This window comes from Salinicoccus halodurans, from assembly GCF_900114445.1.
Taxonomy (GTDB): Bacteria; Bacillota; Bacilli; order Staphylococcales; family Salinicoccaceae; genus Salinicoccus; species Salinicoccus halodurans.
In genome coordinates this window covers 346030-401895 of sequence record NZ_FOTB01000003.1, presented here as the reverse complement: position 1 = coordinate 401895, position 55866 = coordinate 346030, and the positions used below count along the sequence as shown (strand labels likewise).

General features: G+C 44.7%; 55 protein-coding genes and 1 rRNA gene (1 of these 56 only partly in view). 16 read left to right on the top strand and 40 right to left on the bottom strand.

Annotated features, from left to right (window positions below):
* The 4 genes from BM271_RS08610 to BM271_RS08595 all read right to left on the bottom strand — a co-directional run.
* Positions 1-179 (bottom strand): 16S ribosomal RNA (locus BM271_RS08610); the annotation flags it as partial.
* A gap of 390 nt (positions 180-569) precedes the next feature.
* Entirely contained in the window at positions 570-1352 is a 783-nt protein-coding gene (locus BM271_RS08605) for a KinB-signaling pathway activation protein (protein ID WP_046789271.1), read from the bottom strand.
* 17 nt (positions 1353-1369) lie between these two features.
* A complete protein-coding gene (locus BM271_RS08600; RefSeq protein WP_046789270.1) occupies positions 1370-2416 on the bottom strand; it encodes an Mrp/NBP35 family ATP-binding protein in 1047 nt (348 codons plus the stop codon).
* 125 nt (positions 2417-2541) lie between these two features.
* The gene (locus BM271_RS08595) at positions 2542-3495 is read right to left on the bottom strand and encodes a mechanosensitive ion channel (RefSeq protein WP_046789269.1); all 954 of its coding nucleotides are present in this window, start codon (positions 3493-3495) and stop codon (positions 2542-2544) included.
* A 169-nt stretch (positions 3496-3664) separates the two neighbouring features.
* Between BM271_RS08595 and BM271_RS08590 the strand changes: the two genes are divergently transcribed.
* Positions 3665-5119 (top strand): alpha-amylase, encoded by a 1455-nt coding sequence (locus tag BM271_RS08590; protein WP_046789268.1) that lies wholly within the window; start codon positions 3665-3667, stop codon positions 5117-5119.
* 156 nt (positions 5120-5275) lie between these two features.
* On the opposite strand, the gene BM271_RS08585 is transcribed toward BM271_RS08590, so the two are convergent.
* The 15 genes from BM271_RS08585 to kynU form a co-directional block, all read right to left on the bottom strand.
* A complete protein-coding gene (locus BM271_RS08585) occupies positions 5276-6370 on the bottom strand; it encodes an NAD/NADP octopine/nopaline dehydrogenase family protein (protein WP_046789267.1) in 1095 nt (364 codons plus the stop codon).
* 1 nt (position 6371) lies between these two features.
* Positions 6372-7937, bottom strand: coding sequence for an amidohydrolase (locus tag BM271_RS08580; protein ID WP_046789266.1), 1566 nt, complete (start codon positions 7935-7937; stop codon positions 6372-6374).
* 69 nt (positions 7938-8006) lie between these two features.
* The gene (gene proC / locus BM271_RS08575) at positions 8007-8822 is read right to left on the bottom strand and encodes a pyrroline-5-carboxylate reductase (protein ID WP_046789265.1); all 816 of its coding nucleotides are present in this window, start codon (positions 8820-8822) and stop codon (positions 8007-8009) included.
* Positions 8823-8902: 80 nt separating this feature from the next.
* Entirely contained in the window at positions 8903-9625 is a 723-nt protein-coding gene (gene trhA / locus BM271_RS08570) for a PAQR family membrane homeostasis protein TrhA (RefSeq protein WP_420806930.1), read from the bottom strand.
* Positions 9622-10767: a UTP--glucose-1-phosphate uridylyltransferase gene (locus BM271_RS08565; RefSeq protein WP_046789264.1), complete on the bottom strand. Its 1146-nt coding sequence runs from the start codon at positions 10765-10767 to the stop codon at positions 9622-9624. Before BM271_RS08565 ends, trhA begins: the two co-directional genes overlap by 4 nt.
* 109 nt (positions 10768-10876) lie before the next feature.
* Positions 10877-12178, bottom strand: coding sequence for a pyrimidine-nucleoside phosphorylase (locus BM271_RS08560; RefSeq protein ID WP_046789263.1), 1302 nt, complete (start codon positions 12176-12178; stop codon positions 10877-10879).
* Between the two features lie 17 nt (positions 12179-12195).
* Positions 12196-13332: a glycosyltransferase family 4 protein gene (locus BM271_RS08555; protein WP_046789262.1), complete on the bottom strand. Its 1137-nt coding sequence runs from the start codon at positions 13330-13332 to the stop codon at positions 12196-12198.
* A gap of 16 nt (positions 13333-13348) precedes the next feature.
* Positions 13349-14497 (bottom strand): NAD-dependent epimerase/dehydratase family protein, encoded by a 1149-nt coding sequence (locus BM271_RS08550; protein WP_046789261.1) that lies wholly within the window; start codon positions 14495-14497, stop codon positions 13349-13351.
* 190 nt (positions 14498-14687) lie between these two features.
* Positions 14688-16925 carry a TRAP transporter permease gene (locus tag BM271_RS08545; protein ID WP_234960504.1) on the bottom strand — a complete coding sequence of 746 codons (2238 nt, stop codon included), beginning with the start codon at positions 16923-16925 and terminating at the stop codon, positions 14688-14690.
* Complete coding sequence (locus BM271_RS08540) at positions 16925-17455, bottom strand: DUF1850 domain-containing protein (RefSeq protein WP_046789260.1); 531 nt, start codon at positions 17453-17455, stop codon at positions 16925-16927. Before BM271_RS08540 ends, BM271_RS08545 begins: the two co-directional genes overlap by 1 nt.
* Positions 17442-18470, bottom strand: coding sequence for a TAXI family TRAP transporter solute-binding subunit (locus tag BM271_RS08535; RefSeq protein ID WP_046789259.1), 1029 nt, complete (start codon positions 18468-18470; stop codon positions 17442-17444). Before BM271_RS08535 ends, BM271_RS08540 begins: the two co-directional genes overlap by 14 nt.
* Positions 18471-18612: 142 nt before the next feature.
* On the bottom strand, positions 18613-18933 hold the full coding sequence (locus BM271_RS08530; RefSeq protein ID WP_046789258.1) for a hypothetical protein: 321 nt from the start codon (positions 18931-18933) through the stop codon (positions 18613-18615).
* 22 nt (positions 18934-18955) lie between these two features.
* Positions 18956-19798 (bottom strand): tryptophan 2,3-dioxygenase, encoded by an 843-nt coding sequence (gene kynA, locus BM271_RS08525; protein WP_046789257.1) that lies wholly within the window; start codon positions 19796-19798, stop codon positions 18956-18958.
* Complete coding sequence (gene kynB, locus BM271_RS08520) at positions 19791-20423, bottom strand: arylformamidase (protein WP_143544920.1); 633 nt, start codon at positions 20421-20423, stop codon at positions 19791-19793. Before kynB ends, kynA begins: the two co-directional genes overlap by 8 nt.
* The gene (gene kynU / locus BM271_RS08515) at positions 20423-21688 is read right to left on the bottom strand and encodes a kynureninase (protein WP_046789255.1); all 1266 of its coding nucleotides are present in this window, start codon (positions 21686-21688) and stop codon (positions 20423-20425) included. Before kynU ends, kynB begins: the two co-directional genes overlap by 1 nt.
* A 146-nt stretch (positions 21689-21834) precedes the next feature.
* Here kynU and BM271_RS08510 point away from each other — a divergent pair, with 146 nt between their 5' ends.
* Both BM271_RS08510 and BM271_RS08505 read left to right on the top strand, forming a co-directional pair.
* Positions 21835-22557 (top strand): 3-ketoacyl-ACP reductase, encoded by a 723-nt coding sequence (locus tag BM271_RS08510; RefSeq protein ID WP_046789254.1) that lies wholly within the window; start codon positions 21835-21837, stop codon positions 22555-22557.
* 35 nt (positions 22558-22592) lie between these two features.
* A complete protein-coding gene (locus BM271_RS08505; protein WP_046789253.1) occupies positions 22593-23024 on the top strand; it encodes a hypothetical protein in 432 nt (143 codons plus the stop codon).
* 97 nt (positions 23025-23121) lie between these two features.
* Here BM271_RS08505 and BM271_RS08500 read toward each other — a convergent pair whose 3' ends face one another.
* Complete coding sequence (locus tag BM271_RS08500) at positions 23122-25473, bottom strand: glycogen/starch/alpha-glucan phosphorylase (protein WP_046789252.1); 2352 nt, start codon at positions 25471-25473, stop codon at positions 23122-23124.
* Positions 25470-26999, bottom strand: a complete 1530-nt coding sequence (gene malQ / locus BM271_RS08495) for a 4-alpha-glucanotransferase (protein ID WP_074924556.1) — start codon at positions 26997-26999, stop codon at positions 25470-25472. The genes BM271_RS08500 and malQ overlap by 4 nt, the downstream gene beginning before the upstream one ends.
* Positions 27000-27077: 78 nt before the next feature.
* Here malQ and BM271_RS08490 point away from each other — a divergent pair, with 78 nt between their 5' ends.
* The 6 genes from BM271_RS08490 (at position 27078) to BM271_RS08465 (ending at position 32203) form a co-directional block, all read left to right on the top strand.
* Entirely contained in the window at positions 27078-27770 is a 693-nt protein-coding gene (locus BM271_RS08490) for a YjjG family noncanonical pyrimidine nucleotidase (RefSeq protein ID WP_074924555.1), read from the top strand.
* A gap of 97 nt (positions 27771-27867) precedes the next feature.
* Complete coding sequence (locus BM271_RS08485; RefSeq protein WP_046789250.1) at positions 27868-28794, top strand: metal ABC transporter solute-binding protein, Zn/Mn family; 927 nt, start codon at positions 27868-27870, stop codon at positions 28792-28794.
* A gap of 14 nt (positions 28795-28808) precedes the next feature.
* The gene (locus tag BM271_RS08480) at positions 28809-29534 is read left to right on the top strand and encodes a metal ABC transporter ATP-binding protein (protein ID WP_046789249.1); all 726 of its coding nucleotides are present in this window, start codon (positions 28809-28811) and stop codon (positions 29532-29534) included.
* Positions 29531-30412 (top strand): metal ABC transporter permease, encoded by an 882-nt coding sequence (locus BM271_RS08475; RefSeq protein WP_200795332.1) that lies wholly within the window; start codon positions 29531-29533, stop codon positions 30410-30412. The genes BM271_RS08480 and BM271_RS08475 overlap by 4 nt, the downstream gene beginning before the upstream one ends.
* Positions 30409-31500 carry a metal ABC transporter permease gene (locus BM271_RS08470; protein WP_046789248.1) on the top strand — a complete coding sequence of 364 codons (1092 nt, stop codon included), beginning with the start codon at positions 30409-30411 and terminating at the stop codon, positions 31498-31500. Before BM271_RS08475 ends, BM271_RS08470 begins: the two co-directional genes overlap by 4 nt.
* 49 nt (positions 31501-31549) lie before the next feature.
* Positions 31550-32203 (top strand): metal-dependent transcriptional regulator, encoded by a 654-nt coding sequence (locus BM271_RS08465; RefSeq protein WP_046789247.1) that lies wholly within the window; start codon positions 31550-31552, stop codon positions 32201-32203.
* A gap of 91 nt (positions 32204-32294) precedes the next feature.
* Here BM271_RS08465 and wrbA read toward each other — a convergent pair whose 3' ends face one another.
* Together wrbA and BM271_RS08455 are read right to left on the bottom strand one after the other, a co-directional pair.
* Positions 32295-32909 carry an NAD(P)H:quinone oxidoreductase gene (wrbA, locus tag BM271_RS08460; RefSeq protein WP_046789246.1) on the bottom strand — a complete coding sequence of 205 codons (615 nt, stop codon included), beginning with the start codon at positions 32907-32909 and terminating at the stop codon, positions 32295-32297.
* Positions 32910-33008: 99 nt separating this feature from the next.
* Entirely contained in the window at positions 33009-33449 is a 441-nt protein-coding gene (locus tag BM271_RS08455; protein ID WP_046789245.1) for a MarR family winged helix-turn-helix transcriptional regulator, read from the bottom strand.
* A gap of 173 nt (positions 33450-33622) precedes the next feature.
* On the opposite strand from BM271_RS08455, the gene BM271_RS08450 reads away from it, so the two are divergent.
* The gene (locus BM271_RS08450) at positions 33623-35188 is read left to right on the top strand and encodes a BCCT family transporter (RefSeq protein ID WP_046789244.1); all 1566 of its coding nucleotides are present in this window, start codon (positions 33623-33625) and stop codon (positions 35186-35188) included.
* Between the two features lie 58 nt (positions 35189-35246).
* On the opposite strand, the gene BM271_RS08445 is transcribed toward BM271_RS08450, so the two are convergent.
* The 10 genes from BM271_RS08445 to BM271_RS08400 form a co-directional block, all read right to left on the bottom strand.
* Positions 35247-35726 (bottom strand): Dps family protein, encoded by a 480-nt coding sequence (locus BM271_RS08445; protein WP_046789243.1) that lies wholly within the window; start codon positions 35724-35726, stop codon positions 35247-35249.
* Positions 35727-35817: 91 nt separating this feature from the next.
* Positions 35818-36480 carry a Crp/Fnr family transcriptional regulator gene (locus BM271_RS08440; RefSeq protein WP_046789242.1) on the bottom strand — a complete coding sequence of 221 codons (663 nt, stop codon included), beginning with the start codon at positions 36478-36480 and terminating at the stop codon, positions 35818-35820.
* 24 nt (positions 36481-36504) lie between these two features.
* The gene (locus tag BM271_RS08435) at positions 36505-38400 is read right to left on the bottom strand and encodes a heavy metal translocating P-type ATPase (protein ID WP_046789241.1); all 1896 of its coding nucleotides are present in this window, start codon (positions 38398-38400) and stop codon (positions 36505-36507) included.
* A gap of 29 nt (positions 38401-38429) precedes the next feature.
* The gene (locus BM271_RS08430) at positions 38430-38648 is read right to left on the bottom strand and encodes a heavy-metal-associated domain-containing protein (protein WP_046789240.1); all 219 of its coding nucleotides are present in this window, start codon (positions 38646-38648) and stop codon (positions 38430-38432) included.
* 155 nt (positions 38649-38803) lie between these two features.
* Entirely contained in the window at positions 38804-39583 is a 780-nt protein-coding gene (locus BM271_RS08425; protein WP_046789239.1) for a Cof-type HAD-IIB family hydrolase, read from the bottom strand.
* 80 nt (positions 39584-39663) lie between these two features.
* Positions 39664-40386 carry a hypothetical protein gene (locus tag BM271_RS08420; protein ID WP_046789238.1) on the bottom strand — a complete coding sequence of 241 codons (723 nt, stop codon included), beginning with the start codon at positions 40384-40386 and terminating at the stop codon, positions 39664-39666.
* A gap of 99 nt (positions 40387-40485) precedes the next feature.
* A complete protein-coding gene (locus BM271_RS08415; protein WP_046789237.1) occupies positions 40486-41202 on the bottom strand; it encodes a YwaF family protein in 717 nt (238 codons plus the stop codon).
* Positions 41203-41334: 132 nt separating this feature from the next.
* A complete protein-coding gene (locus tag BM271_RS08410; protein ID WP_046789236.1) occupies positions 41335-41652 on the bottom strand; it encodes a YrhK family protein in 318 nt (105 codons plus the stop codon).
* Between the two features lie 94 nt (positions 41653-41746).
* The gene (locus BM271_RS08405) at positions 41747-42739 is read right to left on the bottom strand and encodes a zinc-binding dehydrogenase (RefSeq protein ID WP_046789235.1); all 993 of its coding nucleotides are present in this window, start codon (positions 42737-42739) and stop codon (positions 41747-41749) included.
* A gap of 97 nt (positions 42740-42836) precedes the next feature.
* The gene (locus BM271_RS08400; RefSeq protein ID WP_046789234.1) at positions 42837-43244 is read right to left on the bottom strand and encodes a hypothetical protein; all 408 of its coding nucleotides are present in this window, start codon (positions 43242-43244) and stop codon (positions 42837-42839) included.
* A 102-nt stretch (positions 43245-43346) separates the two neighbouring features.
* On the opposite strand from BM271_RS08400, the gene BM271_RS08395 reads away from it, so the two are divergent.
* Both BM271_RS08395 and BM271_RS08390 read left to right on the top strand, forming a co-directional pair.
* Positions 43347-43877: a nitroreductase family protein gene (locus BM271_RS08395; protein ID WP_046789233.1), complete on the top strand. Its 531-nt coding sequence runs from the start codon at positions 43347-43349 to the stop codon at positions 43875-43877.
* 193 nt (positions 43878-44070) lie between these two features.
* Positions 44071-45030, top strand: a complete 960-nt coding sequence (locus BM271_RS08390; RefSeq protein ID WP_046789232.1) for a threonine ammonia-lyase — start codon at positions 44071-44073, stop codon at positions 45028-45030.
* A gap of 47 nt (positions 45031-45077) precedes the next feature.
* Here BM271_RS08390 and BM271_RS08385 read toward each other — a convergent pair whose 3' ends face one another.
* The 4 genes from BM271_RS08385 to BM271_RS08370 form a co-directional block, all read right to left on the bottom strand.
* The gene (locus BM271_RS08385; RefSeq protein WP_046789231.1) at positions 45078-45653 is read right to left on the bottom strand and encodes a TetR/AcrR family transcriptional regulator; all 576 of its coding nucleotides are present in this window, start codon (positions 45651-45653) and stop codon (positions 45078-45080) included.
* Between the two features lie 36 nt (positions 45654-45689).
* Positions 45690-46898 carry an MFS transporter gene (locus BM271_RS08380; protein WP_046791395.1) on the bottom strand — a complete coding sequence of 403 codons (1209 nt, stop codon included), beginning with the start codon at positions 46896-46898 and terminating at the stop codon, positions 45690-45692.
* Between the two features lie 261 nt (positions 46899-47159).
* The gene (locus BM271_RS08375) at positions 47160-48149 is read right to left on the bottom strand and encodes an LLM class flavin-dependent oxidoreductase (RefSeq protein ID WP_046789230.1); all 990 of its coding nucleotides are present in this window, start codon (positions 48147-48149) and stop codon (positions 47160-47162) included.
* A gap of 14 nt (positions 48150-48163) precedes the next feature.
* Positions 48164-48445 (bottom strand): DUF3219 family protein, encoded by a 282-nt coding sequence (locus tag BM271_RS08370; RefSeq protein ID WP_046789229.1) that lies wholly within the window; start codon positions 48443-48445, stop codon positions 48164-48166.
* A gap of 157 nt (positions 48446-48602) precedes the next feature.
* Here BM271_RS08370 and BM271_RS08365 point away from each other — a divergent pair, with 157 nt between their 5' ends.
* Positions 48603-49070: a DUF2243 domain-containing protein gene (locus BM271_RS08365; RefSeq protein ID WP_046789228.1), complete on the top strand. Its 468-nt coding sequence runs from the start codon at positions 48603-48605 to the stop codon at positions 49068-49070.
* A gap of 7 nt (positions 49071-49077) precedes the next feature.
* Positions 49078-49878 carry a cytochrome c oxidase assembly protein gene (locus BM271_RS08360; RefSeq protein ID WP_046789227.1) on the top strand — a complete coding sequence of 267 codons (801 nt, stop codon included), beginning with the start codon at positions 49078-49080 and terminating at the stop codon, positions 49876-49878.
* Positions 49879-49997: 119 nt separating this feature from the next.
* Here BM271_RS08360 and BM271_RS08355 read toward each other — a convergent pair whose 3' ends face one another.
* The gene (locus BM271_RS08355) at positions 49998-51236 is read right to left on the bottom strand and encodes an MFS transporter (RefSeq protein ID WP_046789226.1); all 1239 of its coding nucleotides are present in this window, start codon (positions 51234-51236) and stop codon (positions 49998-50000) included.
* Between the two features lie 241 nt (positions 51237-51477).
* Here BM271_RS08355 and BM271_RS08350 point away from each other — a divergent pair, with 241 nt between their 5' ends.
* Positions 51478-52653, top strand: a complete 1176-nt coding sequence (locus tag BM271_RS08350; protein WP_046789225.1) for an MFS transporter — start codon at positions 51478-51480, stop codon at positions 52651-52653.
* Between the two features lie 58 nt (positions 52654-52711).
* On the opposite strand, the gene BM271_RS08345 is transcribed toward BM271_RS08350, so the two are convergent.
* Both BM271_RS08345 and BM271_RS08340 read right to left on the bottom strand, forming a co-directional pair.
* A complete protein-coding gene (locus BM271_RS08345; RefSeq protein ID WP_046789224.1) occupies positions 52712-53149 on the bottom strand; it encodes a VOC family protein in 438 nt (145 codons plus the stop codon).
* A gap of 125 nt (positions 53150-53274) precedes the next feature.
* On the bottom strand, positions 53275-55146 hold the full coding sequence (locus BM271_RS08340) for a purple acid phosphatase family protein (protein ID WP_046789223.1): 1872 nt from the start codon (positions 55144-55146) through the stop codon (positions 53275-53277).
* A 411-nt stretch (positions 55147-55557) separates the two neighbouring features.
* Here BM271_RS08340 and BM271_RS08335 point away from each other — a divergent pair, with 411 nt between their 5' ends.
* Positions 55558-55866 carry the 5' end (the start) of a peptide ABC transporter substrate-binding protein gene (locus BM271_RS08335; protein WP_046791394.1) on the top strand. 1332 nt of this gene lie beyond the right edge of the window, so 309 of the gene's 1641 nt are visible here — the first part of the coding sequence; the start codon lies at positions 55558-55560; its stop codon lies off the right edge, out of view.

Genomic DNA, 55866 nt, shown 5'->3' with positions numbered 1-55866 from the left:
ATCCGGTATTAGCCACGGTTTCCCGCAGTTATCCCCGGCTGATGGGCAGGTTGCCTACGTGTTACTCACCCGTCCGCCACTCGATCCGGAGGAGCAAGCTCCTCCTTCTCGCGTTCGACTTGCATGTATTAGGCACGCCGCCAGCGTTCATCCTGAGCCAGGATCAAACTCTCCATAATTGGAAAGCTCCTCTCGAGCTCATGTGATACTGCTGACAGTATCTGTTTGCGTTTTTGATTGGTCGCCTCAATGTGGGAAGTTCAACTTAATGTGAACCTCATTATCTCGGAATTAACGTTGACATATTGTCATTCAGTTTTCAATGTTCTCGTTTTTGTGTTGCCTTATTATCTTACCATTTCAGCAACCTGATTGCAAGCACTTTTTTTATTTTTTGTTTTTCGTGTTGTTTGCTGTGCTTTTCGTTTTTGCCTGCCGCGTTTCAGCGACAAGATATATCTTACCAAGCCAGTGCTTTTGTGTCAACGATTTGATTAATAAATAAGTTGTAGTTTTATACCATCGAGGTAAAAAGCAGCGCGAATGCGCTGCCTGTAAGGGTTTAAGTTCTATTTATTTTTTCTTTTTTTATCTTTTTCCGCCATTCGAGTCTCATTTTTATATTTCATACTTTTTCTTTTTTTATTTTGGGACTCTTCTTTTTTCTTCTGTGCTGCTTCCTGTTTCCTCAATTCTTCTCTCTTTTTTTCATTGATATCACTCTTTGTCACTCTGCCGCGCTCTTCCTTCTCTTTCTCAGATGCTTCTATATAACCCGGAAGTGCCAGAAGTTGGACGGCGTTACATATGATTAGTGTGAATACCGATCTGTATATCCAGGATGTATCTTCCACACTCAGGAATGGAATAAGAGTTATTGATGTCATGAATATCATATAGAAGAGAGCCGGTATAAAAATATTGGTATCCCGGGCGGATCTATTCTTCATTCCCGCTACAATGAAGCCTGCTGCAATGACAAGGATGGGAATCCAGATGAAGCTCCAGACCTGTCCGGACTCTATCCCGAATCTGTAGAATCTCAGATAGAAGAGATCGAAGACGGCATACATTACAAGCAGGAGCTGAACGTATGGCCATACTTTGCCGAATATCCCCATGCCGAGTGGATGAAGGAACAGATATATGAAGAAAGCCACCTGGCTGACTGTCGCTATAAGCAGTCCGTATCCTAAAAACCATACGAGTCCGGCGAGAAACTCACCAACCTGTCCCTGGAAGAGATATCGGGTAACATTCTCGTATTCAGTGATCAGACTGACCACCGCAGTAATGATCATCCCAAGCAGGAGTGTTCTAAAATAAAACTTAACTAAGTATTTTGATGTCATGCCTTTCTTTCCTCCGCCTATTCACTTTCCTGGATTACATTTTCTGCAATACGCTGATAAGCTTTTCCAATTTCATCATCTCTGTATACTGAAGGAGCGAAATCTGATTCATCCCAATCCGGCTGACCGAGCGGGAGCTGACCGAGCAACGGCACTTCCAGTTCCTCGGCCAGCTTGTCTCCGCCACCTTTACCAAAGATATATTCCTTCTCGCCAGTATTTTTACTTTCGAAGTAGCTCATATTTTCAATGACTCCGATAATTTCATGATCGGTATGCTGCGCCATCGCTCCTGCTCTTGCAGCAACAAATGCTGCAGTCGGATGCGGCGTAGTTACGATGATTTCTTTACTATGGGGCAGCAGCTGGTGAACATCCAATGCCACATCTCCTGTGCCCGGAGGCAAATCGAGGAGCAGATAATCCAATTCTCCCCATCTCACTTCGTCAAAGAAACTGTTGACCATCTTGCCAAGCATCGGTCCTCTCCATATAACCGGTGTGTTTTCTTCAACAAAGAATGCCATCGAAATAACTTTGACACCGAAGCGTTCTACCGGAATCAATGTTTTATCTTCTATTGCAGGCCTCTCAGTAATCCCCATCATGTCCGGCACACTGAAACCATATATATCCGCGTCAATCAGACCCACTTTCTTCCCTTTATTGGCAAGAGCAACGGCCAGGTTTACCGCTACAGTGGATTTCCCCACGCCACCTTTACCGGATGCGATGGAGATGAATTCCGTATCATTTTCTTTGAAACGGTTCTCTACTTCACTGCCTGCAGTACCGCGGTGGCGTTCAATCGTTTCTTCATCAAGCTCATCAAATCTGAGCCCGACCGAGTCAGCTCCCGCTTCTTTGACGGCATTTACAATCTTCATCTGTAAATCCAGCTGTTCCTGCCCGCCAAGACGTCCTATTGCCACCTTGACGCTGACATGATTCTTTTCTTCTTTCACACTGATTTCCCGTATACCCTCTGTTTCAGAAATAGGTACATTCAGTATTGGATCATTTATATTACCAACGATTTCTTCAACTTGACCTCTAGTGATCATTAAAAAATCTCCTTTACGCCTTATGCTTAATATATCCATGATAACATAACATCTTCTTTATATAATCAAAAAAATCCAAACACTTTTTTTATGAAGTGTTTGGATTGAATCTTCTCCATTATGCTTTAACGCATATCGTTACGGTCTTCTTTTTGTACTTTGTTTTCAAATTTATGCAGCTGCTTTTCAGCAAATGCTCTGCCGCCAATTCCGAAACTGATTGCGAATGCGATGGCCACGGCACCCAGAATGAAGAGGAATGCCAAATTAACGATACTTTGTGCAAAATTCAGCTGGTCGAGTGTCATGAACACTGCCACAATGATAATAAGATATTTGGCGATTTCCCCGATAAATGCATTACCTGTAGTTTTAGCAACAACCTTCGAAAGTAGATTGCCTCCGATAAAACCGAGCGCGAGAATTATCAGTGCGGAAATTACTAATGGAATGTAAGCTATGATTGCGGTCCCGATAGTATTGAACACTTCAAGATTCAGTACTGTCAATGCCTGTACCACAAAGAATAATCCGATGAGTACTGCGACTGTCCACCCAAGAGCATTCGGTATATCAATACCTTCTTTGGATTTATCACCAAAGTTTACATAGGAATTGAATTTGCTGACATTCAGACTTTTAAGCAGGTTCGTTATAAGTCTGCCGAGAATCTTTGCAAGATACAGTCCAAGCAGGATAAGTATCCCTGCAACAAACAACCTCGGAAGGAAATTGAGCACTGCAGTCATCATTTCCCTGATCGGATTTGAGACCGACTCCATATTCAATGCATCGAATACCGGCGGGAGGAACAGTATGAATACCAGGAAGTAGGCAAGCTTGCCCAATGTTGAAATCAACCCTTCTGATTCTCTTTTTGCTCCATCCTCACTGCTCAGTCCTTTCTTTTGCAGCCATCTGTCAAATCCTATCGCGTTTAATCCTTTAACAATAATATTTTTCACGATTACCGCAATGATCCATGCCAGAAGCAAAAACAGAATTGCGCTTATTAGATTAGGAATGAATGCAATAATACTGCTTAGCATGGAACTAAACTGATCTCCAATGTTACCCATATATAACTCCTCCTTAATTACGTGCTACTCTTTTATAACCTACATGTGATAATGATAAACGGAATATCATAATTTTATCTCAGAAAATGATACGTAAGTTTTCAAAATTCCGGTTAAATATTTTTATAATGGATATATGTAGAATATTAACTTTGGGAGGACTCGAAAAATGAATTTAACCCTTATGCAATATTTTGAATGGCATTCGCCGGATGATGGAGAACATTGGAAGCACTTATCAAAAGAGGCAGCGAAGATTAAAGAATTGGGATTTGATGCTGTCTGGCTGCCGCCGCCGACAAAAGCAGATCATCCTTCCAATCCCGGTTATGCTGTCTATGATGTCTATGATTTAGGTGAATTTGATCAAAAAGGCAGCGTCAGAACCAAATATGGAAGAAAAGAGCAGCTCCAGAATGCGATTAAAGCCTGCAGGGAGGTCGGACTTCTTGTCTATCTCGACCTTGTGATGAACCATAAGGCAGGCGGAGATGAGAAAGAGACATTCAAAGTCATTGAAGTAAAACAGGAAGATCGTGATGATGAAATTTTCGAGCCCTTCGATATAGAAGGATATACTTATTTCGAATTTCCGGGCCGCAATGGAAAATACAGTGAATTTAAATGGAACTTCGACCTATTCACCGGCGTCGATTATGATGCCAGGGAAGACCGGAATGGAATATTCAAGATTATCGGAGAAAATAAAGACTGGAGCGATAATGTAGATGGTGAACACGGAAATTACGATTACCTGATGTACGCGGACATCAACTATGCCCACCCCGAAGTTCAGGAAGAGATGATCAGGTGGGGAAAATGGCTGACTGATGAACTGGATGTGGATGGTTACCGTCTCGATGCTGTAAAACATATAGACAGCGGCTTTATCAAACGATTCATCGAGGAGGTGACTGAACATGCGTCACGGAATATATATTTCTTTGGCGAATATTGGAATCCTGTACTCGAAGCGAATGAAGATTTTCTTGAAGATGTAGCCTTTGATATCGACCTGTTTGACGTAAAACTTCATTATAACTTTTTCACGGCCGGCCAGGAGAAAGAGCAATATGACCTGACAAAGATTTTTGAAAAATCACTGATGAAAGAAAATCCGTGGAATGTCGTCACATTCGTGGACAATCATGACACACAGCCCGGAGAATCCCTGGAATCTTTTGTTGCAGACTGGTTCAAGCAATCCGCATATGCCCTGATTCTTTTAAGACAAGATGGATATCCGTGTGTGTTTTACGGAGACTACTACGGAATAAACGGTGAATATGATATGGACGGCAAGAAAGAAGCCATTGATGTTTTACTTGAATCACGGAAACACCTGGCATACGGAGAACAGAAAGATTATTTCGACCACCCCAATACAATCGGCTGGGTTCGCTACGGGAACGGGGAAATGCACAACTCCGGCTGTGCAGTCGTTATATCCAACGGACTCGAAGAAGGTTTTAAGAAAATGCATGTTGGCGACCACCGGGGCGGCGAAGTCTGGGTGGACTATACTGGTAACAGGGCCGATGAAATCACGATAGATGACTCTGGCAATGCTGAATTTCATGCGAACAGTCAGTCCGTCAGCGTCTATGGTAAAAAAGTAGAATAGTAACAACAGAGTCTTGGGGCATAATTTTATAAAAAGATATTATCCGGATACTGCACAATAAAATCCGTACGTCAGATCCTCCAAAGGGAATACCAGACGTACGGATTTTTAAATTCAGAGATACTTACGCCCCGCCTTCTCAGAGGACCCGTTGTTTCATCTTGTATGATCATACTCCATCAATGAATTCAATCGGCCGGCATCTGCATTTTCAATGCCGAGTTTGGAGAGTGTCACCCCTTCCCGGAAATAATCTTTTCTAAGCAATGCTCCGGTCAATGTAATGACAGCATCCATCACCGGTGTCTCCACACCAATTTCATCACCGATACTTGCCCAGAGGACGAGACCATTCGATACATCTTCTGTCACATACCTATTTTCCAGGTTCGCCGGTCCCGCTATATCTTTCAGTACCGGTGAGCGGTTATATTGTTCCTGAAGCGAATCCGCTTCTTCGAAATAACCGCTTCTCACACTCCGCTCTGATTTTGAGGCTGCTTCAAACTCGAGTGCTTCACACATCCGCTTCCGCTCTTCATCAATTTTGTGTATCACATTCACTGTATGCTCAGTGATACCTTCTTTATACAGATAAAAATCCTCTCCGGCATAGTCGATCCGGCCGGCGTTAAGTATCGACGGTCCCGGATGGCTCTCCGGATTCCCGTTATTCAATGTCGTTTCTATAATATTCTTTGCCGGTTTCAAATGATCGTACATGCGGCTCAGCACTTCCAGCATCTCTTCTGTGAACCTGGAGGGAAATGCTGAAAAAAGATTGTGCTCATTATATGAAATCAGCACAGCTTCATTCGTCGCCTGATGATACCTTGAAGCATATGTGAGCGACATCGTTTCCCCTATTTTAACATCGACATCCCTTTTCATATTATTCAATACACGTTTGAATCTCAGACTGCTCATCGCGCTTGCACTGTTAATCAATATGTACTGCCCGTCTTCCAGACAAGGGGCGAGCTTTTCGGCAATTGGCTCTACAGCTGTGGCCGGAATTGTCAGCATGATTACATCGTTACCCCGGACCGCGTCCCCAACATCTTTGGTGAACTTATGAATCCTGACAGGTTTCCCGTTAAAATTGATTATTCCTGTCTCTTCAATCCTGCTTAGATCATTACTGGAATTTGCAGATTGATGCAAAGTGACTTCATGCCCTTTTACAGTCAGATCCGCAGCTGCAGTAACACCGCCGTTCCCAGCTCCAATAACACTAATCTTAAGTACCATATTAATCCCCCTGTTCATTGATTTGATAGACTGTATCACCATCTATTATCGTTCTCGTCACCTTCGCCTCCAATAAATCATCGGGCGCCACCTGCATGACATCCATGTCAAAGACGGCAAAATCAGCATAATATCCGGTCTTTATACTGCCAGCCCTGTCCCCTTTATAAACAATCCCGGCAGCATTTGACGTATACATCCTGAAAGCTTCAAACCGGCTTACCCGTTCACTTTCATTATACACCCCCCTGTCACCTCTGCGGGTAACGAGTGTATGGATGCCCAGCAGAGGATTGACATCTTCGATCGGCGCATCTGAAGAACCGCCGAGAATGAGTCCACTATCCTGCAATGTTTTAAAAGCATATAAATATTTCGCACGGTCCTCACCGATATATTCTGTAATCCACGGCATATCAGACGTCAGAAAAGTCGGCTGGATGTCGCATATCACATCCAATGAAGACATACGCCGTATCAACGATTCATCGAGCAGACTGCAGTGGATCAGCCGGTCATGCTTCCCTTTTGGCACAGGATACTTTTCAATCGCATCCAGTACGATTTCACATGCCTTATCTCCTATCATATGGACTGCGATGGCATCATCATTTTCCCTTGCCCGCTTTACCATGTTTTCAAGGTCTTCGCGTGAATGAATCTGCAGTCCATAGTCATCAGTACCTTCATAGGGTTCTTTAAGGAGTGCAGTCTTACCACCGAATGCCCCGTCGATGAATATTTTCATGGCATCCTTTTCAATCCAGTCTTCCAAATAAACCGGATCGTCCTCGACCATCTGCAAATATACTTTCTCATTTCTCAACAGGTTGACTCTGAATTTTTTCTTATCCGGACCAATAGTGGCCAAATAGGCTTTGAAGGGCGTTTCATAAGGGCCGTAGTTTGACATGTCCTCAGTATGTGCACCCGCAATACCGTAACTGTACATATATTCTATTGCTGTATCCAGATCCGCGGAAAGTGATTCTACATTGTCATCGACCGTCTGATCCCTGATGAGATCGAATGCAGTATCATATACCCAGCCTGTCAGTTCTCCATTTTCATCCCTCTCAAAATAACCGCCTTCGGGATTTTCCACACCCTGATCGATTCCCAAAAGCTCAAGGGCTTTCGTATTCACAAAACCGGCATGATGGCATATCCGGGTCACGAGCGTCGGCTTATCCGTCAGAACATCGAGTTCAAAGCGGTCCATGCGATATTTATCTTCGAGGTTATTCTCATCATAGCCAAGTATCAGATTCCATTTATGATCCGTACTGAATTCCTTCATCAGATGTTTCATCTCGCCAATATCATCTATATGATGGAGCGAGAGAGATTTCAATTTCTTACCGAGCATGATCAGATGGATATGGGAATCCGTCAGAGCCGGGAGCATCGTCTGACCTTCCAGGTCGATTCTGATATCCGCTTCATTTTCGAGTTCATTCTGTGCGCCGGTTCTCACGATCCGCCCCTTATCCACCAGAACCGCATCCGCCGTCTCTCCTTCGCGGTCCATCGTATATATAATGCCGTTATAATACAGTGTTTTCACAAAACCCCTCCTCGGAAAAAAATACTTCATATATGTTTTATATGAAGTATCATCATTCCTGCACTATTTTTATTCGTCTTCGTCATCTTTGCTGAGTTCCTGACTCCGGGTTGCAGCTGCATTAAGTGTCTTGGACAGGATTTCCTTAATACCCTCGCCGTCCAGAGCATCCAGCCCCGCTTCAGTCGTGCCGCGTTTGGAGGTGATATTCTTTCTGAGCTGACTGAACGGCAGCTCTGAATCCTCCACCATTTTACCGGCACCGATCACAAGATTTGTCGTAAGGAACAACGCTTCATCCTCACTGAATCCGAGATCCATCAAGCTCTCCGCATATTTTTCATATATATAATAAAGGAAAGCGGAACCCGATCCCGTCGCAGCGGTGATGTTGTGCATCTCCTCTTCCTCTTCAACAACAACCGTTGTACCAAAACTCTTCATCAGTTCAACAAGTTCGTCTTTGTTCGGGAAGTTCTCTGAATATTTGATTCCGCTGACGGAATGCTGCACCATGGCATTCGTATTCGGCATTATCCGCGCAATCGGATTCTCAGACTTCAATTCACGTCTGATTGTTTTGATCTGAGTTCCGGCCATGACCGATACTATTTTTGTCTTTTCTTCCAGGTGCGGCCTGATTCTCTTGGCAACATCAGGGAAACTTTGCGGCTTGCTGGCAAGAATTACATAGTCCGCCCCGTCGAGCAGCTCCGTATCATCATATGAAACGTTCACACCAAGATTATCCCTGAAGAATAATATTTTTTCCTTCTGGCTTCTGCTCGTAAGATAAATCTGCTCCGGTTTTACGACGCGATTTTCAATCATGCCGATAAAGATGGCACTCGCCATATTTCCCGCACCATAAAAGACAATTTTCATCGAATCAACTCCATTTAAATTTTTTCGCAACAGTTCCTATCATAACAAACTGAATAAAAAAATCAAAAATCGATAAATATTCACGCATGGATAAAGAAAACAATGCCGATATAATGCAGTGTGCTTCCGACGATAATGAAGAAATGCCAGATCATATGGAAATATTTACGTGTTTTCTGGGCATAGAACCATGCACCGACAGTGTACGCGACACCGCCGAGAGCAAGCATGAGCAGAAACATCCAATGTGTATTGGCGATGATCACAGGGAAGAAAATCACTGCCATCCATCCCATAATCAGATAGAACGCCAAACTGATTTTTGAGTTCACGTTGGGACTCAGCACCTTATATAATATACCAAAAACCGCCGCCGCCCATTGGATGATCAATGTGATGATTCCCCATTTGCTGTCGATGACAGAAAGTGCCACCGGAGTATATGTGCCAGCAATGGCTATATAGATCAGACTGTGATCCAGGAGACGCATGATATATTTGTGCTGCGTGTTGTGTGCCATCGAATGATAGAGGGTGGATGTAAGGAACATCAGCAGAATACTGATGACAAATATTGAACCGCCCACCGCATGCAGGGTGCCCCCCTCTTCATACATGTAGACAGAAGTGAAGGGCAGCATGAATATAAACAGCAAGGCTGCAACACCATGACTCACACTGTTCCCGACTTCTTCACCAAAAGAAAGAGGCACGATGTTCCGCAGGGACCCTTCCAGTTTTTCAGTCATTTTTTCTTTTTTCAGATAGGATCCTCCTTCTATTCCATTCTTGTACGATGTCATATTATCCCTTCATCTTTAAGATCGTTATATGCCGTTTCAATGCTGTCTTTTCCTGTTTTATTTTTCAACGGGGAAAACTCGCCTTTGCGGTCCACCTGCAAAGTCATATGTTTGTCAGCATGGCGGAATGCATCAAAGTAGAACTTCTCAAATTTCAGCACTTCATCTTTGACAACCAGCAGATCCTCATTCATATGTTCCAGTTTTTTCAAAGCCAGATGATAAGGCATTTTCTCTTCCGCCACTTTTTGCAGATAGTCCATTCCAAATACATGGATGCCGATATTGCCGTTTTGGAACTGTTCACCCGCCCCCTCAGGCAGTTCAGTATATTCCACCACACTCTTCTGACCATTCACCATACTGAGGCGCCCGACACTTTCACCGGGTTTCGGGAGTATCGATTTTGAAGTCACATCATTGTTCTCACTGACGTGCAGACCCAGCAATACCGGATCAAGCACTTTGACCACCGCATTATCAACATTGTTCATGAATACATGTTCAATGCCGCGCTCTTTCATATCTTCAAGCATACCACTTGCTTTGAGTGCACTGAAGATACCGCCGTTACCATTTGGAGTCAGCATGATTTCCTTATCCTCCGTCAGCAGTAATTCACCGTCTTTTGACAGAGCGGGGAAATGTTCCTGGCGGAAGAAATGGACGTTTTTCTCTTCAAATCCGAAATGATTATGCTTTGAAAAGAACGAAAGTGTCTCGGTATGGTTGATATCGCTCGTCATGATGTACCAGTGAATCGGTTGACCCGTTTCCCGTTCAGCTGTTTTGATCTGTTTTGCCTGAAGTTCAAAAAGTGAGAGTCCGTCAAAGGAAAATGTTCCTTTAGGTCCGGGATGCTCAAGGCGTGTCCCCTGGCCGCCCGCCATCAGGAGCGCTGCCACTTCACCATTTTTAACCGCTTCTTTTGCGGCATTTGAAATTTTATCTATATCCAGTTCGTCCTTACCTGTGAAAGGCACTTCTTCAACCGTCGCCATATCAACTGTTCCGGGGTTCACATATACCTCTTCATATGTCTCTTTGATTTCATCCAGAGACAACGTCTTAAATTGCTCTTCCACTTTCTGCTGGTAATTTTCCGCCAGCTTTTCAAATTGAGGGATCCATTTTGTTATCATTACTTTGCCTCCATCGTCTGTTTACTTTATTATAATCCAATTACAGCTGATCTGTAAAAATAAACCGCACAAAAACAGGCTCCGGGTTACCGGAGCCTGTTATAGAAGCTTATTCTGTAATCACCTGTTTGATAAGCTCAATATTCACTTCACTGCCGCCGATTATGTAGTTGTCGAGTATTTTCTGTTTTACCTCTTCGACTTCTTCGCGGTTCGAATGGATGACTGCGAGTGTCTCTCCCGCATCCACCCGGTCTCCCACTTTCTTCTCGAGCATGAGCCCTACCGCAAGATCGATGACATCTTCTTTTGTCTGGCGGCCGGCACCGAGCATCGCGGAAGCGACACCGAGTTCTTCTGCCGCAATTTCTTCGATATAGCCTGAAGTCCCGGCTTTCACTTCAATCTGGTATTCCGCCTGCGGAAGTTTGGAAACATCGTCGACTACAGATGCGTCTCCCCCCTGATTGGACAGGAACACTTTGAACTTCTCAAGTGCTTTACCGTTATCGATGACTTCCTTGAGCTTGCCTTTTGCCTCTTCAAGTGTCTCCGCCTTACCACCGAGCACTGTCATCTGGGCACCGAGCTCCAGGCAGAGCGCCGTGAGATCTGACGGCCCCTCGCCCCGGAGTGTTTCAATCGCCTCTCTCACTTCCAGTGCATTCCCAATTGCACGGCCGAGCGGTTCCGCCATGCTTGAAATGATAGCCATGGTGTTTCTGCCGACATTATTACCGATGGACACCATTGCTTTGGCAAGGGCGACAGCATCCGCTTCACTCTTCATGAATGCGCCGTCTCCTGTTTTGACATCCAGGACAATCGCATCTGCACCAGCTGCGATCTTCTTGCTCATGATCGAGCTTGCGATCAGCGGAATGGAATTGACTGTAGCTGTCACGTCACGCAATGCATAGAGCTTCTTGTCAGCAGGCGTCAGATTCCCGGACTGCCCGATGACCGCCACTTTATCGCGGTTGACGATACCTGCAAATTCCTGTTCGGTGATTTCAACATGGAAGCCTTCCACTGCTTCCAGCTTATCGATCGTACCTCCCGTATGGCCGAGTCCGCGTCCGCTCATTTTTGCCACCGGTACATCGAGTGCTGCTACGAGCGGCGCCAGGACGAGTGTCGTTGTATCGCCTACACCGCCGGTGGAGTGCTTGTCGACTTTAATTCCTTCAATTGATGAAAGATCGATCTCATCACCGGACTTGACCATGGCCATTGTAAGGTCCGCTCTTTCATCGTCAGTCATGTCCTGGAAAAATATCGCCATCATCAGGCTTGAAACCTGGTAATCAGGGATATCCCCATTTGTATAAGCGTTGATGAAGAAATTAATCTCTTCTTTTGTCAACGCACCGCCGTCGCGTTTTTTTGCAATTAAATCTACCATTCTCATCACTTACACATCCTTTATCAAGCCTTTTTGTCACCTGTTGAATGCCTGTCTCTTGCATCCATGTAAAAATCGATCAGTCTTTGCGAGGTCTTGTCCCATGCATATCCCATCGCTTCTTCACGTGCATTACGCTTCATTTCATCGAGTTTCTCTTTATCTTCCAGAATCTCCACTGCACGGATCATACTGTCCAGATCTTCATTCTCGTAAAGCATGCCGTTCACCCCGTCTGTGACCTGTTCATTCGTCGGTCCGCTCTTTGCAGCGATCAACGGAAGTCCCGAAGCCATGGACTCAAGTATTACGAGCCCCAGTGTTTCCGATACGGATGGGAATATGAAAGCATCTCCCGAGGCAAATGCTTTGGACAGCTCTTCCCCATGCATGAATCCTGTGAATATAGTATTTGTCGCCTCAAATTTCTTCTCTATGCCTGAACGTGCCGGGCCGTCTCCAATGATTGCAAGACTGATATCATCACGTGCTTCAAGGAGAGGGATGATTTTATGGATTTCTTTCTCCACAGCCAGTCTGCCGATGAAAACCAGCAGCTTGTTTTCCGGTTTGCCGCCGGTCAGCCTGTAACGCATCGCGTCATCCCTGAAATCCGGATGTCGGTTGATTACATCCACGCCGCGCGGGATGATATCGAGCCTTTTTATCCCTTCGGCGTCCAGTTCATCCCTGATCGCTTTGGATGTGACAAGATTGACATCTGCATTTTTGTGATTGCGCCTGATATACCACCAGAGCAATGGTTTTGCAGGTTTATAGATTGTGTAGTAATCCAAATACTTCGGCAGATGTGTATGGTATGAAGAGACGAGCGGAATATTTAATTTCTGTGCTGCCTTTACAGCACTTGTCGCAAGGAGTACGGGGTTGACTGCATGTACGACATCCGGTTCAAAATCTTTTAATATATGATATACCCTGCGGGATGGAAATCCCCATTTGCGGTATCTGTAAAAAGGGAAAGTGACCGGTTTGATACCGACCACTTTGGCACCCTTATAATCATGTACTCCCAGGTCAGGCGCGATGACCAGGACTTCATGGCCTTCCCGCATAAAGTAATCAATGGCTTTTGTCAGTCTTGTAACAATACCATCCGTGGACGGTAAAAATGTTTCTGTGACAATCGCGATCTTCATACCATTACCTCTTTCTTTATTTCCATGTGACTTTCGGCAGTACATTATCTACAATGATGCGATCTTTATGCTCAAGGGCCTCCTGCAGGATTTCTTTAAGTACATCCTGTGTCAGAAGATGCGGCTCAAGCCCCAGGTCAATGAGGTTTGTATTTACTGCATTATAGTAATGGTCTTCATTTTCAACACGTGGATTCTCAATGTTTGAAAGTTTAGCTTCGATACCAAGATCTTTGGCAGCATCCCTTGTCTTTTCAGCCAGATCCTGTACAGAGAAGGATTCAGTGAACTGGTTGAATACCCGGAATTCACCCTGATCTGCAGGATTTTCAGCTGCGATCTCAATACAGCGGACCGTATCTTTAATGTGCAGGAACGCACGTGTCTGTCCGCCTGAACCATAAACTGTCATGTCGTGTCCGATTGCAGCCTGAACCAGGAAGCGGTTGAGTGCTGTCCCGAATACACCGTCATAATCAAGTCTGTTCGCAAGAACAGGATCTTTTTTCGTTTCTTCGGTATTGAGTCCGTAAACGATACCCTGATTCAGGTCAGTTGCGCGGATGCCCCAGATTTTACAGGCGAACATAATGTTATGTGTATCATGAACTTTTGTAAGGTGATAGAAAGAGCCTGGTTGTTTAGGGAATGGCAATGTATCTTTTCTTCCCTTATGTTCAATTTCAATGTATCCTTCTTCGATATCGATATTCGGCTGACCATATTCACCCATGGTACCAAGCTTGATCAGGTGGCAGTCAGGTTCGAATTCTTTGATTGCATATAGAACGTTGAGGTTGCCCAATACGTTGTTCTGCTGTGTATAGACTGCATGTTCGCGATCGATCATGGAATAAGGTGCTGAACGTTGCTCAGCAAAGTGAACAAATGCCTCCGGGCGTTCATTTTTGAATACGAGACTTAAGAAGTCATAGTGATTGAGATCACCTTCGTAAACTTTGATTTCTTTCCCTGTAAGTTCTTTCCATTTCGCCACGCGATCCTCGAGAGAGGCAATCGGCGTAACAGAATTAGAATGTAATTCATCATCTATTTTACGTCGGACCATATTATCCAGGATAGTTACCTCGTGACCTTTTTCAGAAAGATAAAGTGCAGTTGGCCACCCGCAGAAACCGTCTCCTCCAGCTACAATAATTCTCATTTGAACATCCTCCGATTCAAGTGTTATTTAGTTAAAACATAGTATACCGCAAGTATACATATATTATTATAAAGATGTTTGGTTAATGTCACAAACCATTTATGATTTTACATATCGGAATTGTGTCAGAAAGGTAAAGATGCAGATTGCATACAATAAAAGCACCTGAAATCACTTCAGGTACTTTCTATCAATTGCTCCGGGCTGTCTGCACTGGCTGCTTTCTTTTTTTATACAATTGGAAAGCAAACAGTAAAATGAACAGACTGAATGCGATTGCATCTGTAATTACATCACTCTGTATGAACAACAGTGCCGTAATAACTGCTGTAATCCTTTCAATAATATTGTATTTCGCAAGCATATAGTTCTGTATAAATGACGCAAATGTCGCCATACCTATCGCTGCCGTTATAATTGCCCAAGTCATCTCCATAGCAGATGCATCTGTAATCAGCAGAATTGTCGGATTTATCGCAAACATGAATGGCAGCAGCAGTGCCGCAGAATCATACTTGAAACCCTGCACTCCAGTCCGGATCGGACCGGCATTGGCGATACCTGCTGTGGCATAGGCGGGCAGGTTGATCGGCGGTGTATCGTCAGCCAGGACACCATAGTAGAGGACAAACAAATGTGCGACAATGACTGGCAGACCAAGATCGGTCAGTACAGGTGCAATAACCGCTGCCAATACTACGTATGTGGCTGTGGTCGGCAGACCCATCCCGAGAAGCAGACAGGCAAAGACTGTCAGAACCAGGGCAATATATATCTGGGTGTTATCTGTAACCATAAAATTCGGCAACCATGACTCAATCCTATCTGAAAAGTCGATGACGATTCTCGTAAACTTTGTGGACAGTCCGCTCGTAGTGATGACACCGATCAGTATGCCTGCAGTCGCACATGCAACGATGATGCTGAGAGCGTTCCGCGCAGCATTATCCAGGCCGGATATCAATTCTGTCATGCCGTATTTGGCCGGCACCGCATCTATTTTCGCCGTTCTCTGGAAAAGCACGAATAACAATGCCACAATGATTCCGCCCAGTATCATTGTAAATATCGGATCCCGCCAACGGATCATTTCAGGGCTGAAGAAGCTGATGCCGAACAATGTGTTCAGCCCAACAAGGCCCTGATTGACGAACCCGATCAGATACTGCATGGATAAAGTAACCGCCAGTACTATCGCAGCATATAATAATGTTCGTCCGAGGCCCTTCTTAAACTGGTACGCGAAAAATGCAATGGCGATCATGGCGATGATGGAATAGAACGCAGCGGCATTGACCGACGTCCGTTCAATCACCAGATAATACAGCAGTATGAAAATCGGGATGATCAGATATCCCTGACTGATCAGCAGCTTTTTCCCCGAAGCCATTTCCGATTTGTCCATTCCTGAAATATTTCTTTTACTTGCCTCAAAATGCACCATGAACAGAATTCCCACATAGGCCAGAAGGGCCGGGATGAATGCACTTTTAATGATTTCATAGTATGGTATTCCGGTGAATTCCACCATGATGAATGCAGCAGCACCCATGACTGGAGGCAGAAACTGTCCGCTCGATGACGATGCCACTTCTACTCCGCCGGCAACATGAGGGGGATACCCCACTTTTTTCATCAGCGGAATCGTAAACGTCCCTGTAGTCACAGCATTCGCTGTTGAACTGCCTGAAATACTGCCCATCATACCGCTGGAAACAACGCTTGCCTTGGCCGGTCCGCCCTTATATTTACCGACACTCCGTATCGCAAGGTCGATGAACATCTTTCCCGCACCGGTCGATTCCAATATTGCTCCAAAAAGTATGAATATGAATACGAATTGCGCGGAAGCATATATCGGAGTACCGAATATACCATTGCTCCGATAGACGATTTCATATATGAATCTGGAGAAATCACCACGGCTGTGGTAAAACTGACCCGGCATAAATTCTCCGAGAAAAAAATAGGTGATGAAAAGTACCGCAATGATTACTAAAGGAAGGCCTACTACCCTCCGGGTTGCTTCAATCACCAAAATGACAAAAAGTGTTCCAACGATGAGATCCATTTCCGTCGGCCGTGCAGAAATGATCGCCTCCGCTTCCTGACGCTGGATCAGATAGACCCCGATACTGAACGTTATCGCCGCAATTGACAGGTCATACCAGGGAATCGTTTTTTGGCCCAGTCCTTTCTTGAATGGAAAAATAAGAAAAACCAATACCATGCCAAGTACCAGATGTATGAGCAGGAATGTCCTTGATCCTATTCCCGGCAACCCGAAACCAGCCACATACAAATGGAACAGCGATAAGCCGACAGCAACAATACTTACCATCAGTCCAAGTTTTTTCCCCGGCTGTCTGTCACTGCCCTCCAGCTCCTGTATCATTCTTTGCTGTTCTTTCTCATCCACTTTGTTCATCACCCCTTAAAGTATGTTCTTACCACTTTGATTTCAAGATTCTTCCCGGAATACGGTGCCTCAGATATCGTTATGGTGCTCCCGCCGATTTCTATATGATGGGGAAATACCGATGACGGTCTCACCTTCAGACTGCCGCCATGTACTTTGCGGTCGATATTCCTGATGATGAATTTCCCATTCTTCATTTCCACATCTTCGCCATTATATGGCATCCCGGCTCCAAACGATTCAGTATGACTTTCCATCGTGTAGATTTCTTCGTTTCTGACTTCAAATACCTCTTTGACCGGAGACCTCTCCACTGAATGGATGTAAGTGATCGCAAAACGTTCACCCTGGTCTACTCTTGTTTCGTAAAGAGTCTCGCCGGTTTCGTATTCAGCAACAACCAGGTATGAAGGTCTGTATACATAGAGCAATATCACCAGACACGAAATCAAAACCACTCCGATAAGGGATAAAAAGACATTGCGGAAACACAATGTCTTTTTATTGCTGCTTTCATGCACTTTTTTACTGCTCGTCATAATATTTCTGCACACCCGGGTGAAGATCGATGGACATGCCATCCTGTGCAGTGTCCACTGACAATTCCTCTCCTCGGACATGGGCATTGGCAACGTCATCCAGATTGTCGAAAATCACACTCGTAATCTCGTACATCTGATCTTCCGGTATATCATTGGAAGCGATGAGCATGGCCTGTACCGCTACAGTCGTAGCCGTGCTGTCAAAATTGTCGTAAGCATCTGCCGGAATATCCTCCTGTACATAATACGTGTACTCCTCCATCAGGCTGTCGATAGCTTCCTGATCGAAACTGATGATCTTGACATCAGCACTTGCACTCAACTCCTGGATTGCTCCTGTCGGTGTACCCGCTGTAACGAATGCCGCATCCACATTACCATCCTGAAGATTTGTCGAAGCATCAGCAAAATCGAGTGCCTGGGCATTGACGTCATCCACACTCAGCCCGTGGGCTTCGAGAATCTGCGTCGCGTTCGCCTCTGTACCTGATCCTATATCACCGATTGCCACCCTTTTCCCTTCCAGATCTGCCACAGATTCAATGCCTGAATCTGCCAGGGTCACCAGTTGGATCGTTTCATTATAAATCGTGAACACCCCACTGTAATTATCCAAAGGCTCTTCAAACATATTAACCCCTTCGGCACCATAGTAGGCAATATCATTCTGAACAAGTGCAAGCTGGGCTTCCCCGTTATTCAACTGTTCCGCATTGGAAACCGACGCACCCGAAGATACGCCTGTCGCGGTAACACCATCCACATTGGAATCAATGATATCAGCCAATGCTACGCCAAGCGGGAAGTATACTCCTGCTTCTCCGCCGGTGAGCAGGGTGATGTTTTCCACCCATCCTTCTTTGGACGCCGTATCCTCAGAACCTTCTTCTGAAGTGCTGTCTGAATCTTCGCTTTCAGCTTCACCGCCATTTCCTCCTTCATTTCCACCGCATGCAGCTAAGAAAATAGACATCGCAAGCAAAAGTACTAAAAACCAAGAGAATTTCTTCATTTCCAGGTCCCCTTTTCAATTTTTTTCCTTACTTACTGTTTATTGTATCATAAAACCGCTTACAATAAATTAAATATTCAGTTTTTATGTCTCGTTTTCTGTAATGAAAAAGCACCTGGAAAAAATCCAGATGCCAATAGAATCATTTTGCGGTAGCAGTCCATTCTTTACTGTTTCTGTACCTTTTTACATGAGCGTATATATTTTCCCCCGCGTAATCTTCATTCGTATAAACTGTGAGATCGAAATAGGTTCCGCGATCGTGGAGTTCTTCTTCCAGATAAACATCCTTTAGATGTTCGAATAAGTTTTTCATCCCGTCCATCTTCAGGCTTGGATACTCCCGCAGGACTCTTTTTTGAAGCTGGCCGCCCTGCTCAGTCACTTCCTGGACAACGATGACGAATGATTCATCTTCCCTGATTACATCATCAAATATATTGGTCTGACCGTAATCCCTCATATACTGATCTCTCCTTATCCCATTATAATTCTGTACGCAGTTCCCATAATTCCTTGAAGAAATAATCATCAATCACCCGCTTCAGATAATTGACACCGGAACTGCCACCTGTCCCTTTCTTGAAACCGATGATGCGTTCGACCGTCTTCATGTGTCTGAAGCGCCACTGGCTGTACAGATCTTCGACATCCACGAGTTTCTCGAGCAGCTCATACAATTCGAAATATTCACCAGTATTGAGGTAGATCTTCTTGAATGCCTCTTTGACAGATGCGCTGGGTGTGTAATTTTCAGTAATGTCACGCTCGAGCACTTCTTTATCAATATGGAATCCCTGTCTTGCGACCGCACGGATGGCCTCATCATATATACTGGGTGTTTCCAGCTGCGTTTTGAGCCTGTTGTGGATTTCAGGATCTTTTTCGTAAATCTTCAAAGCATGGGTTGTCTTATACCCCAGACAATATTCAATAATGCGGTTTTGATAGGACTGGAAACCGGACGCGTTTCCAAGACTGTCCCTGAAATTGAGATAGTCACTCGGCGTCATCGTAGCCAGTACATTCCAGGATGTGATCAGCTGATTCTGGACATTTGTCACCCGTGCAAGTTTTTTGAACGCCAGTCTGAAATCGTCCTGCCGGATGTCCTCTATGGCGGAATTCAGTTCGTGGATGATCAGTTTCATCCACAGTTCCGACACCTGGTGGATGATGATGAACAATTTTTCATCATGCTGGTCCGTCAGAGGACTCTGGGCTGTGAGTATCTGATCAAGATTTAAATACTCACTGTATGTCATATCCTTTAAAAAGTCTGTTTTCACTTTCTCTCCATCAAGTGTATGGTCCTGATAATCACTCATTGGATATTCCTCCCTGTCGTCTCAGTGCAGCACGTACCGGTGACCCGTCTGCCCCTTTGATTTTCAGCGGCAGGGCAATAAAATCATAATAGCCGGCAGTCACGTCCCCGAGCACTGCATTCTCAATGATCATAATATCGTTGCGATGCAGCTTATGATGGATATCAAGCGTCTTCGAATCGACGGGGTCCACTGACGTCACATCAATGCCAAATAATTTGATTCCTATTTTCGCAATATGTTCGACCGCCTTTTCACTCAGAACAGGGACTGTTTCAGGAAAGATATCCTGATTCGCCTGTTCTTTTGTCTTTATGAGCAGTATGGTCCCTTTTATACTGAAGCTCTTCAGTGCTTCCTCGGTGATGAGCGCTTGATCCATCACCTCAATGACTGTTGCATCGCCGATATAACGGTTGATATCCAGTTCGTCGACCTTCAGTCCTTCGTCATTGAAGTGGAACGGTGCATCGATATGGGTACCGATATGGGTGCTGGTCTCAATCTTTCCGATATTCACAGAACCGCTCTGTGCTTTTGTCACGGGTATTTCGTAGCTGAATGGTGTGTCTTCAGGCCAGTGGGCAATAGAATGGTCCAGTGTCTGGGTAATATCCATCCACATCAGGCAACGACTCCCCGCTTGTTATTAAATGCATCATAGAGTCTGTCATCCATGACCTCTTTCAGGATCATCACTGCGCGATAGACATCTTCGAACGAATTATACAGCGCCACCGGTGCAATTCTGACATAGCCCGGCGCTCTGAAATCAGGGACCACACCTTTGGATTTCAGCGCAGCATTGATGCCCGCCGCCTTTTCATGGCCAATCAATATGTGCCCGCCGCGTGATGCATGTTCCTTTGGAGTGACGATATCGATATCATAACCGGCCAGTACGTCTTCAATCATTCCAATCATGAAATCAGTCAGTCCCAGTGATTTGCTGCGGATGTTTTCAATTCCCGCTTCCTCAAAAATGTCCAATACACCAAGCAGCGGTGCCATTGAGAAAATATGAGGGGTTCCGACCTGATACTGGCTGATATCCGGTGCCTGGTCAAAAATGTGTTCCATATCGAACTGTGTCTGTTTGTTGTTGCCGAACCAGCCTTTCAGGCTCACACCTTTATCGTGGTGCTTTTCATGAACATACAGGCCTGCAACCGATCCCGGTCCGCCGCTCAGATGTTTATATGTGCACCATATTGCGAAATCCACATTCCATTCCTTCAGCTGATGCGGCAGAGCACCGATGGAGTGGCACAGGTCAAAACCGACGATGATATCTTTTTCATGTGCCGCTTCCGTGATTTTCTCCATCTCGAGCACCTGGCCGCTCCGGTAGAGTACCGAAGGAAGCAGAATAAGGGCAACGCTCTCATCCATCATATCGATGATCGTATCAGTTTTCAGCAGATGCCCGTCTCCGGAGGGCACCTTGACCAATCCATCACTGTGTCCATAATCATCCAGGACCGACTGCAGCGCATAAATATCCGAAGGGAAATTCAGTTCATCCGCCAGGATTTTGTATCGTGTTTTTGTCGGCTCATATAACGTGCGCACAGTCTGGTGGATATTATTCGTAGTGGAATTTGTCGCCAGAACCTCGTGACTACCGGCTCCCACCAGGCCCGCCATCCTTTCTCCGATATTTTCACTCATATAGAACCACGGGCGTTCTCCTTTGACCCATCCGTCGATGCCGTGGTGCTTCCAGTCTTCCATCACATCAAAAAGGGACTGCTCTGCACGTTTTGACATGAGCCCCAGGGAATTGCCATCCATATAATAGACATTATCCCCGATATAAAATTCTTTCCTGAAGTGCTTAAGCGTATCCTTCTCATCTTTCTTCTTCGCTTCTTCCAACCATTTGTCCATCAAATGCCTCCTCTGTCATCCTGATCATTGTAAGCCTTTTCTATTTTATTATACAACGATTCCTGTAAATAAAAAGCATCATCAATGATTGTGCCTGTCTCTCTTGCTACAATGAATATAACATCATAAAAAGAGGAGTGCTAATTATGCAAGATATAAAAGGTAAAAATGCGGTCATCACAGGCGGAACACGGGGTATCGGCCTGGCAACAGCCCATGCGCTCGCAGCAGAAGGTGTGAATGTGGCAGTTATTGGACGAAACAGGGATACCCTGAGCGATGCGGTTGATGAACTGAACCGTCATGATGTCCAGGTCATCGGAGCAAACGGGGATGTATCCAGCCGTGAAGAGGTCGACAGTATGATCGCATCCATCAGTGAATCATTCAGCAGCTTTGATATTCTGATCAATAATGCAGGCATCATGGGGCATACACCATTCCTTGATTCCAGCGAGGAAGAGTTCAGAAAAATGATGGATGTAAACGTCTTTGGCCCCTACTATATGATGCAGGCAGTCCTTCCGCAGATGACTGCTCAGCAAAAAGGGGATGTCATCAACATTTCTTCCATGTCCGGTCTGAAAGGGACACCGGGCAGTTCACTCTATTCTGCGACAAAATTCGCGGTCATCGGGATGACAGAAGGAATTATGCAGGAGATGAGAAAACATAACATCAGAGTGTCCTACCTGACACCTTCGGCGGTGCTGACAGACCTGATCGGTGAAGCAAGACTTGAAGAAGACTCTATGACTCATGCAGAAGATATCGCCGACATCATTGTAAGTCAATTGAAGCTGAACCAAAGAACTTTCATCAAAACAAGCCAGATGTGGGCAACAAACCCGATTCCAAAAGAGAAATAACAGTTTTGAATGAGATGAGGGAGGAAAAGAATCAAATGAGTGGCTTGTCATTGAATGATTATCCGGCACATAAAGCGCTGCATGACGAAATATTGGGAGGTGCAGAGGAACAGCTCGACTCTATGAAAACCTTACTCAACAAACTCGAACACAAAGAACTCGCCGAAGAAATGGAATCCTTCATCGAATACGTCGAGACGCGAGTACTCGGTCATTTTGATGAAGAGGAATCCGGCACCGGTTTTTATGACAGGGCAGTCGGCCGGGAGCCCGCTCTCCACGATAAGGTGCAGGGGTTGAAGAGGGACCATGAACTCATCAGGATGATGACCGCCCGCATGAAGGAGGAACTGGCAAAAGAAGATGTCGACTTCCAGAAACTGATTGATCATTCGGTTTCCATTATTTTAGTGGATGAAATCCATTCGCGTGATGAAGAGGATATTCTGCTTGGGGGCAGGGAATGAACGAAACGATTGCGGCACACGGTGTCTGCGGGCAAAACCCACACACTGAAAAGCCTGCACCGGAATGAACAGATCACTCCGGTGCAGGCTTTTTATTCTACTGGAATTTACTTATATGCCAGATTTCCTCTGCGTACTCCGCCAGCGTCCTGTCTGAAGAGAATTTACCTGCATTCGCCATGTTTACATAGCCTTTTTTGTAAAAGGCCTTACTGTCTCTATAGTCATGTGATATCCGGTCCTGTGTTTCTCTGTAGTCCGCGAAGTCTTCCAGTACAAAGTACTCGTCTCCACCAGTGAGACTGTCGTATATATCCTGGAACATCCCTGTACCGTTGTCGTGGTAGGTGCCGTCGGTCAGCGATTCAACAACCGCTGCGAGCCCTTCTGTTTCCTGCAGCGGGATTTCCGGATCATAATTTCCCCGCTTCGCCTCGACTTCTTCAACTTCCATGCCGAAGATATAATTGTTTTCCCTTCCTGCTTCCTCGACGATCTCAACGTTCGCACCATCCATCGTTCCGACTGTCACCGCACCGTTCAACATGAATTTCATATTGCCGGTGCCGGAAGCTTCTTTGCCCGCTGTTGAAATCTGTTCTGACACGTCCGCTGCCGGGAAAAGCTTTTCGGCGTATGACACACCGTAGTTTTCTACAAAAACGACTTTGATGATGCCATTTACTTCAGGATCTGCATTTACGCGATCCGCCAATTCATTGATGAATTTGATGATTGCCTTCGCCATGTAGTATCCCGGCGCCGCTTTCGCACCAAATATGAATGTCCGTTTTGTCCATTGTCCATCCGGATCCGCTTTTATGCGGTTGTACAGATCGGCGATATAAAATGCCATCATCAGCTGCCTTTTATATTCATGCAGCCTTTTGATCTGAATATCGAATATCGATTCCGGATCGATATCTATTTCTTCATGGAATTGGATATAGTCTGCGAGCTCCTGCTTCTTCTCTTTCTTGATGTCTATAAACCGTCCGAGTACTGCATCGTCTGTATATTTTTCCTCAAGATCCTTCAACAGGCTCAAATCTGTTATCCATTCCCTGCTGCCGAGCAGATCGGTAATCATTGCACTGAGCTGAGGATTGGACTGGAGCAGCCATCTTCTTTGCGTGATCCCATTTGTTTTATTTACAATACGGTTCGGGAAGATCCCGTGCCACTCCCGGATCACATCGGTTTTCAGAAGATCGGTATGGATGGCCGCCACACCGTTTACAGCGCGTGATGCATAGATAGACATGAATGCCATATGAATCGAGTTGTTCTGGATGATAAGGAATTTATCCCATTTTGATTCATCCACTTTCCATTCTTTCAGCTCGCTGACGAGCCTTCCGTTGATCTCTTCGATATAAGGGTACAGGTTTGGCAGTACGGACAGGAAAAGGTCCTTATTCCATACTTCCAGTGCCTCTGCAAGCAATGTGTGGTTTGTAAATGCCATCGTCTTCTGCGTAATATCGAATGCCTTTTCGAATTCCACACCTTCCTGCTCCAGTAAACGGATGAGTTCCGGTATCGCAAGCGCCGGATGGGTATCATTCAACTGGATGGAATGGAGTTTTGAGAAGTCATCGAAACTCTTATGCCCTGCTTCTTTATACTTACGCATCAAATCCTGCAATGAAGCAGAAGTGAAGAAGTATTGCTGTTTAAGCCGGAGCTGTTTGCCCTCATCTGTAGAATCATTCGGATAAAGTATTCTCGAAATAGTTTCCGCTTCATTTTGTGCTTTCACCGAATCAATGTATTTCCCTTCGTCAAAAGCCTGAAAGTCGAACTTCTCTATCGCATTGGCGCTCCAGAGTCTGAGCGTGTTGATCGTATTGCCGCCGTAGCCGACAATCGGCATGTCATACGGCACAGCTTCCACCTTGTCAGCTTCACTGAATTCGACAATCACGGTATCATTGCTGTTTTTAACGAGCCACGGGTTTTCGTAATCAAGCCATGGATCCGCCTCTTCCACCTGGAAACCATTCACGAAATTCTGCTTGAAGATTCCATACTGATACAGGATGCCGTAGCCCGACATCGGATAATCAAGTGTTGCCCCCGAGTCCAGGAAGCAGGCAGCAAGTCTCCCCAGTCCGCCGTTCCCGAGGCCTGCATCATCTTCCGCTTCTTCCAGGATATTATAATTCACTCCCATTTCCTCAAGGGTTTCTTTCACATTTTTTTCGATTTCAAGGTTGGTCAGATTGTTGCTGAGTGCACGCCCCATTAAAAATTCCGCCGAGAAATAATAGGCCTGCTTCTGTTGGCTGAATTTTTTCTTGGATTCTATCCATTTCGGAACAAGATACTCCATCACCGCATTCCCTACTGTGACAAACTGTTCTTTTTCATGTAATTCATAAAAAGACTGTCCATAACTATCATATGCCTGTGCTTCAATTCTGTCCTTCAGTTCCAAAGATTTCATAATGACCTCCCATAAAGTCTATTCAACCGTTTTAGTTTTTTAGCAAGATGCTTTTTCAGAGCGCTTTTCGGCATACGCCATTCCCAATTGCCACCGATGGTAGACGGCGTATTGAACCTCGCTCCATCACCCAGACCGAGCAGATCCTGCATCGGAATTACAGCAAGGTAGGACGGAGAGCCGAACACTCCTCTGATGCATCCGTTGACGTGACCTTCCTCTTCAGTCAGATTCAGATACTTCACTGCTTTTTTATATGTCTTCCTGTCTGCAGAGGCAAGCCATCCCCGCGTAGTCTGCGTGTCATGATTTCCGGTATAGGCAATGCTGCGGGCGGTGTAATTATGCGGAAGATACTCTGAATCTTCATCGGGATCGAATCCGAACTGCAATACTTTCATACCCGGATAACCGGCATCTTCAATCAGCTTATAGACTTTTTCCGTCAGAAACCCGAGATCTTCGGCAACAATGTCCCGGTCACCAAGCGCATTTTTCACTGCATCAAAGAGTTCCATCCCCGGTCCCTTGACCCATTCGCCATCTTCGGCTGTCTCATCACCGGCAGGAATTTCCCAGTAGGATTCGAATCCTCTGAAATGATCGATCCGGACCGTGTCATATAAATTGAAGCTCTCTTCAATCCTTCTGATCCACCATTCGTATCCATCTTTTTTCATGGCTTCCCAGTCGTATACCGGATTTCCCCACAGCTGTCCCGTTCTGCTCATCATATCCGGCGGTACGCCTGCAACAACTGTCGGTTTTAAATCTTCATCCAATTTGTAAAGTTCCGGCTGCGACCACGTGTCCGCTCCGTCTTCTGCAACATATATCGGGATGTCCCCCATAATTTTAATTCCCCGGGCATTCGCATATGCTTTAAGCCTTGCCCACTGGCTGAAGAATAAATACTGCGTGAAGACCCAGAAGAAAACCTCGTACTCATTTTTTTCATAAAATGCATCAAGTGCGTTGTGCTCCCTCAGACGGTATTCATCGGGCCACTCCATCCAGGAAACGCCGTTCTGTTCCTTTTTAATCGACATATACAGTGCGAAGTCGTACAGCCAGTCTTCATGCTGTGCGAGAAATTCTTTTAATTCTGACCGCATCGCTTCCCCTGCCCGACTGTATGCGAGTTCCAACAGCGGCATTTTATGCTGATACAGTTTTTCAAAATCCACTTTTTCAGGATCATCTCCTAAATCCGCTTCAGCCGTTTCTTCAGGCAGCAGCCATTTCCTTTCTATCAGTTCATCCAGATCGATGAAGTAAGGATTCCCGGCAAACGCTGAAAAACTCTGATAGGGCGAATCACCAAAACCGGTGATTCCCATAGGGAGTATTTGCCAGTATTTCGTATTCGACTTCGACAGAAGCCTTACAAACTTATAAGCGTGCTTTCCGAAATCTCCAATACCAAATTTCCCGGGTAATGAAGAAATGTGCAGAAGCACTCCGCTGGAACGATCCTCCATAAAGACCCCCTCCTTAGTGCAAACGTTTGCATTATTTGATGCCATTATAACATATTCTGGCTGAATACCGGAATGATATGGTAAGATTATTATGATTTTCCAACAATAAAAGAGGTGTGCTTTTTGAAGAAATATAAGTATCTGCTGTTCGACCTTGATGATACAATCCTGGATTTCGGTGCGGCTGAAAACAAAGCGCTCGACTTTGTCCTGAAAAGCCATGAAATCTCAGCGGTCCCCGGTCTTTATGAGCGCTATAAGACGATTAATCAAAATCACTGGGAAATGCTCGAGAGAAATGAACTGACAAAGGACCAGGTCCTGACAGAAAGGCATGAAATGTTCTTCCGGGAACTTGGAGAGACAGTCGACGGCTCCGTTGTTGATGACATGTACAGAACACAGATTGCAGAACACGGACACCGGTTATTCGAAGGGGCGCTGGATGTAATAAAAATCCTGTCCGAAGCATATCCGTTATACATCATTACAAACGGCGTAAAGGATACTCAGGAAAAGCGGCTGGCGAACTCCGGCATCCTCCCTTATTTCAAAGATGTGTTCATCAGTGAAGATACCGGTTATCAAAAACCTATGAAAGAATTCTTCGATTACACAGCCGGGCGCATTGACGGTTTCCACTGTGAAGATGCACTGATTATCGGCGATTCACTGACTTCTGATATACTCGGGGGGATCAACAGCGGCATCGATACATGCTGGTATAATCCAAAAGCCAAAAGAAACCCCTTTGAATTCAGGGCAGACTTTGAGATCAGACAACTAAATGAACTCTTCCATGTATTAGACCGGTAATTCCGGTCTTTTTTTATTAGGGTTGACTAATATTTATTTTTAGGGTAACCTAAATAATAATTTAACACATACATTTTACAATAATTGGAGGAGGAATATGAAAAATATATCATTATTGCTGAGTGCACTCTTTTTGATCACCGGTATCGCCGGATGCAGTAATGGTAATGATTCCGATGCCTCTTCGGATGACGGGAGAATCGACGTTGCCGTCACAACGACCTTCCTCGATGACATGGTGGAAATCATAGACGGGAATGCAGATGCATTCGACACCGAACTGATCATTCCTGCAGGCGAAGACCCGCATGTCTACCAGCCGAAAGCGAGTAATCTGAAAACCATCGTGGATTCGGATCTTTTATTCTACCAGGGGCTGAACTTTGAAGGCCGCATGGCCGATGTTCTGACCGACGGCATCCCCGTGGCGGAAGACTTTGACAGCAGTGTCCTCGAAACTCAGGAAGAAGGCGAAACAGATCCCCACTTCTGGTTCAATATAGAACTTTATAAACAGGCCATGACGATTGTCGAAAATGAACTCTCTGCTGCAGCGCCTGAACATGAAGAGGCTTTCCAGTCCAACCTGGATAATTACTTTGACGAGCTGGACGCGCTGGATGCCTATGTGCGGGAACGGATTTCAGAAATCCCAGCGGAATCCAGGATACTGATCACCCCGCACGATGCGTTTGGCTATCTTAGTACGGCATATGACCTCGACGTCCATGCACCACAGGGGTTCTCCACTGAATCTGAAGTGTCTAACAACATGATCAGCCGGACGGCGGATATTATCATGGAGCAGAATATTAAAGCGATATTCGTAGAAACGACGACAAACCCGGATCAGATGAAGCGCCTGGAGGAGATTGTTTCATCCAGGGGCGGCACTGTAAATGTCGTGGGCAGCTCCAAAGATGCATTGTACTCCGATTCCCTGGGGGAAGCCGGGGAACCGGGAGACACTTATATCGGGATGTACAGGCACAATATAGATACAATCGTTGAAAATCTGAAGTAAGAGGAGGTAGGAAAATGGAAGAAGATATCATTACTATCAGGGACCTGAACGTCGCCTATCAGGATAAGCCGGCATTATGGCATATCAATCTGGATATTAAAGAAAACAGCCGGACCGCGATCGTCGGGCCGAATGGTGCAGGTAAATCAACAATGATAAAAACAGTGATGAAACTGATCCGGCCGGTATCCGGAAATATAAAAATTGCAGGCCGCACAGATAAAGGTGTATTAAAAACCATTGCCTATGTACCTCAAAAAGGGGAAGTGAACTGGGATTTCCCCACCACTGTCCTCGATGTCGTCCTGATGGGACGCTATGTCCATAAAGGATGGATCAAGCGTCCAAACAGGAAAGATAAAGAAATTGCCCTCAAAGCGTTAAAAACCATGAAAATGGAAGCGTTCCGGGACCGGCAGATTTCCGAATTGTCCGGAGGCCAGCGCCAAAGGGCCTTTCTGGCCCGGGCTATCGCCCAGGACGCCGACATCTATGTGATGGACGAGCCGCTTCAGGGCATTGATATTACAACTGAAAATCTGATCATAGATGTCATCAGACAGCTGCAGGAGGACGGCAAGACATTCATTGTCGTCCATCACCAGCTGAACACTGTAAAAGAATACTTCGACCACGTCGTAATATTGAATAAGACCGTCATTGCATCCGGACCGGTTGACGCAGTTTTTACTGAAGAAAATATTGAGACGGCCTACCGTGAAAAAGGGATCCGCACATGATGGATATACTGACAAGCTTCACTTTTCTGATTGTTGCTGTAGGCACGATGGTCCTTGCATTCGCGGGCGGTATGGTAGGTACAATCAGCGTAATGAAAGGACAGAGCCTGATTGGTGATGCAATCGGCCATGCCACATTTCCCGGCATCGTGTTGGCTTTCATGCTCATCGGCGTCAAAGAGACATACACGCTGGCAATCGGTGCCGTCCTGTTCGGCATCCTCGCCTTTTTGGCCATTCAAATGATTACATCACATTCGAAAGTCACCCTGGACGGCGCGCTTGCTCTTGTCCTGTCTTCTTTTTTCGGACTAGGCATGGCATTGATGAGTTTTGTACAGGGGAATCCGGATTTCGAAGGAACCCAGGGGCTGAATGACTATATATTCGGCCAGGCAGCCTATATGCTGAGAAGTGATGTCTATCTGATCATCACCGCTTCATTCATCAGCCTGTTCATACTCGGGGCATTTTACAATCAGATCAGAATCTATGTATTCGATCCTGTTTTCAGCCGGACGGCCGGCATCAATAATAACCTGATGAATTTCATCATCCTAGTCGTCACCATCCTTCTCATCTCGGTCGGGCTCAAAGCAGTCGGGGCCATATTGATCGTCAATCTACTGATTGCACCTGCAGTCATCGGGCAATTATGGTCCAGCCGCTTTTCCATCGTTCTCCTGATTGCCGGATGTTCGGGCTCAATTGCCGCCTTTCTGGGCACATACATCAGTACAGCGGGACAGGACATTGCCACAGGACCCGCAATTATTTTGACGTTATCCGCCCTGATGGTACTCTCTTTATTCCTTGCTCCGAAAGGCATAATGCGAAGGTCGATCTATAAAAGAAGAATGGGTGGTGATATGCCTTGATAGAAGTATTACTGGTCCTCGTTGTCACCGCACTGGCGACAAGCGTGCTGGGTGTCTTTCTCGTGCTGCGCGGACTTTCAATGACAACAGATGCAATCAGCCATACGATTCTGCTGGGCATCGTACTCGCATTCTTCATAACGAATGATATCCGTTCCCCGTGGCTGATCATCGCTGCAAGCATCGTCGGTATTCTTACGGTCTATATCATCGAACTGGTCTCCAGGACGCAGCTGGTGCGCCAGGATGCAGCCATAGGACTCGTATTCACTGCATTGTTTGCAGCCGCCATCATTCTCATTTCGAAGTACTCCGGGAATGTACATCTGGACATGGATGTCGTTTTAATGGGGGAGGTTATTTTTGCACCATTCAACAGGATAGAAGTACTTGGTTTCAGCATTCCCAATGCGTTGTGGCAACTCTCGATCATACTGCTTGTAAACGCTGGTTTTGTGGCTTTGTTCTATAAGGAATTGAAACTGACCACCTTCGATTCCAAATTTGCATTCATCGCCGGATTTTCAGCGACATTCATCTATTATGTACTCATGACACTCGTTTCGGTCACTGCAGTTGCTGCATTTGATGCGGTCGGCTCCATCCTTGTAATAAACTTCTTCGTCGCCCCTGCACTCACCGCCTACCTGCTCGTCAGGCGTCTCAGTTCAATGATCTGGCTGTCTATGCTCTTCGCAGTCATCAACAGTGTTCTCGGTTACCTGATCGGTTTCGGATATGATCTGTCTGTGGCCGGAGTCACTTCATTTATCGCACTCGTCACTTTCATGATTGTATTTATCTTCAATCCGGACGGCTGGGTGAACAATAAAATCAGAAGCATGAAACAAAAACACAGCTTTACCCGGGCAATGATCCTGATGCTCATGAACGAACGCGGTCATACACGTCTGACGGAACGGGAAATAACTGCACATTTCAATCTTGGGCGGAAGCAGTTCGACAAACATATGGAATACCTGCTCATCAATGACTACATTGAAAAAGCGGATGGGCACTACACTCTTACAGAACGCGGCGAAGAATATACACATTACACACGGATCAAATATGAATTGCCGATTTAGATATTTTTCATCATAATGGTACAGGAGAATTCGGAACGGAGTGAAACCCATGAGTCCAACAAAAGAAGACTATTTAAAAATATTATTCGAACTCGGTGGCCGGACAGAACAGGTCCCCAACAAAGAAATAGCAAACCGTCTGAGCATCTCTCCGCCCACCGTGACGGAAATGATGAACAGCTTGGTCAAAGCGGGATGGGTGGTCTATACGCCTTATAAAGGAAGCAAGCTGACCCATGAAGGTACCGACTATGCCAAAAAGCTGATAAGGAAGCATCGCCTATGGGAAGTGTTCCTTGTGAAACATCTCGGTTTCAACATCAATGCAGTCCATCCCGAGGCAGAGCTTCTGGAACACTCCACCAGCACAGAACTTGCCGACAAGCTCGAGGCATATCTCGACTTTCCGGAATACTGCCCGCACGGCGGCGCCATTTCTGTTGATATGATGGAGGAACAGGAAGTTAAAACAGTGCATCTGACTGAAGCGGCAGTCGGGGAGCCTGTGCGCATATCCCGCATTGTCGATGAAGACAAACTGCTCCAGTATTTTGAAAATCATGACCTTAAAATCGGAGACCGGGTAAAAGTGATGGATAGAGACGCCTCACTCGACCTCATAACACTCCATCACGGAACAACGGAGAAGGAGATACAGATCAGCCAGACGATAGCACAATACCTGTTCGTTGAATATCTTTGATCCAGAATGGTCCCGCATATACAAAGAAGCATCCCGCCGGAGTCAGCTCCGGCGGGATGCTTCTTTTATTTTTATATCCGTTTAATATTATTTATCCATTTCCCTGTCCGTCTTTGATCCATTTGGCAACTTCCACCGTGCGTCTCGCCTGGTGTTTGACTGCTTCTTCGATATCTTCCACGATACCCTCTTCTGTGGCAGTTGCTGATACCCCATAAGGATTACCTCCTGAGCTGAATTGTACAGGATCGCTATAACCCGGCGGTACAATGATTGCACCCCAGTGGGCCATTGTTTTATAGATTGAAAGCACTGTCGCTTCCTGACCACCGTGCGGATTTTGAGCAGACGACATCGCACTGACTGCTTTATTCATCAGCTTGCCCTGGGCCCAGAGCCCGCCTGTTGTATCGATGAAGGCGCGGAATTGTGAAGCTTCCACACCAAAACGTGTTGGCGCACTGAAGACAATCGCATCTGCCCATTCAAGATCTTCCGTCGTCACTTCTTCAATGTTTTGTGATTTATCATAATGCTCTTTCCATGCCGGGTTCGATTCGATTGCTTCCATAGGCGCTGTTTCAGGTACCTTACGCAGCCTTACATTGGCCCCGACATCGTTCCCTGCTTCCTGCGCCCACTGCGCCATCTGATGGTTTGTACCGGTCGAACTGTAATATACAACTGCCAGATTCAAATCTGCCATCATATCTCTCCTTTATGAAATCATGTTATTAGAACAACATTATGCATGTACCCGCAGTAATCCATCTAAAACATACCGTTTCTCCTTCTCAGCTTCAAGTCATTCCACGTTTTTCCCCAGTTTCTTCAACGTTTCAATCAATTTTTTCTTCTCTCCGGCATTCAGACCATTGGTGATCTTCTCCAACTGTTCTGCATGTTTTGGAAAAATTTCATTCATCAGCTTTTTACCTTTCGGTTTTAGATAAACATAGGCTATCCTTCTGTCCATTTCATATTGTTTTCTGACCACATACCCTTCTTCAATCAGATTGTTCACGACATACGTGATCGAACCCGATGATAATAATACGCGTTCACCTATCTGCTGAATCTGCTGGGGTCCTTTATTGTAAAGTAGTTCTAAAACAGCAAACTCTGTAGGGTTCAGTCCATAGCTTTTCATATCTTTGAAGGATTGGTCCTGCAAAGAATTAAAAGCATGATGCATTACAATATATAATTTCAATGAAAGCTCCTGATTATCAAGTTCCTCCGGCATCTTCATCCTCTCCTTTATCATTTCCACAGTTGATTTCACTAGATTTATATTTTAATTATACTATTACAATTTTGAAACGAGTATGTCATATTTTTCACTATCTTATGTTAACATGTCTGTATATCTCACATTTAAAAATCATATATTCCAATGTTGAAGGAGGAGAATAGATTATGGAAGAGAAACCGGACCGTGGCGGGTTGAAATCTGTCGACCACAAAATATTCTTGCCCTCTGTCATCATCATAGTGTTGATCAGCATTCCTTTTGCATTATATGAATCGGAGTCTCTTGAAATTCTGAACAATATCTTTGACCAGATTGTCTCTCAATTTGGATGGGGGTACATCTGGTACGCAACCATACTTCTGGCTGCAGGACTTTATCTGTCCTTCTCCAAGTACGGAAAAGTGGTGCTTGGCTCACCTGAGGAAAAACCACAGTTCACTTTATTCGAATATGCCTCTCTGCTCATCGCCATGGGGCTGGGTTCGACGATCATGAGAACCGGCATGGTGCAATGGACGGGAGTTGCGGATAATCCGCCTTTAGGCGTGACTCCGGGATCGCCCGAAGCTCTGCTGTGGGGGAATTCCTACGCCATGTACATGTGGAGTTTCCAGGTATTCTCCATTTTCGTCATGGCCGCACCGGCAATGGCATATATCATTCACGTTAAAAAACGGCCGATGATGCGGATTTCCGAGGCAACGCGCGTCATATTCGGTGACAGGTTCACAGATGGCGCCGGCGGTGTCATCCTCGATATCCTTTTCCTGGTGAGCATACTCTCAGGAGCCGCTGTCACGCTGGGGCTGGGTACACCTATCATAACTACCAATCTTGCCAGCCTGCTTAATACGGAAGTCACATTCACAATGACGATGATAGTGACAATCATCTGGGTTGCCCTCTTTTCTCTAAGTGCCTACCGCGGCATAGAGAAGGGAATCAAAAAACTCAGTGTCCTGAATATCTATATGGCTGCCTTCTTGGCTTTATTCATATTAATCGTAGGACCCGGCGTCTTCATAATGGATTACTTCACAGATACGATCGGACACCTGCTCACTAATTACATGTCATTCTCGTTCTATACTGAGTCGGTGGCTGCGGGCCAGGCATCATTCATCAGAGATCATTTGATATTCTGGCTGGCATACAGTGCTACCTGGGCAATGCTTCACAGTGTGTTCGCCGCTAAAATCTCAAAAGGCCGTACAATCAAGGAAATGATTTTGACATACCTTCTCGCACCGACCGCCATATCATGGATCGCTACAGGCGTACTCGGCGGCATCGGCGTGAATGCGCAATTAAACGGCGAATTGGACGTTCTGGCAATGCTTCAGGAGAAAGAAGCGGTAGAACTCATTCCGGACATACTGCAGACACTGCCTTTATCCGGTTTGATGATGATACTCTTCATCATCATTGCAATGATATTCCTGACAACAACGCTCGACTCGACTACCTTTACCATCGCAGTATATACAAGCAAAAATGACATGAGTGAAAATGAACCGTCAAAATTCCTGCGAATCTTTGTCGCATTCGTTATTACGGCCCTCGCTCTGCTCCTCATGCAGATTGGCGGTCTTGCACCGCTCGAAGTGGTTTCAGGCATTATGGGTATACCTATTATATTCATCCAGTTCCTTATGGTCTATGCAGCTAAGAAAATGATGGACCAGGACGAAGCATGGAAGTATAATATCAGAAAAAATGATAATGATTAAAAATAAAATTAATCATCAAAAAAGGGCTGGAATTCCAGCCCCTTTTTAATATGCACATTTATACTTCTTTGCCGAGGAATGATTTCAACATCCAGTTGTTCTTTTCAACTTCAGTGATCATGCCGATGAAAATGTCCGCCGTCCGGTCATCGCCGGCACCTTCCGCCGCTTTTTTGCCCTTATCGAGCTCTTTGATTACAGTATCGTAATCTTTGGCAAGCCGTTTTACCATCTCATTGGCATCGATATCATATTCTGCTTCTTTGACGCTTGCCACCTTGATTGCATCCGACTGCCTGCCTATCGGCTCACCGCCGATTGACAGCAGCCTTTCAGCAAGCTCATCTACATAAGTGCCGGCAGTCGTATAAAGTTCTTCAAATTTTTCGTGCAGAGAGAAGAAATTAGGCCCTTTTACATACCAGTGATAGTTATGGAGCTTCGTCCAGAGTACTGTAAAGTTTGCGACCTGCTTGTTGAGTGAATCTTTCACTTCATCTTTTTTATTTGCCTTCTTATCCGTTTTAGCTTTAGCCATTTATTATCACCTTTCCAAATGTAATGAATAACATTATGCATCTACCCTGCGTCACAGAGAATAAACCCCGCCACAATGCCGGTGCAATTATCTAAAGCATTGAATATTTGATGACTCTGTATTTTCTGTTGTTTATTTTTACAATGTCCCCATCCTTCTCCAGTCTTTTAAATATGCGGGTCAGGGTTTCAGGCTGCATGCTTAAATATGACGCCAAATCTTTCTTTGTCATATCGAATTCTACGTAATCCTCGTGATCCACATGCGTTCTGATGTATTCAACTACCCGCTCTTCACTGCTCAGCAATGAAATATTTGTCGTCTGCTTCTCCGCTTTCTCCAGGCGTTCTGAAAACTTCTCAACTATTTTGATGCCGATTTCCGGATACTCTTTCATCAAACTGTACATATCAGTCTTGCTGATTTCACAAACCTGTGAATCCTGCAGGATTTCCGCGTAGGATTCGTGAGGCGTATCTGCACCGAAAAGGGAGAGTTCCCCGGTGAACTCTCCTGGCTGAAGCACTCTGATCAGCTGGTCTTTCCCCTCTTCATTCAATCTGTATATCCTGATTTTCCCCCGGTGCAGGACAAACAATGAATTTTCCGGATCTCCGGCCATATACAGATGCTCATTTTTCCGATACTGATTGGAATTGACCTTATTGAACACCTCATTCATTTCGGTTTCATTCAGATGATTGAAAATCGGAACATTCCTTACACAGAGTTTCTGACCGGTCTGATTCTTCATCTAACTTCCTCCAAATAAATTTAATCAACTTATACTTTCTTTCAGTCTGACAGCTTCTGCCTTCCTGTCTTTTAATTTGATCAGTCTCATGGCATTCATGATGACGAGCAGAATACTCACTTCATGAATCAGCATACCAGATGCCAAGTGAATATATCCATACAGCACGCCTCCAAGCAGCAGTGCTACTGTCAGAAGTGCAATTGCGGTGTTCTGCAGCATGACCTTATAAGTCGCTTTTGAGATGGTGAAACCATGGGCGAGCTGTTCCATTCTGGAACCCATCAGTACAACATCCGCCGTCTCCATTGCAATATCTGTACCGCCATGTCCCATTGCGATACCTACATCTGCAAGCGCCAGTGCCGGTGCATCATTGATGCCGTCACCGACCATCATTACCCTGTGGCCATTCTTTTTTTCCTGTTCAATATAGCGCATCTTTCCCTCGGGCATCAGTTCTGCATGAAAACCATCCAGACCAAGGATATCGCTGACCTTCTTCGCCGAGTGGTAGTTGTCACCCGTCAGCATGACAAGATTCTTCACGCCTTTTTCCCTGAGCGTCCGGATTGCGTCAGCGGCATCCTGTCTGATCCTGTCCATGATGGAGATGATACCGATGATTTCCTTGTTTCTCGCAACATAAATCGCTGTCGACCCTTTCTTCTGCTGACTGATATAAATATCATTTACATCGTTGGTGATAAAGATATTGTGCTCTTCCATCAGCTTTTTGTTGCCGACAATATAATCTGCACCACGGTTCCTGCCGCGCACTCCTTTGCCTTTAAACGCTTCCGCAGCTTCCGCATTGCTTTTTTGGATATTAAGTCCCCGGTTGCGGGCTTCCCTTACGACAGTCTGTCCAAGGTGATGCTCGCTCACCATTTCTATCTCCGCTATCGTTTTAAGAAAAGTGTCTTCTTCTGTATCGTCAAAAATCAGAATATCCGCAACTGTCGGACTGCCTTCGGTCAGGGTTCCTGTCTTGTCAAAAATGACCGTGTCGATTTTCGCAAAGTTGTCCACTACTTCCCCACCTTTGATCAAAGCGCCATTCTTCGCACCGTTGCCTATACCCGCAACATAGGCGACCGGCGCCCCGATGATAAGGGCTCCAGGGCAGGCAATGACAAGGAAAGTGATAGCCAGATGGAGGTTTTGTGTTAAGAGAAAAACCAGAACGGCAAGCACTACGATTGCCGGTGTGTAATAGTTCGCGAATCTGTTCAGGAATTTTTCGGTACCGCTTTTTCTTTCCTGTGCGTCCTCCACCAGTTCGATGATTTTGGAGAATGTCGTGTCCTCACCGACTTTCGTTGCTGTCAATTCAATATATCCACTGTCCAGTACGCTTCCACTGTAGACTTCTGCTCCGCCTGTTTTGGATTTGGGGGTGGATTCGCCTGTGATTGCCGCCTCATTGATATTGGCCTCACCTTTTACGATCACTCCATCCACCGGTATTTTACCACCGGGTCTGACGATTACATGATCGCCTTCCTCAACATCATCGACATCCACTTCCCTCTCTCTTCCATCCCTGATGATCATTGCCGCAGCAGGCATCATATCGACAAGCGATTGGATTGAACTTCGCGTTTTTTCGAGCGTCCGTTTTTCCAGGTATGCGCCAAAAAGGAACAGGAATGTCACAATCGCCGCTTCTGTATATTCCTGAATGAACAAAGCGCCGGCGACCGCTATTGTAATCAGCAGTTCTATGCTGAAACTCTTCATGGAAAGCGCCATCCAGGCTTTACTCGCAATCGGTCCGATTGCAGCAATTGCCGCCAGCACAAAAGTGATATTCATGATCTCTGCGTTACCGGCAGTCCTGAAGATAAGACCAATGACGATCAGTATACCGGATGCATACATCAGCGTGTTTAGATGTTTGTTAAACCAGGTATTCATTATATTTCACCTCTTCTTTTCTGTATCTGTCACCTGGATTTTATATCCAGTACGGGATAACCCAGTTTTTCGACAATGCCTTTGATTTCCTCGGCATTTATTTGATTCTCGTCATGCTCCACTTTCACTTTGCTGGAGTTGAATAATACTTTTGCCGCATCTACACCTTCCTGACTGTTCAGGTTACGCTCAATCTTTTTGATACAGCTCGGGCAGGTAAACGTTTCTGTCTGCAGATTTGTTTTCATGATTATTCCTTCTTCCTGTAATATTTTCGGGTCTGTGCCCTTTCCTTATTCTTATTGTATTGTGAAACGGAAAATAAAAAATTGACCTCTGTCAAGATTTCTGAAAATAAAAAAAGAACTGCAGAAAAATATCCGCAGTTCTTAAAATACTGTTATTAAATTAAGCCAGCCATCCTGAGCCCGTGTTCAACGCCGTCTTCATTGACATGTTTTGTGATGTGTTTCGCTTTTGATTTCACTTCGTCTTTGGCATTTCCCATGGCGAAACTGTTATGAACTGTGCTCAGCATTTCAAGGTCATTCGGTCCGTCTCCAAAAGCGTACTGTCTTTCAGGCGGGAAACCCAGTTCATCTATCACTTTGGCGATCCCTTTTGCTTTGGAACCGCCTTTTGGGATCACATCCAATGATACAGGATGCCATCTGATAAAGTCGAAGCTGTCATATTTCTCAACATACTGCTGCTCTTCTCCTTCCGGAACGAAAAGCAATGTCTGATATAGATCGCGGCCTTTGTGATAATCCGGATCATGGCCCGGCGTGATGCCGAGTTTAAGTGAAGCGATGCCTTCATTGATATATTCATGCTCCGGTACATTGGACATCATGTCTTCATCACTCAGATAGACAACCGGATGGTCATTGTCCAATGCTTCTTCAGTCATGGCTACCAGAGCCTCTTTATGGAGCGGATTCTGATAGATCACTTCTCCTTCAAGCACTACATATTGGCCATTGCAGCTGACAAATGTTTCAATACCCAGTTCTTTGCGTAAATCTTCATACATGAAAGGCGCCCGGCCCGTTGCTATTGCAACGATATGCCCGTCCTCTTTCAATTTTGCCACTGCCTTTTTGGCAGAAGCCGGAAGGTTTTTATCTGTATCCAGCAGTGTACCGTCAATATCAAAGAAAACAATGCTTCGTTCTTTCATTCATCTGCACCTCTAGTCGTTTTTTTAAATATTATATCAAGTCTACCTTATGAAAAGCCTTTCATGTCAACAAAGATGGACTATTCCACTTTGGAGCGCAGCTCTTCAAACCAGTTTTCTGTCACCTGTGCATCTTTATCGTTTATATAAATATTCATGCTGACTGTATTTATATAAATGATCGGCTGGCTTTTATCTTCTATATCCAGTCTGTTCACATTCGTTGTTCCTTCAAGGAATGTCCCGTGAAGATGGTCTCCAATGCCCAAAACCAGATGATTGTAAGGGATTTCCGGAACGGTGCCCCTCATTTCAACACCCTCTATATCCTCGTAAGGGATACCGTAATCCAATGATGAAAGATTGAATTCATTCTCATCAAAGGTGATATTGCTTTCATTGATGCTGGCCATCGACAGAAATCCGAATATCCCGATTATCATCACCAGCCAGATGACAGCCATTATGATATGGCTCTTATCGCGGGCGATTGTATAAAGTTTTAGATCCACCAGCAGACTGAGAAGAAGAATGGATGAGAAGAAGAGTCCCAGAAGCCAGATACTGAAGACCGGACTGATAAATAAATGTACCAGCAGGGCTGCGATATATATCGCCAGCATGATATAGAGGAATATCCGTTCCAGCTGTCCTATTTTCAAATCCTGCACTTTCAGATAATCATCATCTGTAAAGCGTCTGTCATCAAAGCTGAAATACTTCCTTTTTTCGGATATGTAGTGTGTATAGAAAGATTTAATGAGCTGTCCTGCAAATAATATAAAAGCAATCGTAATGATCATAGTGTCTACCTCCTTTAGAAATTATGACACATGGCAGTTAAAAGCACAAAAAGAGCCGGATTAAAAATCCGGCAGTATCAATCAAAAATTTCTAAAATATTACCGCTCCACCGGGTAATTCTGCCTCTCGAATTTCAAGAGTATTTTAGAAAGGAGCAGGCCGGTCATGAAAATGCAGAATGTACCGACTGCGTTCAACATCGTATATGGAAACGCCGGCATTTCATGGAGAAATGGCCTTTCGTCCATATAAAAATAATTCCCGTCCACTAAAGCATTCACAATAAGTACCATTGTGAAATATATCAGAAATATACCAAAGCTCTGCAATGCGCCTTTAAACGTCGGGATCCAGCCTGTCGCCCAATGAATGATGAACGGGTAGACGATGATGACAGTATGCAACAGGGCGAATGTCCATCCTACAAAATGGAATGGGGGATGGATGGCGATTGGCAGAGTGAATGAACCGTATGCATATAATCCGAAGAAAAATATAAGATTGTTCATCCCGGGTCTCCTGATCAAAGGCTGAAATATGATGAACCAGACGACCACTCTGCATATATGTAATGGCATGGCATCTCTCATATCAAATCCAGTTTCGAAAATATACCAGCCAGTAATCATCAATTGATGGACCAGACCCAATAGGGAAAAAGACAGATAGACCTTTCCCAATTTTCCACTGAAACTGAAGTTTTTTCTGTTGCGAAAAATGATGCTGAAAACAATGATGAGAAATAATATATATATAAAATGACCCATCCCGCCTACTTGTATATAGGGGACCGCCTCATCCCAAAACCAGTTCATCGACACCCCTCAATTCCCCAAATGATATATATGGATTTTATCACAAGTATCCGGCGTGTATTAGCCTCTTTACGAACAGCTCCAATAAAAAAACCCAATGTGAATTTTTTCTTCACATCAGGCTGATTTCAACTACTGTTTCATCTTATCTTCTATTACTTCAGACGGTGTATCGTCCTCCAGTTCCTTCTCAGATTCTTTCCTGATGAAGAAACCGTGAAGGAGTTTCAGAATCGGTCTGCCGAGCAGCTGAACACTGCCCAGAATGAACAGGATAGTTCCTATGGTTTGTGTCTGGTGGAAAAGAAACAAAACACTTCCTATTACGAACCAGATACCCAGCATCAGATCGTTGATGGTTGAAAGCAGATGATACCGTTTGTTGAAGAAAACCCCAAAACTGCCTATATCAAATTCCAAGTAATTTTTATCCTTTTTTAACTTCGGCATATTCTCAACCTCCGAGTGAAATTACACAATCATCTCTACCCGTTTGGAGAAAATTAAATTACATAATCGACTTAAGGGAAAACTCTTCTCTCTGTTATTCAATATTAAAAACGATTTTCCCCATCATATCCGCGTTTTCAAGCCGGTCAAATGCTTCCTCAAAATCGGACAGTGCAAAGGATTTATCCATTACCGGTCTGATTTCATGTTCTTCAATAAATCCAAGCATCTCCTGAAGCTCTTCAGCGCTTGCCATAGTGGATCCCAGGAGATTGTATTGACCATAGAAAAATTTCCTCAGATTAAACTCCACAGTATCGCCGGCCGATGCACCGAACGCAACGAGCGTACCGCCGCGGCGAAGCTGGTCGACGGATTTGTTGAATGTTGCTGCACCGACACTTTCAATCACAACATCCACTTTTTCCCCTGCCAAGGCCTCATTCCAGTCCGCTTCACTGTCGATTGCTTCGGCTGCACCGAGTTCCAGAGCCTGTTTGCGCTTCTCTTCGGACCTCGATGTCACATATACTTTTGCTCCTGCCGCTACGGCAAACTGCAGCAGGCATGTTCCTGCTCCGCCGCTAGCTCCGGGAATCAATACCGTCATGCCTTCTGTAACTTTCGCTCTTGTGAACAGTGCGCGGTATGCTGTCATCGCCGAAAGTGCAAGTACACCCGCTTCCTCCCATGAAAGAAAATCCGGTTTTTCCACTGCATTTTCAGCAGGAACTGTAATGTATTCAGCGAATGTGCCATGGAATGGCAGCCCGACTATTTCGAATCCTTCCGGAGGTACATCGCTGTTTTTCTCCCAGCCCAGAGACGGGTTGATGATGACTGCGTCACCTTTTTTGACACTGTCCACACCATCGCCGACAGCATCCACTATGCCCGCACCATCTGAACCGAGAACCAGTGCCGGGTCTTCCGCCTTATGCCTGTCCGGTATAAACAGGTCTCTGTGATTCAAACCCGCTGTTTTCAGCCTGACCCTCACTTCGCCTTCTTTCGGTTCAGTGCTGTCAATCTCTCCATATTTCAAACCTTTCCTGCCTGATGCTCCTTCATGAAGTACTGCTTTCATCATATATTCCTCCTATATGCACTGTTTATATTATTCTGACAGTTCCATCATAGTGTGAAACTTTGATGCATCGCAAATATTCCGCCTTCACCCGCTTTTATTTGGCAGGAGCAATTGTAATACCGTTCTCAGATTCGCTGAATTTCCAGTTTGAAGAAAGCATCGTCTCAAGATCCCGTCTCTCCTCTGCTTCCAGCTGTAATTCTGATACAACAAAGCCGCTTAATCTATAATCACTGTCTGCCTCTTTCCCATATTTCATCCTGATGAGATTGGTCAGTCCGTTGATTGTCAGGAATTTTACCTGATAGCCCTTTTCCAGAATATTTCCCAGGAAATCTTCCGCTTCAAGCTCAAACAGACCGTCGTAATCCATATGATCATCCACAGCTTTGAAATCTTCAATCTCATTATTTCTCACTTTTTCTATAATCTCTTCATTTTTATATGCGTTACTTCTCAAAGTTTCGATGGCGTATGCCTCCATCAGTGTAATGCGCTTCATTGTCATTCCTCCAGGTAATATTAATGTGATTCCATTATACCTGAATCCTGCGCTCATCTGGATTATAATGGACTCATGACAAAGTATGGAAAGGGGCATTTGATGAACGTTCATGAAGCAATAAAGAACCGCAGGGAAATCACATCGTTTTCCTCCCGGGAAATCGATGCGGAAAAACTGGAACGGGTTGTAGATTCGGGGTATATGGCACCGGCCGGCAATAACCTGCCTTCACGTGAATTTGTTGTTATTACGGATCAGGATATCTTAAAAAAGATGAGTCACGCAACACCTTTCATGGGGTGGCTGGCGGACTCTCAGGCAGGCATTGTAGTTACAGGCAGACCTGATGTGAGCAAATACTGGCTGCAGGATGCATCAATCGCTTCAGGGTTTTTATGGCTGGCGTCTACGGAGGAGGATCTCGGGGCTGCATTTGGCGCCATCTATCATTCTGAAGACGAATCAGAATCCGAAAAACGTGAAAATCATGTGCGCAGGCTTGCCGGGATTCCTGACGACAGACGCATTGTTGCCGTAATCGGTATTGGCGAAGCGGATGAAAACCCGAAACCGAAAGACCATCTCCCATTTGATGAAATGGTGCACTACGGTAAATTTAAACAGAGTTAGGAGAACAGTCATCGGTCAGGGTAGGTACCGGGGTTGTGGAAGCTTTTGCGGAAATCGTCTTAAAATCGGTGAATGAAACTGAAATTGAAGTGTTCTGAACAAAAACCGTAACCCCGGATAGAAGTGTTGAAGCAAGATATTGTGGGAATACAGCAAGTACAAAAAGCGTGAATCTTACAAGGAGGGAAAACGCATGACCTTGACATTGAAAGACATACAGGAAGCGGCGGACAGGATTGCCCCGTATATCCATCAGACACCATTGCTCCGGATGGAGAACCTGGATGCATTTTTAGGCTGCGAAGTCCATGTGAAGCTGGAGAGTATGCAGGTAACGAATGCTTTTAAAATACGCGGTGCGATGAATAAAATTCTCAAGCTTGAAGATGAAGACCTCGAAAAAGGAATCATCACGACATCGTCGGGAAATCACGGAAGAGCTGTTGCATTTGCTGCGAAACGGCTGGGAATCCACGCGACTGTCGTTGTACCGGACAGCGGTTCAAAATACAAAGCTGTTGCGATTGAAGCACTCGGCGCTGAACTTGTACGCTGTGATGTGAGCGAAAGGTTTGATGTGGCAGAAACACTCGCCCGGAAATATGATTATACGTATATCCCTCCATTTGACGATTATGAAGTCATGGCCGGCCAGGGTACTGTCGGACTTGAAATTGCCGCACATCATGAAGATTTCAATTACATCATTCTGCCCACAAGCGGGGGCGGGCTGCTCGCCAGTACTTCCACCGCTATCAAAAACACTTCAGCCAGTACGAAAGTATATGGCGCCGAACCAGCCAGTCTGCCCAGGTATAGTGAAAGTCTTGCGCGCGGCGAACTGACTAGAATCCCCAGACAGAAGACGATTGCAGATGCACTCGTGACCGACCAGCCGGGGGAGCGGAATTTTCCCATCGTAAAAGAACTTATCGACGGAATGCTGGCAGTGTCGGAAGAATATATCCTGAAAGGAATGAAACTGCTGATGATGGAAGGCAAAATCGTTGCAGAACCTTCCTCAAGCGTTATTATCGGGGCCATACTTGAAGGGCTGCTCAAAGTGTCACCCGAAGATAAAGTGTGTTTCGTCATCTCGGGCGGCAATGTCGGTCTCGATATTCTTGAGAATTTGAAAGATGTAGATTACTAATGAAAGGACCACTTAAAATACAGTGATTTTTTAAGTGGTCCTTTCTATTATCTCTTTTCTATTCCCCTGTAAAAGACTTCCCATATACCAAGGTAATCCCTTCCATCCATTTCACTTTTGTAAGAAACTGGCATGGTGGAAAGGCCGTCAACCAGGAGAAAATACATTCTGTAGATTTGGGTGTTGGATAAAGACTTGTCTATTTCGCCTTGTTCTTTTCCCTGATTCAATATCATCTCAAATATTTTTTCCGTTTCACTTTCCATCTCTGCAAAGCTGCCGACTATATATTCTTCAAGCCCCGCTGGCTGATATTTGATAAATCTATAGTAGAAATTCATACTCGCTTCATCATCCAAAGCATGTTCTACGAGCAGCCTGTATAATTTCTCTTTGATGGAAGAATCATCAGCTGCGGCCGCTTCATGCAGAAAAGTGATATAGTCTGCCACTTCCTTATCAAGTACATCTTTAAATATCTGTTCTTTACTTGTGTAGTGAGCATAGAGGGAAGGCTTTTTAATCTCCACTCCTCCGGCAATCATCGTCATTGTGGTGCCCTCATATCCATAGGATGCAAAGAGCTGCCGTCCCACATCCAATATCTTTTCCTTTGTATCCATTTATATGAACTCCTTCGCCGCTTTAATATCATTCTATCATGTGGTTAGTTTCTGAAATTCTTTCGCTTTCATAAATATCACCACAGTAATCAGTAAGCCGATACTTCCAAACCCAAGCAGTATGAATTGTACAGGGATACCGAAAGTAGTCAACCCGCTGACCAGGGCGTATGCAATGGGATCAAACCCATTCATTGCCAGGAATATCAGACTCATCACACGACCCATCATACGATTTTCTGTAATTTCCTGAGCTGCAGTGAAGAATGGTATAAATACAAATGACATTGCAAATCCGATGAATAAGAGCATGATCGGCAGCAGTGTCAGATTATCCATGAAACTGAAAATGATATAGAAAATCACTGTCGCCAGAAGACCATACAGGCTCATCCTGCCTTTTTTAGCAATGATATATCTCCCGAGTATAAGTGTCCCTAAGACCATTCCGATGCTTAAACTCATTTCCATATAACTCAAGTTGATCGGTGTTCCGCCATAAACATCCACTAATAATGGAATGGCGATATGCAGTGTTCCAAACACAAAAAAGTTCAGTGTAATGAGAATCAGCATACCAATAAGGAGAAAATTGGACTGACGTACATAATTAAATCCTTCTTTAAGATTTTCCACCTGGGATTGCTTCACTTTATTCTCCACCGCTGCTTCTTTGATAAACGGCGGCAGTATAATCAGAGCAGATAACGATACCAGTATGAAAGCAACAAAGAAGCTGATGGATACGTCAAAAACTTCCATGATCATTCCTGCAAGTACCGGCCCCAGAATGAATGAAACCTGGTCCACGCCCTGGAAATAGGCATTCGCTTTTTGAAGCTGGGGACGGTCTACAATTTTAGGCAGCAGCGACGTACTCGCCGGTCCGAAGAAAGCATCCAGCATGCCGAATAACCCGGCAAATGACAGCAGAGCCATCAATGTCATCGCATCATTCCATACCAGTAAGGTAATGCACAGTAAAAGGACCGCCTGCGCTGAATTCGTGCCGAACATAATCGTCGATTTCTTATAGTTATCTGCAAGTATCCCTCCATATGTCATCATGATCAGTCGGGGAACCGTAATCACAATAAGGACGATACCAAGCAATGACGGCATATCCAGGTCAGTAATTACATACCAGGTTGTTGTAGTCAAAAACATACTGAAGCCAGTCACAGCAAAGATGCTCGCGACAAATAACAGGACAAACGTTCTATTTTTAATTAGTGATGTATTCATTTTCATATTACCTCTCTTTTACCCTACCTATCGGTAGGTAGGGAGAAGTGTATCACGTTATTTTTTTAAAATCAATGTAAAAAACGGTCTCTGAAAGAGACCGTTCAAACACCAATATTCTATTTCTTTTTTTCAAGCTGGAAGACTGGAGTAACCAAAATGATGATGTCGAGTTTTTTCAGAATCAATGGCGTCAGCGGGATAATCATCTAATATTCCTCTTTAACTTCACGAGAAGTTAAAGAGATCGGATTATCCCATTTACGGATTATTAATCCCGAAACTTTCAGCAATCAGATGATAGGAATTTTGTTTATCCTCCGGTGAATGTGTAATGGTCACAATCATAAATTCGTCCGCTTCTGTTTCTTCATGAATTTTTTTCAGTGTACTGTTCACTTCATCCGGATTGCCGATGATCATATTGCTTTTCATCTCATCCATCTGCTTTTGTTCATCCAGGCTTACTGTTGCCGATTCTGCAGTTTCTAAAGCAGGCAGTTGTTTAAATTTATCCCCGCTGTCTTTTTTCACCTGCCAGATGAGATAACTGTATGCAAGCTGCTCTGCCTTTTCTGTTGTTTCTGCACAAATCACCGATAAAGTCATGATTACATATGGCTTCTGTCCTTCATACCGCGGTTTGAATGCTCTGCGGTATTGTCCGACAATGTCTTTTCCTTTCACATCACTCATGAATTGGCCGAAAGTATAGGCGAGTCCGTTTTCCGCTGCTGCTCCGGCACTCTTTTCGCTTGTGCCGAGCATCCATATTTCAGGCCGCACCGGCGGCATCGGCCCAGCTTCTACTCTGGTGTCTTTGCCATCGACATACCTGACTAGATCTTTAAGAAGATCCGGCATTTTAAATACACTTTGCAGGAAGTTGTCGGACAGCGCAGCAGAAACTTCTGCAGGACCGCCGGGTGCCCTGCCTACTCCTATATCCACCCGGCCCGGGAATAAAGTTCCGAGCATATTATAAGTTTCTGCAACTTTAAATGGTTTATAGTACGGCAGCAATACAGCCCCGGAACCGATTCTGATCCTGTTCGTATTGGCACCGATATAGCTCAGAAGCACTTCAGGCACGCTCGATGCCAGGCCCGGAAGCCCGTGATGCTCTGCAACCCAAAATCTTGTATAACCAAATGCCTCAGCCGTCTGCGCCAGTCTCATTGTAGATTCCAGAGCATCTTTAGGCGTCTGATCATCTGAAATGGGGGACTGGTCTAATATACTTAATTTCATCATAAAATCTCCAATTATTCAATTTCAGTAAATGTCACCTGATATTCGCCCACCTGATTTTCTTCATACAGATTATCCAGGGATGTTAAATAGTTTGTGATGACACCTTTAAATTTCATATCTTTTTCCGGTACGATGATATCGAATTTCTCTTCATATAAAAGTGTGGTCACATCATGATATTCTTCACTTGTCACATTAAACTTCACAGAAATGACCAGTCGGCCATTTTTTTCTTCCTCTTCAAAACTGGTTAATTCAATCGTCTGATCATTGAGTTTCATTTCCTTAACCACATCATCATCCCTTTACACCATATTTAAAACTTATGTAGCCCTGTTATAACATATTATGGTCAATAACTGAAAAACACTGCCTGATTTCACTTTTAACCTCTGATCAGTCAGGGTAATCTAAAATAACTTTACATGTTATGCAGGGGGAGATGAAGCAATGACCGGAAATCGTTTTTCAAATCATTCCTATTCTGCAAGAAACGTTTGGTCCGGTGTTCTTTTTGGCATTGGACTTATGGCACTTATCGACGAAATCATCTTTCATCAATTGCTCCAGTGGCATCACTTCTATGATGACTCCACTACACAGGTCGGGATATTCTCCGATGGTATTCTCAATGCTTTTGCTTTGTTTGCTGTAGTTGGCGGGTTGTTCATGTATGCAGATTTACGACGGAAACATACCGTCCACATGTTGAAGTGGATTGCTTCTGTCCTGATTGGCACTGGCAGTTTCCAGCTGTTCGACGGCCTCATTAATCATAAACTGCTCCGTATCCATCAGGTTCGTTACACTGTCGAAATACTACCGTACGACCTGGCATGGAATACAGCCGGATTCATTTTACTCACGTCGGGAATCCTTTTATTAATAAAGTCGAAGCATCGACAGGCCGAGGAGTGATGCAGTGATGCATGCACACGCTATGGCGCCTGTCAATTTTGCAGTTTTTGAAACTATTATACTACTGCTCGGTGCAGGGGCTTTGCTGCTCTATCCATCTGCCATTTTTCTCTCTAATAAGAAACATAGGAAATGGCCGTATTCCCGCTATATTTTCTGGTTTTCGGGAATCAGCGCTGCCACTGCGGCCCTAACGGGACCACTCTTTGAAATGTCACATGAAAATTTCACGGCTCATATGGCCGGTCATCTGTTACTGGGTATGCTCGCCCCTCTTTTGCTGGTTTTCAGCAAACCGATGACCCTCCTCATGCGTACATTAAATGTGTCTGCCGCCAGAAGATTGAGCAGAGTTTTGAATAGCCGCTACGGTCAATTCATCAGCAATCCACTGATCGCATCCGTCCTGAATATTGGCGGATTGTACCTGATTTATAAAACCGATCTGTTTACAATGATGCATTCATCCCTGTGGCTGTTTGCTCTTGTACACCTTCATGTATTGCTGGCCGGCTATCTGTTCACAATATCGGTGGTCTATATTGATCTGACTCCCCACCGTTACAGCTTTATGTACCGGTCAGTGATTCTTATCCTTGCCCTCGGTTTCCATAAGATCCTTTCCAAGCTCATTTATGCTGAACCGCCACAGAGCGTCTCCCGCCAGGAAGGTGAAACAGGTGCTTTATTAATGTATTACGGCGGGGATCTCATAGATTTTTGTCTGATCATCATCCTTTGTCATCAGTGGTACAGGGCGTCAGCAACAAAAAGAGACAGATCTTCTCAGTCATATCATATTTCCTGATAAAACAGGGCCGGTCTGCGATCAGACCGGCCCTGTTTTATCATCATTCCAAAGCATTTATTTACACATAATTATTGACGGTCCCTGATAATCATCCAGTACAGGAGAATGGAAGCACTTTAAGGATTTCTCCACAACACCCTTTTACGGGTAGTAATATTGAATATCTTCCTGTACCTGACGGATACGAATACTGCGAGTGCCATTGCAACTACAGCCACTGCGATTTCGAACAGGAATATATAGGTCACTCCAATATGTCTGTTGATCAGACCGGTCAGCGAAGGAATCACTATGAATGCAATACTGGAAGACAGTGTTACAAAGGCCGTACTCGTCCCTTTTCTTCCCGGGAAGAATTCCGCCATCAGAGTGACTGCAAGCTGGAACAATCCCGATGTACATAAACCAAGTATGAATGCGATGACTACCAGTACATAGTAATTCGTTACGAAGAGCAGCGCAGATAGTGCTGCAATCGCTATCAGCGGATACAGTATCAGGATTGTTACCGGTCTGAAAACTCTATCCAGCATTGTGGCGAGCAGAATTACAGTAATGAATCCTCCGAAGCTGTAATAACTCAGCAGATTGATTGCTGTCGATTCATCCATACCGATAATTTCCTCTGCAAAGGTTGCCATCCATGTTTGAATGATCATGAACAGGGACACGGAGGTGAATCCAATGAAAATTACAGTAACGCCCTCCCTCCAAAACCTGGGCTTCACTGCAAAATGAGGTTCTGCTTTCTTTTTATTCTCTCCATTATTATCAGTCCCCGGCTCAACCACGACCATATTCGCCTTCGGAAACTTGACTGTGGTCAAATGGACTGCATTGATGAGAAATACGAATGCCATTATAAAGAATGTATATCCGTAAAACAGCTCTTTTGCGATAAAGAATGTAATCATCAAAGGCAGGATTGTCGCCCCAATTGACATGAAGGCCTTAACCAGTACTGTTGCAGAACTGGCCCGTTTCGGAAAGCCTTCGATCAGTGCAGGATATGTACTTGTATCGAGGATGGAATTCCCCATCCCCGCCAATAGTGCGAATGCGAACGCAATGCCATATGTTGGTGAAAATGGCACCGCGATCAAAAATATTACATACAGTATGCCGGCGGTGATCACCATCGGTTTTCTCCCCAAGGAATCCGATAGTTTACCGGCAAATGACAAACCGAATAATTTGCCGATCCCTATCGCGGATATCAGCATACTGATGGCAGCTGCATCAGTATCGAATTGCACAGTCAAAAATCCCATATGTAAAGCAATGATAAGATTAATCATCCCGAGCAGGATGTAGTTGATATACAGGCTCGCAGCCATGCGGATGTTTTCACCCATAGACGCTACCTTCTTTTATTGTATTTCCCCATGTGTTTAATTAATAATTAAAGCACTGATTCAAGTGTCTGGCAATTAAATTTTCTAAATAATTCAATTTATTATAATTTTTCAACTGATAATACGTTTTCATTTGAATGTACATTGTCATTCTTCCGTAATCCGGTTTTGTCTATAGACAATCCACTTCATATGTAATAGTATTGCTTTCTATATTTGCAAAGAGTGAAAGGAGTCCTCTATGTTCAACCCTTCAAGGAATATTATAATCGCTGTATTTATGGTGGGTACTTTCGCTATAGGAATGACAGAATATGTCGTTACGGGACTGCTCACACAATTTGCAGCAGATCTGGATGTAGCAATAGCCACTACCGGCCTGCTTTTAAGCGTCTACGCAATCAGCGTAACAATCTTCGGTCCGATTGTACGGCTTGCCACATTAAAATTTTCACCAAAACTTTTATTGATCATACTTGTTTCAATCTTTCTTATCAGTAACATCGTCGCCGCTACTGCACCCAATTTCGAAGTCCTGCTATTTTCCAGGTTACTTTCGGCTTCAATGCATGCTCCGTTCTTTGGATTGACAATGAGTCTTGCAATGGCCATCTCACCTCCGCATAAGAAAACAGCCAGCATCGCCGCTGTCAACGGCGGTCTTACGATTGCCATCATGCTCGGCGTCCCTTTCGGTTCATTTGTCGGAGCTGCGCTGGACTGGAGACTCGTATTCTGGATTATTGCAGTGCTCGGACTGACAACTTTAATAGGAATCATTCTCACGACACCGAATTATCGTCCGAAAGATATACCCAAAATCTCGAAAGAACTCAGTGTCATTAAGAATAAAAATGTACTGATGACCATCTTTGTCATTGTCTTCGGCTTCTCAGGTGTATTTACCGCTTATACATTCATGGAACCGATGCTCAGACAAATCACCGGATTTGGCACTGCCGGCATTACCATCAGCATGTTTCTGTTCGGCCTTGGAGCAGTTGCCGGAAACTTTACAGCGGGCACGGTACAGCCGAGCCTGCTCACCTCAAGAATCATTATGACAATGGGAGCCCTTGGAATCGTACTGTTCATCTTCACCTTTATGCTTCAGATGCCTGTACTGGCTTATGCGGCCAGTCTGCTGTTCGGCATGGGCACTTTCGGAACCACACCGATCCTGAATTCAAAAATTATATTTGCTGCAAAAGAAGCACCCGCATTATCAGGAACACTCGCCGCTTCCGTGTTCAATCTGGCAAATTCAATCGGTGCCACACTGGGCAGCGCATTGCTGAATATGGATTTTAGTTATACACACATCACTTTTGTCGCGGCAGCCATGATATTTTTCGGAATGTTTTCCATGATTATTGCCGGCAGAGTGGAAGATAAAAGTTTATTTGAAATGAATTAGTATACAAGAAGGCAGTGCATCCCTTCCGGAAGACACTGCCTTCTAAACTCTTTCTGCATTATTCCGCACTCAGCATCCAGGTTACGCCATATGGATCCCTGAGGCTTGCGAACAGTTCCGTCCATTCAGTTGGACCAAGTTCCATATCCACTTTGCATCCGGCTGCAACCGCCTGCTCATAAAAATCTTTCGCTTTTTTAGCCGCTGTCTCATCTTTACTGTCAAAAGTGAAACAGATACTCGCGCCTTCATTATCGATTTCTTTCTGCTTCCATGTCGAACTCGCCATGAAATGCTGACCGAGGATCTCAAATTCCGCATTCATCACAAATGTCTTTGCTTCTTCTTCCGTCATTCCCATCTGCTGCAGAGAATCCCTGAACATATCATCATCTGCCATCGATTTGCCGGTCACTTTTGCACCAAAGTTCTTTTCGTAAAATTCCAGTGCTCCCAGCGCATCGGAAAAATTGAAATACTGCACTGCATTGAACATTACGACATCCCCTTCTTCAAAATGCTTAACTCAACACGGTTACATTATACATTTTTTCGATAAAATTAAATAATATTAACTACTCAAAAAAAGAAGACTGGATAACCAGTCTCCCCGGCAGTAAATTACGCTGCCTCATCTTCTGTTTCTTCCACTTCCTGGTCTTTGGCATCTTTATGAATACCGAATTCATCAATCAGCTCCACTTTACGAGGTTCTCCTTCAAGAAGTTCGCCGCTGATCTGATACATGCGTACAATCATTTCATCATCAACAACTTCATATACTGCGAAGTTCTGAGTAGAGGAGTCTCTGTTATTGGAATGGGATTCCGCAAAGGCATCTGTTTCCTGCGGCTGGCTGCCGAAACCAAACAGACTGTTATAGTGGTCGAGATCTTCCTGGGTCATCCAATCCAAATCCGGTCTCACTTCATGAAGATGTTCCAGCCCTTTCGAATAAACATCATCATATTCCTTTGTTCCGCCGGTATTCGGCAGCACATATACCGTACCGTCAGGATTCTCCATATATTCCACACCATTTTGTCCGACATGTGTTTTTACATCTTCAACTTCAGCATTCGAGAAGTTTTCCTCAGTCGGAACATGAGTCAGCGAATGCGTTCTTGAAATGACATGGTCATGCCCCTGCAATGCCAGATCAATATCCAGTTCGTCTATCAATGCTGTCAGCTCTTCCCTTACTTTCTGGACATCTTCATCCTGCAGTGAATGATAGGATTTGGAGTACAGCGGCTTATGATAGTTCAGCACAATCCACTCTGCACCATTTTCACGTGCCTTCTTCACATCTTCACTGATCCATTTCATCTGCTCTTCCCCGATGGCTTTCCCATCCGGATTATCTTCAGATTCCTTATTGTCATTAGTGTTAAGGGTTACAAAATGAACACCGTTGTAATCGAAGGAGTAGTAGGATCCTCCAGACACTGCTTCATTCGTTACAGGTACGTTGACATGCTCATTGAATTTTTCTGTAAGCGGTTCATCTCCGTAGTTGAGTGCGTACTCATCATGGTTGCCCGGAGCAACAGCCATCGCTGTCTGCATGAAGTACGGACGGGACTGCTCGTATAGATCCACCCACTCATCTTCCACTTCTGCCACTTCAACTATATCTCCCGTGTGCAGTGCAAAATCGGCATCTCCTGCTGTTTCGAGCGCTCTTTTTAAGGTATCTGCACCGAATGCCGCTTCGTTTCGTACATTTTCATTCCAAAATGCATTTTGGGTATCTGTGTAATGCACAAATTTGAATGGATCCCCATTTTCACCGGAAGTTTTGAACTTGCCAAACTCACTTACCTTACCTGATCCACTGCCTACCTGGTAATAGTAGGTCGTATTGGGTTCAAGGCCGGTCGCCTTCGCCTTATAGGAATATTCGGTTACATCAGTGAGTTCGATATGTCCGTAATCACCGGACATCCATTCATCACCATGTGCCTGTCGATCCGTGTAGTAGCCGTTGATTACAGGTTCGCCGTTCTCATCTTCAACCGCTTCCCCTTCCTCATCTTCCTTCACTTCTGCAAATATGTAGTTACCGTTCTCATCGCGTTCCCCGTAGCTCGAAGTAACCTCTTTTGCCTCTGCTTCGAACTGTAAAGTATCATCGAAATTCCCGGATTTGGAAATCCATACTTTGGAATCTTTGAAATGATCAGTGGTGTACCAGCTGAAACCCATTTCACTTGAAGTATCGCCATTGAATGTAGTCATGATACGGTTGGGCAGATTATTAGGTTCTACATCCGCCACTTCAGGCTTTGTTTCTGTCAGGACAGGATCGAATTCCTCTGCATCATTTTCCTCTGTACTTTCTGCCGGATCTCCGGCGGAACCGGTCGGTCCTCCTCCGCCTGCCGCGTGAACCAGCGGACTGTAAAACAGGGAAATGGCCAGTGCAAAAATAACAGATGCAATGACAACCCCTGCCGAAAAATTCCTGTTGGTTGATAAATTGAAACCCATTCTCGTAAAACCTCCCAATTTTTTTGTGCAATATAATGTCTGCATTTATATTATAAATTATGAATGTATACCTAGTATTAATTTTCAGTAAAGAAAAATTTACTTGGAAAAACTCTTTTTTTATGCTATTAAATACCCTTTTCTATAAAAGTACATTACACTTTTTCATTTTTTTAATAAATGCACTTATGTATAATCATTTCTTTTTGATTAATAAAAATTCCCCATGTCATTTCTGACAATTGTCAAAAATTCGAAAACACTTATTGACTTTTCAATGGATATTGTAGATAATTTAAAATCGAAAGCGTTTTAATTTTTAGGGGTATGTTTTTTCAATACAAACAAAGGGATGTAATTTTGAATAAAGTGGAATTACATTACAAAAAGGAAAAGGAAGTGGCTTACTGTATGAAAAGTTTTAAAAATTTAATACTTCTTGCAGCTTTAGTTCTGGTTCTTGCAGCCTGCAATTTCGGTGGAGACAGCGGCGGGGAAGGTGAAGCAGACAGTTCCGGAGGAGAGGGAGAAGCTGAAAAATCCATCAATCTTTCCATCACCTCAGACCCTCCATCATTCCACCCGGCACTCGCTACCGATACGACATCCGGTGCAATCATGGCCAGTGTATTTGAAGGTCTGACACGCCTGGATCCGGAAGGCAACCCTGAGCCGGCAATGGCAGAGAACATTGAAGTGAGTGAAGATGAACTTACTTAT

Bases quoted from the DNA above. Each gene is read 5' to 3' on its own strand.
- BM271_RS08605 (WP_046789271.1), bottom strand. From the start codon at position 1,352: ATGACATCAAAATACTTAGTTAAGTTTTATTTTAGAACACTCCTGCTT.
- BM271_RS08455 (WP_046789245.1), bottom strand. From the start codon at position 33,449: ATGCCGGAGGAACTTGATAATCAGGAGCTTTCATTGAAATTATATATT.
- kynB (WP_143544920.1), bottom strand. From the start codon at position 20,423: ATGTGGATGGATATTACCCAGACACTGGACCATTCTATTGCCCACTGG.
- BM271_RS08400 (WP_046789234.1), bottom strand. From the start codon at position 43,244: ATGAAGCGCATTACACTGATGGAGGCATACGCCATCGAAACTTTGAGA.
- BM271_RS08590 (WP_046789268.1), top strand. From the start codon at position 3,665: ATGAATTTAACCCTTATGCAATATTTTGAATGGCATTCGCCGGATGAT.
- BM271_RS08360 (WP_046789227.1), top strand. From the start codon at position 49,078: ATGCATGCACACGCTATGGCGCCTGTCAATTTTGCAGTTTTTGAAACT.
- BM271_RS08435 (WP_046789241.1), bottom strand. From the start codon at position 38,400: ATGAATACCTGGTTTAACAAACATCTAAACACGCTGATGTATGCATCC.
- BM271_RS08595 (WP_046789269.1), bottom strand. From the start codon at position 3,495: ATGGGTAACATTGGAGATCAGTTTAGTTCCATGCTAAGCAGTATTATT.
- BM271_RS08365 (WP_046789228.1), top strand. From the start codon at position 48,603: ATGACCGGAAATCGTTTTTCAAATCATTCCTATTCTGCAAGAAACGTT.
- BM271_RS08375 (WP_046789230.1), bottom strand. From the start codon at position 48,149: ATGAAATTAAGTATATTAGACCAGTCCCCCATTTCAGATGATCAGACG.
- BM271_RS08450 (WP_046789244.1), top strand. From the start codon at position 33,623: ATGGAAGAGAAACCGGACCGTGGCGGGTTGAAATCTGTCGACCACAAA.
- BM271_RS08485 (WP_046789250.1), top strand. From the start codon at position 27,868: ATGAAAAATATATCATTATTGCTGAGTGCACTCTTTTTGATCACCGGT.
- BM271_RS08475 (WP_200795332.1), top strand. From the start codon at position 29,531: ATGATGGATATACTGACAAGCTTCACTTTTCTGATTGTTGCTGTAGGC.
- malQ (WP_074924556.1), bottom strand. From the start codon at position 26,999: ATGGCATCAAATAATGCAAACGTTTGCACTAAGGAGGGGGTCTTTATG.
- BM271_RS08560 (WP_046789263.1), bottom strand. From the start codon at position 12,178: ATGAGAATGGTAGATTTAATTGCAAAAAAACGCGACGGCGGTGCGTTG.
- BM271_RS08350 (WP_046789225.1), top strand. From the start codon at position 51,478: ATGTTCAACCCTTCAAGGAATATTATAATCGCTGTATTTATGGTGGGT.
- BM271_RS08505 (WP_046789253.1), top strand. From the start codon at position 22,593: ATGAGTGGCTTGTCATTGAATGATTATCCGGCACATAAAGCGCTGCAT.
- BM271_RS08415 (WP_046789237.1), bottom strand. From the start codon at position 41,202: ATGAACTGGTTTTGGGATGAGGCGGTCCCCTATATACAAGTAGGCGGG.
- BM271_RS08425 (WP_046789239.1), bottom strand. From the start codon at position 39,583: ATGAAAGAACGAAGCATTGTTTTCTTTGATATTGACGGTACACTGCTG.
- BM271_RS08430 (WP_046789240.1), bottom strand. From the start codon at position 38,648: ATGAAAACAAATCTGCAGACAGAAACGTTTACCTGCCCGAGCTGTATC.
- BM271_RS08385 (WP_046789231.1), bottom strand. From the start codon at position 45,653: ATGGATACAAAGGAAAAGATATTGGATGTGGGACGGCAGCTCTTTGCA.
- BM271_RS08535 (WP_046789259.1), bottom strand. From the start codon at position 18,470: ATGAAGAAATTCTCTTGGTTTTTAGTACTTTTGCTTGCGATGTCTATT.
- BM271_RS08555 (WP_046789262.1), bottom strand. From the start codon at position 13,332: ATGAAGATCGCGATTGTCACAGAAACATTTTTACCGTCCACGGATGGT.
- BM271_RS08420 (WP_046789238.1), bottom strand. From the start codon at position 40,386: ATGATCATTACGATTGCTTTTATATTATTTGCAGGACAGCTCATTAAA.
- BM271_RS08530 (WP_046789258.1), bottom strand. From the start codon at position 18,933: ATGAGGGATTACGGTCAGACCAATATATTTGATGATGTAATCAGGGAA.
- BM271_RS08395 (WP_046789233.1), top strand. From the start codon at position 43,347: ATGAACGTTCATGAAGCAATAAAGAACCGCAGGGAAATCACATCGTTT.
- proC (WP_046789265.1), bottom strand. From the start codon at position 8,822: ATGAAAATTGTCTTTTATGGTGCGGGAAATATGGCGAGTGCCATCTTT.
- BM271_RS08500 (WP_046789252.1), bottom strand. From the start codon at position 25,473: ATGAAATCTTTGGAACTGAAGGACAGAATTGAAGCACAGGCATATGAT.
- BM271_RS08540 (WP_046789260.1), bottom strand. From the start codon at position 17,455: ATGACGAGCAGTAAAAAAGTGCATGAAAGCAGCAATAAAAAGACATTG.
- BM271_RS08585 (WP_046789267.1), bottom strand. From the start codon at position 6,370: ATGGTACTTAAGATTAGTGTTATTGGAGCTGGGAACGGCGGTGTTACT.
- BM271_RS08355 (WP_046789226.1), bottom strand. From the start codon at position 51,236: ATGGGTGAAAACATCCGCATGGCTGCGAGCCTGTATATCAACTACATC.
- BM271_RS08550 (WP_046789261.1), bottom strand. From the start codon at position 14,497: ATGAGAATTATTGTAGCTGGAGGAGACGGTTTCTGCGGGTGGCCAACT.
- BM271_RS08345 (WP_046789224.1), bottom strand. From the start codon at position 53,149: ATGTTCAATGCAGTGCAGTATTTCAATTTTTCCGATGCGCTGGGAGCA.
- BM271_RS08340 (WP_046789223.1), bottom strand. From the start codon at position 55,146: ATGGGTTTCAATTTATCAACCAACAGGAATTTTTCGGCAGGGGTTGTC.
- BM271_RS08465 (WP_046789247.1), top strand. From the start codon at position 31,550: ATGAGTCCAACAAAAGAAGACTATTTAAAAATATTATTCGAACTCGGT.
- trhA (WP_420806930.1), bottom strand. From the start codon at position 9,625: ATGACATCGTACAAGAATGGAATAGAAGGAGGATCCTATCTGAAAAAA.
- BM271_RS08380 (WP_046791395.1), bottom strand. From the start codon at position 46,898: ATGAATACATCACTAATTAAAAATAGAACGTTTGTCCTGTTATTTGTC.
- wrbA (WP_046789246.1), bottom strand. From the start codon at position 32,909: ATGGCAGATTTGAATCTGGCAGTTGTATATTACAGTTCGACCGGTACA.
- BM271_RS08410 (WP_046789236.1), bottom strand. From the start codon at position 41,652: ATGCCGAAGTTAAAAAAGGATAAAAATTACTTGGAATTTGATATAGGC.
- BM271_RS08405 (WP_046789235.1), bottom strand. From the start codon at position 42,739: ATGAAAGCAGTACTTCATGAAGGAGCATCAGGCAGGAAAGGTTTGAAA.
- BM271_RS08445 (WP_046789243.1), bottom strand. From the start codon at position 35,726: ATGGCTAAAGCTAAAACGGATAAGAAGGCAAATAAAAAAGATGAAGTG.
- BM271_RS08545 (WP_234960504.1), bottom strand. From the start codon at position 16,925: ATGAACAAAGTGGATGAGAAAGAACAGCAAAGAATGATACAGGAGCTG.
- BM271_RS08600 (WP_046789270.1), bottom strand. From the start codon at position 2,416: ATGATCACTAGAGGTCAAGTTGAAGAAATCGTTGGTAATATAAATGAT.
- BM271_RS08510 (WP_046789254.1), top strand. From the start codon at position 21,835: ATGCAAGATATAAAAGGTAAAAATGCGGTCATCACAGGCGGAACACGG.
- BM271_RS08390 (WP_046789232.1), top strand. From the start codon at position 44,071: ATGACCTTGACATTGAAAGACATACAGGAAGCGGCGGACAGGATTGCC.
- kynU (WP_046789255.1), bottom strand. From the start codon at position 21,688: ATGGACAAATGGTTGGAAGAAGCGAAGAAGAAAGATGAGAAGGATACG.
- BM271_RS08565 (WP_046789264.1), bottom strand. From the start codon at position 10,767: ATGATAACAAAATGGATCCCTCAATTTGAAAAGCTGGCGGAAAATTAC.
- BM271_RS08440 (WP_046789242.1), bottom strand. From the start codon at position 36,480: ATGAAGAATCAGACCGGTCAGAAACTCTGTGTAAGGAATGTTCCGATT.
- BM271_RS08480 (WP_046789249.1), top strand. From the start codon at position 28,809: ATGGAAGAAGATATCATTACTATCAGGGACCTGAACGTCGCCTATCAG.
- kynA (WP_046789257.1), bottom strand. From the start codon at position 19,798: ATGAGTGATTATCAGGACCATACACTTGATGGAGAGAAAGTGAAAACA.